40 protein-coding genes and 3 pseudogenes (2 of these 43 cut by a window edge) are annotated in these 57,671 nt (G+C 72.1%); 14 read left to right on the forward strand and 29 right to left on the reverse strand.

The window, feature by feature from the left end; all coding sequences use genetic code 11:
- Window positions 1-323, reverse strand: partial view of a M20/M25/M40 family metallo-hydrolase gene (locus FHS29_RS02765; RefSeq protein WP_184687852.1) — the beginning only. Its footprint begins 1,042 nt before the window's first position; the window shows 323 of its 1,365 coding nt (coding positions 1-323); it begins with the start codon at window positions 321-323; its stop codon lies off the left edge, out of view.
- A gap of 223 nt (window positions 324-546) precedes the next feature.
- On the opposite strand from FHS29_RS02765, the gene FHS29_RS02770 reads away from it, so the two are divergent.
- Entirely contained in the window at window positions 547-3,279 is a 2,733-nt protein-coding gene (locus FHS29_RS02770; RefSeq protein ID WP_184687854.1) for an AfsR/SARP family transcriptional regulator, read from the forward strand.
- A gap of 124 nt (window positions 3,280-3,403) precedes the next feature.
- Here FHS29_RS02770 and FHS29_RS02775 read toward each other — a convergent pair whose 3' ends face one another.
- The 3 genes from FHS29_RS02775 to FHS29_RS02785 all read right to left on the reverse strand — a co-directional run bounded on the left by FHS29_RS02775 (window position 3,404) and on the right by FHS29_RS02785 (window position 6,846).
- A complete protein-coding gene (locus FHS29_RS02775; protein WP_184687856.1) occupies window positions 3,404-4,321 on the reverse strand; it encodes a bifunctional DNA primase/polymerase in 918 nt (305 codons plus the stop codon).
- 177 nt (window positions 4,322-4,498) lie between these two features.
- Entirely contained in the window at window positions 4,499-5,503 is a 1,005-nt protein-coding gene (locus FHS29_RS02780; protein ID WP_184687858.1) for an alpha/beta hydrolase, read from the reverse strand.
- 17 nt (window positions 5,504-5,520) lie between these two features.
- Complete coding sequence (locus FHS29_RS02785; RefSeq protein WP_184687860.1) at window positions 5,521-6,846, reverse strand: cytochrome P450; 1,326 nt, start codon at window positions 6,844-6,846, stop codon at window positions 5,521-5,523.
- A gap of 153 nt (window positions 6,847-6,999) precedes the next feature.
- On the opposite strand from FHS29_RS02785, the gene FHS29_RS02790 reads away from it, so the two are divergent.
- The 3 genes from FHS29_RS02790 to FHS29_RS02800 all read left to right on the forward strand — a co-directional run bounded on the left by FHS29_RS02790 (window position 7,000) and on the right by FHS29_RS02800 (window position 13,418).
- Window positions 7,000-7,818 (forward strand): SAM-dependent methyltransferase, encoded by an 819-nt coding sequence (locus FHS29_RS02790; RefSeq protein ID WP_184687862.1) that lies wholly within the window; start codon window positions 7,000-7,002, stop codon window positions 7,816-7,818.
- Window position 7,819: 1 nt separating this feature from the next.
- Window positions 7,820-9,925 (forward strand): putative bifunctional diguanylate cyclase/phosphodiesterase, encoded by a 2,106-nt coding sequence (locus tag FHS29_RS02795; RefSeq protein ID WP_184687864.1) that lies wholly within the window; start codon window positions 7,820-7,822, stop codon window positions 9,923-9,925.
- Between the two features lie 490 nt (window positions 9,926-10,415).
- Window positions 10,416-13,418, forward strand: a complete 3,003-nt coding sequence (locus FHS29_RS02800) for an ATP-binding protein (protein ID WP_184687866.1) — start codon at window positions 10,416-10,418, stop codon at window positions 13,416-13,418.
- Window positions 13,419-13,642: 224 nt separating this feature from the next.
- Here FHS29_RS02800 and FHS29_RS02805 read toward each other — a convergent pair whose 3' ends face one another.
- From FHS29_RS02805 to FHS29_RS02855, 15 genes and pseudogenes are all read right to left on the reverse strand, one after another.
- Entirely contained in the window at window positions 13,643-13,957 is a 315-nt protein-coding gene (locus FHS29_RS02805; RefSeq protein WP_184687868.1) for a hypothetical protein, read from the reverse strand.
- A 43-nt stretch (window positions 13,958-14,000) separates the two neighbouring features.
- Window positions 14,001-14,123 (reverse strand): hypothetical protein, encoded by a 123-nt coding sequence (locus FHS29_RS37555; protein ID WP_281391493.1) that lies wholly within the window; start codon window positions 14,121-14,123, stop codon window positions 14,001-14,003.
- Between the two features lie 261 nt (window positions 14,124-14,384).
- The gene (locus FHS29_RS02810) at window positions 14,385-15,227 is read right to left on the reverse strand and encodes an ABC transporter permease (RefSeq protein WP_184687870.1); all 843 of its coding nucleotides are present in this window, start codon (window positions 15,225-15,227) and stop codon (window positions 14,385-14,387) included.
- Window positions 15,224-16,219, reverse strand: a complete 996-nt coding sequence (locus FHS29_RS02815) for an ATP-binding cassette domain-containing protein (protein WP_184687872.1) — start codon at window positions 16,217-16,219, stop codon at window positions 15,224-15,226. Before FHS29_RS02815 ends, FHS29_RS02810 begins: the two co-directional genes overlap by 4 nt.
- The gene (locus FHS29_RS02820; protein ID WP_184687874.1) at window positions 16,188-16,736 is read right to left on the reverse strand and encodes an NADPH-dependent FMN reductase; all 549 of its coding nucleotides are present in this window, start codon (window positions 16,734-16,736) and stop codon (window positions 16,188-16,190) included. Before FHS29_RS02820 ends, FHS29_RS02815 begins: the two co-directional genes overlap by 32 nt.
- Before the next feature lie 174 nt (window positions 16,737-16,910).
- Window positions 16,911-17,774, reverse strand: a complete 864-nt coding sequence (gene hisG, locus FHS29_RS02825; protein ID WP_184687876.1) for an ATP phosphoribosyltransferase — start codon at window positions 17,772-17,774, stop codon at window positions 16,911-16,913.
- A 348-nt stretch (window positions 17,775-18,122) separates the two neighbouring features.
- Entirely contained in the window at window positions 18,123-18,845 is a 723-nt protein-coding gene (locus tag FHS29_RS02830) for a GNAT family N-acetyltransferase (RefSeq protein ID WP_184687878.1), read from the reverse strand.
- A gap of 79 nt (window positions 18,846-18,924) precedes the next feature.
- The gene (locus tag FHS29_RS02835) at window positions 18,925-19,518 is read right to left on the reverse strand and encodes an FMN reductase (RefSeq protein ID WP_184687880.1); all 594 of its coding nucleotides are present in this window, start codon (window positions 19,516-19,518) and stop codon (window positions 18,925-18,927) included.
- On the reverse strand, window positions 19,515-20,606 hold the full coding sequence (locus FHS29_RS02840) for an LLM class flavin-dependent oxidoreductase (protein WP_184687882.1): 1,092 nt from the start codon (window positions 20,604-20,606) through the stop codon (window positions 19,515-19,517). Before FHS29_RS02840 ends, FHS29_RS02835 begins: the two co-directional genes overlap by 4 nt.
- Window positions 20,607-21,106: 500 nt before the next feature.
- On the reverse strand, window positions 21,107-22,018 hold the full coding sequence (locus FHS29_RS02845) for an XRE family transcriptional regulator (protein ID WP_184687884.1): 912 nt from the start codon (window positions 22,016-22,018) through the stop codon (window positions 21,107-21,109).
- 1,001 nt (window positions 22,019-23,019) lie between these two features.
- Window positions 23,020-23,151, reverse strand: coding sequence for a hypothetical protein (locus tag FHS29_RS37560; protein WP_281391494.1), 132 nt, complete (start codon window positions 23,149-23,151; stop codon window positions 23,020-23,022).
- Between the two features lie 15 nt (window positions 23,152-23,166).
- A pseudogene (locus tag FHS29_RS38605) lies at window positions 23,167-25,242 on the reverse strand (DNA gyrase subunit A); the annotation flags it as partial.
- Window positions 25,243-25,632: 390 nt separating this feature from the next.
- A pseudogene (locus FHS29_RS38610) lies at window positions 25,633-26,514 on the reverse strand (LAGLIDADG family homing endonuclease); the annotation flags it as partial.
- Between the two features lie 12 nt (window positions 26,515-26,526).
- Window positions 26,527-27,870 (reverse strand): annotated as a pseudogene (locus FHS29_RS38615) (DNA gyrase subunit A); the annotation flags it as partial.
- Between the two features lie 13 nt (window positions 27,871-27,883).
- Complete coding sequence (locus tag FHS29_RS02855; protein ID WP_184687888.1) at window positions 27,884-29,926, reverse strand: DNA gyrase/topoisomerase IV subunit B; 2,043 nt, start codon at window positions 29,924-29,926, stop codon at window positions 27,884-27,886.
- A 104-nt stretch (window positions 29,927-30,030) separates the two neighbouring features.
- Here FHS29_RS02855 and FHS29_RS02860 point away from each other — a divergent pair, with 104 nt between their 5' ends.
- Together FHS29_RS02860 and FHS29_RS02865 are read left to right on the forward strand one after the other, a co-directional pair.
- On the forward strand, window positions 30,031-30,435 hold the full coding sequence (locus FHS29_RS02860; RefSeq protein WP_184687890.1) for a hypothetical protein: 405 nt from the start codon (window positions 30,031-30,033) through the stop codon (window positions 30,433-30,435).
- A gap of 349 nt (window positions 30,436-30,784) precedes the next feature.
- The gene (locus FHS29_RS02865; protein WP_312864718.1) at window positions 30,785-32,800 is read left to right on the forward strand and encodes a hypothetical protein; all 2,016 of its coding nucleotides are present in this window, start codon (window positions 30,785-30,787) and stop codon (window positions 32,798-32,800) included.
- On the opposite strand, the gene FHS29_RS02870 is transcribed toward FHS29_RS02865, so the two are convergent.
- On the reverse strand, window positions 32,771-33,961 hold the full coding sequence (locus tag FHS29_RS02870; protein WP_184687894.1) for a tetratricopeptide repeat protein: 1,191 nt from the start codon (window positions 33,959-33,961) through the stop codon (window positions 32,771-32,773). The genes FHS29_RS02865 and FHS29_RS02870 overlap by 30 nt on opposite strands.
- A gap of 114 nt (window positions 33,962-34,075) precedes the next feature.
- Window positions 34,076-37,312, reverse strand: a complete 3,237-nt coding sequence (gene icmF / locus FHS29_RS02875) for a fused isobutyryl-CoA mutase/GTPase IcmF (protein WP_184687895.1) — start codon at window positions 37,310-37,312, stop codon at window positions 34,076-34,078.
- A gap of 329 nt (window positions 37,313-37,641) precedes the next feature.
- Here icmF and FHS29_RS02880 point away from each other — a divergent pair, with 329 nt between their 5' ends.
- Entirely contained in the window at window positions 37,642-37,803 is a 162-nt protein-coding gene (locus tag FHS29_RS02880; RefSeq protein ID WP_184687896.1) for a hypothetical protein, read from the forward strand.
- Between the two features lie 73 nt (window positions 37,804-37,876).
- A complete protein-coding gene (locus FHS29_RS02885; protein WP_184687898.1) occupies window positions 37,877-38,494 on the forward strand; it encodes an alpha-ketoglutarate-dependent dioxygenase AlkB in 618 nt (205 codons plus the stop codon).
- A 202-nt stretch (window positions 38,495-38,696) separates the two neighbouring features.
- On the opposite strand, the gene FHS29_RS02890 is transcribed toward FHS29_RS02885, so the two are convergent.
- On the reverse strand, window positions 38,697-39,143 hold the full coding sequence (locus FHS29_RS02890) for a winged helix-turn-helix transcriptional regulator (RefSeq protein ID WP_184687899.1): 447 nt from the start codon (window positions 39,141-39,143) through the stop codon (window positions 38,697-38,699).
- A gap of 175 nt (window positions 39,144-39,318) precedes the next feature.
- Window positions 39,319-40,986: an AMP-binding protein gene (locus tag FHS29_RS02895; RefSeq protein WP_221455272.1), complete on the reverse strand. Its 1,668-nt coding sequence runs from the start codon at window positions 40,984-40,986 to the stop codon at window positions 39,319-39,321.
- Between the two features lie 87 nt (window positions 40,987-41,073).
- Here FHS29_RS02895 and FHS29_RS02900 point away from each other — a divergent pair, with 87 nt between their 5' ends.
- The gene (locus FHS29_RS02900) at window positions 41,074-42,687 is read left to right on the forward strand and encodes a serine/threonine-protein kinase (RefSeq protein WP_184687903.1); all 1,614 of its coding nucleotides are present in this window, start codon (window positions 41,074-41,076) and stop codon (window positions 42,685-42,687) included.
- Window positions 42,688-42,814: 127 nt separating this feature from the next.
- Here the strand turns inward: FHS29_RS02900 and FHS29_RS02905 are convergent, their stop codons facing one another.
- From FHS29_RS02905 to FHS29_RS02925, 5 genes are all read right to left on the reverse strand, one after another.
- A complete protein-coding gene (locus FHS29_RS02905; protein WP_184687904.1) occupies window positions 42,815-44,908 on the reverse strand; it encodes a transglutaminase domain-containing protein in 2,094 nt (697 codons plus the stop codon).
- Entirely contained in the window at window positions 44,905-46,038 is a 1,134-nt protein-coding gene (locus tag FHS29_RS02910) for a DUF58 domain-containing protein (RefSeq protein WP_246439782.1), read from the reverse strand. The genes FHS29_RS02905 and FHS29_RS02910 overlap by 4 nt, the downstream gene beginning before the upstream one ends.
- A 221-nt stretch (window positions 46,039-46,259) precedes the next feature.
- Window positions 46,260-47,246 (reverse strand): AAA family ATPase, encoded by a 987-nt coding sequence (locus FHS29_RS02915; protein WP_184687906.1) that lies wholly within the window; start codon window positions 47,244-47,246, stop codon window positions 46,260-46,262.
- A gap of 363 nt (window positions 47,247-47,609) precedes the next feature.
- The gene (locus tag FHS29_RS02920) at window positions 47,610-49,763 is read right to left on the reverse strand and encodes a fibronectin type III domain-containing protein (RefSeq protein WP_184687908.1); all 2,154 of its coding nucleotides are present in this window, start codon (window positions 49,761-49,763) and stop codon (window positions 47,610-47,612) included.
- Window positions 49,764-49,972: 209 nt separating this feature from the next.
- Window positions 49,973-50,464 (reverse strand): MarR family winged helix-turn-helix transcriptional regulator, encoded by a 492-nt coding sequence (locus FHS29_RS02925; RefSeq protein WP_184687909.1) that lies wholly within the window; start codon window positions 50,462-50,464, stop codon window positions 49,973-49,975.
- 88 nt (window positions 50,465-50,552) lie between these two features.
- On the opposite strand from FHS29_RS02925, the gene FHS29_RS02930 reads away from it, so the two are divergent.
- Both FHS29_RS02930 and FHS29_RS02935 read left to right on the forward strand, forming a co-directional pair.
- Complete coding sequence (locus FHS29_RS02930) at window positions 50,553-51,098, forward strand: YceI family protein (protein WP_184687911.1); 546 nt, start codon at window positions 50,553-50,555, stop codon at window positions 51,096-51,098.
- A 440-nt stretch (window positions 51,099-51,538) separates the two neighbouring features.
- Window positions 51,539-52,042: an ATP-binding protein gene (locus tag FHS29_RS02935; protein ID WP_184687912.1), complete on the forward strand. Its 504-nt coding sequence runs from the start codon at window positions 51,539-51,541 to the stop codon at window positions 52,040-52,042.
- Window positions 52,043-52,095: 53 nt separating this feature from the next.
- Here the strand turns inward: FHS29_RS02935 and FHS29_RS02940 are convergent, their stop codons facing one another.
- Complete coding sequence (locus FHS29_RS02940; RefSeq protein WP_184687914.1) at window positions 52,096-52,980, reverse strand: EamA family transporter; 885 nt, start codon at window positions 52,978-52,980, stop codon at window positions 52,096-52,098.
- A gap of 279 nt (window positions 52,981-53,259) precedes the next feature.
- Between FHS29_RS02940 and FHS29_RS02945 the strand changes: the two genes are divergently transcribed.
- The 3 genes from FHS29_RS02945 to FHS29_RS02955 all read left to right on the forward strand — a co-directional run.
- Complete coding sequence (locus FHS29_RS02945) at window positions 53,260-53,874, forward strand: GTP pyrophosphokinase (protein WP_184687916.1); 615 nt, start codon at window positions 53,260-53,262, stop codon at window positions 53,872-53,874.
- An 841-nt stretch (window positions 53,875-54,715) separates the two neighbouring features.
- Window positions 54,716-55,981: a serine hydrolase domain-containing protein gene (locus FHS29_RS02950; protein WP_184687918.1), complete on the forward strand. Its 1,266-nt coding sequence runs from the start codon at window positions 54,716-54,718 to the stop codon at window positions 55,979-55,981.
- A 92-nt stretch (window positions 55,982-56,073) separates the two neighbouring features.
- Window positions 56,074-57,671, forward strand: partial view of a non-ribosomal peptide synthetase gene (locus FHS29_RS02955; protein WP_446689057.1) — the 5' portion only. The gene runs 5,944 nt beyond the window's last position; the window shows 1,598 of its 7,542 coding nt (coding positions 1-1,598); its start codon is at window positions 56,074-56,076; its stop codon lies off the right edge, out of view.

The raw sequence follows: 57,671 nt of genomic DNA on the forward strand, positions 1-57,671 counted from the left end.
AGCACCTTCACCTCGCCCGGCGCGGCCAGTTTCTCGGTGTCCACCCGGAAAGCCAGGAACGGCACGGGTTGCGCGTACACGCGGTACCCGGCGCGGGTCAGCACGCGCTCGACGTACTCGCGCGACCTCTCGTAACCGGGACGGCCCGCTTCCCGGTTGCCGCCGTTGGCTTTCGCGATGGCGTCGAACGCCCGGACCGAGTCCATGGCGTCACGCGTGCTCACCGCCGCCGACAACGCCCTGGCGAGCCACACGTTCGTCGACCCGACCGCGGGCTGGCCGCCCAGCAGCATGATCGCCAGGACCAGCGCGACACTGCGCATCAGTCTCTCCCCCCGAGTGCTCGCCTGTGACAAGTCTGCGACAGGCCGGCATCGCGGTTCGTTGCCTGTCCGCGCCGGCTTCTTGGAGATCAGCGACATCGCCGGACGCCCGCCCGTTGCGCGGGCTCGGTGCCTACCGCCGATCGTGTGAACCCCGGGCAACCGCCTGTCCGGAACCCGTCGACCCGCTATCCCTGTGCACCGGGGAACCAGGGGGCTGGGCATGTCAGTGGAATTCCGCCTGCTCGGAGAAGTCTCCGCGCGGGCACGGGGGCAGTCGATCGATCCCGGTCCGGCACGGCAGCGGTGCGTGCTCGCGGCGCTGGCCGTGGACGTCAACCGCGTGCTGTCGGTGAGCGAGCTGATGACGCGGGTTTGGGGCGTGCACCCGCCCACCCGCGCACGGGCGACGTTGTCCAGCTACATCTCGCGGCTGCGGCAGGTGCTGGCCGACGACGCGCCGATCGTCCGGAGATCGGGCGGCTACGTCCTCCTGGCAGACCCGGGATCGGTCGACCTGTACCGGTTCCGGGACCTGCGCGCGCGGGCCGCCCGGACAGCCGACGACCGGATGGCGGAGCGGCTGCTGGCGGAGGCGCTGGACCTGTGGCGCGGGGCGGCGCTCACCGGCCTGGACAGCGACTGGGCGGCCGACGAGCGGGACCGGCTGGACCGGGAGCGGCTGGACGCCGAGTGCGACCACACCGACGTGCGCCTGCGGCTGGGGTACGGCGAGCAGCTGGTCACCGAACTGGCCGCGCGGGCCGCCGGACGACCGCGCGACGAACGGGTCGCCTGCCAGTACCTGCTCGCCCTCTACCGCGCGGGCCGGGCCGCCGACGCGCTGGAGCACTACCGGCGGGTGTACGCCTCGCTGGCGGAGCTGGGCACCGATCCCGGCCCGGCGCTGCGGGAGCTGCACCGCAAGATCCTCGACGCCGACCCCGCGCTGACCGCGCCGCGCGTCGAGCACACCCCGATGCCGCGCCAACTGCCCGCCGCACCGGGCACGTTCGTCGGCCGCCACCGGGAGCTCGCCCGGCTCGACGAGGCGCTGACCGGCTCGTCGACCGTGGCCGTCGCGGCGATCGCGGGCGCGGGCGGCATCGGCAAGACCTGGCTGGCGCTGCACTGGGCGCACCGGCACCTGGACCGGTTCCCGGACGGGCAGCTGTTCGTCGACCTGCGCGGGTTCAGCCCGGACCGCACGCCGCTGGACTCGGCGACGGCCGTGCGCGGCTTCCTGGACGCGCTGGGCGTCGACTCCGTCCCGTCCGACCCGGACGCGGCCGTGGGCCTGTACCGCAGCCTGGTGGCGGACCGGCGGATGCTCGTCGTGCTGGACAACGCCCGCGACCCGGACCAGGTGGCCCCGCTGATCCCCGGCGGCTCCCGCTGCACGGTCCTGATCACCAGCCGGCACGCCCTCACCGGCCTGATCGCCACCAGCCGCACCCTGCCGGTACCGGTGGACCTGCTGGGGGACGACGAGTCCAGGGAAGTCCTGGCACGGCAGCTGGGCCCGGCACGGGTCGACGCCGAACCGGCGGCCGTCGACTCCCTGCTGCGCCCGTGCGCCGGCCTCCCGCTGGCGCTGGGGATCGTGGCCGCCCGCGCCGCGACCACGCCCGACCTGCCGTTGCAGGTGCTGGCCGACGAGCTGCGCGACCGGGTGGGCAGGCTGGACGCGTTCGACACCGGGGATCCCGCGCTCAACCTGCGCGCCCTGTTCGGCGCGTCCTACCAGGCGCTGTACCCCGACCCGGCCAGGCTCTTCCGCCTCCTCGGGCTGGTGCCGGGGCCCGACGCCGACCTGACCGCCGTCGCCTCGCTGGCCGCGCTGCCGGTGCCGCGAACCCGTGCGCTGCTGGGAACCCTGGAGTCGGCGAACCTCGTGCACCGGGACCGCGCCGGCCGCTACCGGATGCACGACCTGGTGCGGTTGTACGCGGGCGACTTGGCGGGCGTCGCCCCGGCGGCGGTTCGGCGGCTGGTGGACCACTACACGCACAACGCGTTCGCGGCCGAACGGTTGCTCTACCCCACCAGGGTTCCGATCTCGCTCAGCCCGATCGCCTCGGGTTGCGCAGCGGCTCCACCCGCCGACGAAGCCGCCGCGTGGGCGTGGTTCCAGGCCGAGTACCCGTGTGTGCTCGCGGTGCAGGACCTGGCGGTCGAAGCGGGTCTGCACGCGCAGGTCTGGCAGCTGGCGTGGGCGCTGGAGACGTTCCACCAGCGGCAGGGCCTGCACCGCGACATGCTCACCACGTGGAGCCGTGCGTTGACCGCCGCACAACACCTGGGGGACGACGACATCCAGGTCTTGGCGCACCGACGGCTGGGATACGCGCACTTCTGGCTGGAGCAGCACGGGGACGCCGTGCGCCGGCTGCACCAGGCGCTGGCACTCGCCCAGGGCCCGGGAGCCGAGGTCTCCCGGGCGCACACCCACTACTCGCTGGCGCAGGCGTGGACGCGGCAGGAGCGCCACGCGCGCGCGTTGCGGCACGCCACGAGGGCGCTGGGCCTGTACCGGGACCACGGCGAGCCGCTGGACGTCGCGGACGGCCTGAACATCGTGGGCTGGTTGGAAACCCGAATGGGCCACTACGAGCAGGCCCGCACGCACTGCGAGTCCGCTCTCGCGCTGTACCGGCGGCACCAGGACGAGGAGGGTGAGTCGGCGGTGTTGGACAGCCTGGGGAACATCGCGCACCAGGCGGGTTGGCACTCGGAATCGCTGCGGTACTACCGGGAAGCGCTCGGGTTGTGCCGACGACTCGGGCGGACGTTGGCCGAGGCGGAGATCCTGGAGCGGACCGGGCACGCGCACGCGGCGTTGGGCGACTTCGCCGAGGCGCGGCTGATGTGGGAGGGGGCTTTGGCCCTGTACCGGCACCACCAGCGCACCGAGGACGCCGACCGCATCGAGGCGCGGCTGTTCAGCCGGAGCTGAGGCAGGGCCACCGACCGGTTCGGTTCGCGTACCGGACCGCACGATCGCGCTCGACCGGACCTGTTCCAGAACGCCCCGACCGGAACGGTCGTAGGCCGGGCCCGATCGGAACGGTGGGTGCGGCTCAGCCGGAGCGGTCCTGGGTCGGGATCAGTGGCACGGCGCGTCCGGCGTCGGTCGGCGAGCGGCGTTCCGGGATGACACGGGGCCGCCGGCGGCCGGTCGCGATGCCGTTCGCTATGTGGTGCAACGCTTCCCGCTCGGTCCAGCCGTCCACCCCGTTGTGCCGCACGGCGGCGTCGAGCAGCACGGTCGCCGCCGCGTGGTCGTCCAACCAGCCCGCGCCGACCAGTTCGCCGAGCCGGCACGCCGCCGTGAACAGCACGTGCGCCCGGGTGCCGGGCCGCGCCGACCGGACCCGCTCGGTCTCGCCGTCCACCACCGCCGCCCGGTACGCGCGCACCCGTCGTGGCGCGGACGGCTCCGCGGTCTCCGGCGGCGGCGCGGGCTTCGGCGGGCCGAGGATCCCGACCAGCCATTCCGGTGCCGGTGCCACCGGCAGGTCCCGCACCACCTTGTACAGCCGCAGACCACTGCTGATCCGCCGGATCGACCCCTGCGCCGCGACGTACCCGCCCGCCGAACGGGTGTCCACGTGCCGCCCGAGCTTGCCCACGGTGTTGCGCAACGGGACGTCGGGCGCACGGAAGTACCGGTGCTCTCCCCCGCTCGGCGTGGCGACCGTGTACGTGTCCCGGGGGTCTTCCGCACCGTGGCTGTGCGCGAGATCGGCGAGCACGTCCCGGCCGTGCGGCACGCCCTGGTCCAGGTCGACCACCAGCAACCCGGCCGCCCGGCAGGAGATCCCGATGTTGTAGGGCTTGTGCTCCCACCAGGCCAGCACCTGGTCCAGGTCGAGCGTGGCCCGCCGGTCCCAGTCCTTCAGCGCGGGCACTTTCCCGAACGGCCGCAACGGGATCACCGGCCAGCCCCGTTCGACCGCCGCCACCGCCGCTGCCAGCCGTGCCTGAATTCCGCCCATGGTCGGCCCCCTCCGCCGCTCGGCGTCGGGGGAAGCGCGCCGACCACCAGTGTGCGTGCCGATCGCGCCGTCGTACAGGTGCGTCCGGATGAGCCTGGTCGGGACTGTCTGTGCGCGGTCACTCGGAGGTGGAGACGATGTGCGGGGTCCGCGGCGCGTGCGGACCCCGCACAACGGTCAACGGCCCACTTCCTCCAACGCCCAGGAAGCGACCGCCGAGTAGTACTGCCCCGCGTTGGGCGCGAGGTTGATCGAGTGGCCGTAGTCCGGCAGCACGTAGGTGTCCAGCGGCACGCTGAAGTAGGGCGCCTCGTCCTCCCGCAGGCTCTCCGCGGACGAGCAGTTGGTGGCCAGCAGACCGCAGACGGCCCTGTCCTCGCTGCCCACGACGGAGAGCACGGGCACGTTGATCAGCCTGGAGTACGGCAGGATCACCGCGATGCCCAGGCTGTCCGCCGCCTCGGTGGGCGAGAAGACGTCCTTCGTGGACTCCTCCAACGCCTGCAAGGACGGCGACAGGAAGCCGGGGGCGTGGAAGCTCGCGTAGCGCTTGCCCGGCGCGGTGGTCAGGTAGCCCGGGGGGTACAGCAGGCCGAACTTGCGGTCCAGGTTGGCCGGGATGAAGTTGGCGAACGCGGCCGCCACGCCGGCCGGGTTGGCGCGGTGGGTCATGCCGGTGAGCAGCACGCCGTCCACGTCGCGGTAGGTGGCCGCCTCCAGGACGCTGATCGACGCGCCCAGCGAGTGACCGCCGATGATCACCTTGCGGAACGACAGGCCGTACGCGCCGGAGCGCAGGCCCTGCACCACCTGGTGCATGGCTTCCGCCTGCGCCGTGCTGGTCAGGGTCAGGCCCAGCGGCTTGGAGCTGTCGCCGGTACCGAGCCGGTCGACGGCCAGGGTCGCGAAGCCGGCCCGGTTCTGGGCGTTGCGGAACGAGTGCTGACCGTCCGGGTAGTCCCAGTAGGCGCTGTTGTAGGTGGAACCCGGGATCAGCAGCTGGACCGTGGGGCTGCCGCCGTCGGGCGTGCAGAGGGTGCCGTGGACGACCTCCCGGTGGCCGAGCACGGTTACGGGCGCGCGCACGTCGCGACACGACGGCGCGGCGGTGGCCGGTGACGCGGCGGTGAGCGTCGACGCGACGATCAGCGCCGCCGCACCGGCGGCGAGTGAGTATCGCAAGGTAGGGACGACCTCCATCAGTTTCGGCGGGGCAGGGCAATCATCGGCAGCCGGTTGGGGTACATCAGGCCGACCACCCTGGGGTGCACGGGTTTCCCCGGCACCGGCACGAGGCGCCAGCGGGCCGCCACGGTGGCGGCGGCGATGGCGATCTCCAGCGAGGCGTACGAATGTCCGGGACAGTGGTGCAGGCCGCCCGCGAAGGGGACGTACGCGCCTCGGGGCACCGACCGGGCGCGGGTGGGCAGCCACCGGTCGGGGTCGAACCGCGCGGGCGCGTCGTAGGACAGCGGGTCGTGGTGCAGGGCGTGGGGGCTGAAGCCGACCTCGGTGCCGGCCGGGATGCGCACACCGCCCAACGTCACGTCGGTGTTGGCGCGGCGCATCAGGAACCACAGCGGGTACTTGCGGAGCACTTCGCTGATCACGCGCTGCGTGTAGACCAGCGACGGCACGTCCTCGAAGGTCGCCGCCCGGCGGCCGACCACCTCGTCCACCTCGGCGTGTAATCGCTCCTCCACGCCCGGGTTCCGGGCCAACTCGTGGAACAGCCAGGACAGCGCGATCCCGGTGGTCTCGCTGCCGGCCGTCAGCAGGGTGACGACCTCGTCGCGCACCTGCTGCCGGCTCATCGGCTCGCCGGCCTCGTCCCGCGCCCGCAACAGCACCGACAGCAGGTCGTCCCGGTCCTCCCGGCCGCCGGCGACCACGTCGTCCACCACCCGGTGCACGTGCGCGACGGCGTTGTCGAACCGCCTTCTCACCGGTAACGAGAGCAATGACGGGGTGAGCGCGCGCAGCACGCCGAGCCTGATCAGAGTCGGTGTGTACCGCCGGATCTCGGCGCCGACCCGCGGACCGAAGTCGGCGGAGAACAGCGTGCGGCCCACCACCGAGATCGTGAAGTCCTGCATCCGGCGGTCCAGCGCGAGTTCTTGTCCGGCCCACCAGGAATCGACCATTTCACCGGCCGATTCGGTCATCACTTCCGCGTGCCGGGCCAGTGCGCGGCGACTGAACGCGGGCTGGATCATCCGCCGCTGGCTCCGGTGGAATTCGCCGTCCGTGCTGACCAGACCGTTCCCGAAGGCGCGCCGGAGTTTGTCCACCAGGATGCCCTTGTCGAACTTGTCGGTCTGCCCGGTGAGCACCTGGTAGGCCAATTCGGGCGTGGTCACGAAGTGCACCGCTAGCGGACCGAGGCGCAACCGCACGACATCGCCGTAGGACCGCAGTTTCGCGGTGAAGTCGAGGCGTTCTCGCAGCATGGCGGCGGTGTGCCCGACCAGCGGCAGCCGGCCGGGAACTGCGGGAGCCTCGCTTTTTCCGATATCGGCGGTCATCGCCTTGCCTCCAGCCGGGATCGACCGCGTGCACTCTATGCGCCGTTCGGACGCCGTGGGGATCGCGCAATCGAGTTAACTTGTTGGATCGGCTGGTGCCAGAACGCGCGAAGCGGTTGGATGTTCTGGTTCGCTTACCGACTGGAGTGCGCCATGACCGACCTCGACTGGGTTCCCGACGGCATCGACGTCAACGTACCCAGTGTGGCCAGGACATATGACTACCTGCTCGGCGGTGCGCACAACCTCGCGGTGGACCGCAGGATGGGCGACCAAATGCTGTGCGTGCTGCCCGGGGCGCGCGACCTGGTCCGGTTGAACCGCGCGTTCCTGCGCCGCGCCGTCACCCATCTGGTGGATTCTGGAATCAACCAGTTCCTGGACATCGGATCGGGCATCCCGACCGTCGGCAACGTGCACGAGATCGCGCCGCAGGCGAACGTCGTCTACGTCGACAAGGACCCGGTCGCGGTGGCGCACAGCCGGATGATCCTCGCGGGCGTCGAGCGCGCCACCGCGGTGCAGGCGGACCTGCGCGAGCCGGAGGACCTGCTGTCCCGGCCGGAGATCACCGCCCTGCTGGACTTCGACCGGCCGATCGCCGTGCTCATGCTGCTGGTCGTGCACTTCTCGCCGGACTCCGAGGACCCCGTCGGCTACATCGGCCGCTACCGGGACCGCCTGGCGCCGGGCAGCCGCCTGGTGGTCTCGCACGCCACCGCCGACCGCCGGGTGGACACCATGCGCGAGGCGGCGAACACCGTGCGGCGCAGCAATTCCCAGGACAACCTGGTCTACCGCACGCACGCCGAGGTCAGCGCGTTGTTCACCGGGTTCGAGCTGGAGGAGCCGGGCGTCACGGGCTGCGCGCTGTGGCGGCCGGACGGCGTGGGCGGCATCTCGGACGACCCGGACGACAACACGCAGGTGTACGTGGGAGTGGGCCGCAAACCGGCGACCGGGAGCCGCTGACATGACCGCTGCGCTTCCCCAGGACGCGGACGGGCTCCGCGCCCGCGCGAAGCTCGCGAAGAAGTGGACCTACCTGCTCAGCTCGCGCACCTTCATCCCGCTGAGCAGCGTCGAGCTGGAACGCCACCTGCTCGGCCTGGTGGAACGGCTGTGCGCGGGTGTCGGCAACGAGGCGCTGGCCCACAAGGTCGGGCGCGAGGTGGGCACGGCGCTGGTGGACCTCAACTGCACCTCGCCGGACGCCCTCCAGTGCTCGGTGGAGGTGGTGAGCAAGGGCCTGCTGGGCATGGCGGGCCTGAGCCAGACCGAGAAGCTGCGCGACCGCGTGGTCGACGTGATCGCCGCGCTGGCGGCCGGTTTCGTGGAACGGATCCGGGTGTCCACCCTGGACCAGCAGGAACAGTTGGGCCGCTCGCTGTACCGGGCGATGCGCCAAGCGCAGCTGGACCTGGAGGTCGGCAACGCCCGCTACGACATGGTGGAGGGCCACACCTCGACCGGGATAGCGACCGCCGACCTGGCGGGCAGGCTGCTGCGGACGAACGCCGCGCTGGCCCGCATCGTCGACCGCACGCGGTCGGAGCTGGGCGGCACGTCCCTGTTCGACCTGGTGCACCCGGACGAGCGGGACGGCCTGCGCACCGACTTCGCGCAGCTGACCGAGGGCGGCACCACGTCGATCACCCAGCCGCGCCGGTTGCTGCGCGCGGACGGCGAGGTCGCGTGGGTGACGCTGACCCTGTCGCCGCTGCGCCGGCACGAGGGCGGCAACCAGGTGATCGTGCTGGCCGAGGACGCCACCGACGTGAACCTGTTGCAGGGCCAGCTCAACCACCAGTCGCTGCACGACGTGCTGACCAGGCTGCCCAACCGCCAGTACTTCACCAGCCGGCTGGAGCAGGCGCTGCGCACCGCCGACCCGGCGACCGGCGTCACCGTGTTCCATCTGGACCTGGACGGCTTCTCGCTGGTGACCGGCGGCCTCGGCAGGCAGGTGGGCGACCACCTGCTGAAGGTGGTCGCCGCCCGGCTGCAGGAGGTGGTCGCGGACGAGACCGCGATGGTGGCGCGGTTCGGCTACGACGAGTTCGCGATCCTGGTGGAGAACACCGGGTCGACGCCGGACGTGGTGACCATGGTGCGCCGCATCAACGACCGGCTCTCCGCCCCGTTCGACACGGACGGCCACCGGATCGCGTGCTCGGCGACGATCGGCGTGGTGCACCGCCCGCCGCGGGACGCCTCGCCGCACGACCTGCTCGACTCGGCGGACCTGACGCTGCGCCGTGCCAGGGGCAACGGCAAGCGGCAGTGGGAGCTGGCCGACCCCACCCGCGACGCGCTGGACCGACGGATGTTCAGCATGGCCGCGACCATGCCCGGCGCGTGGGAGAACGGCGAGCTGCGGGTCGAGTACCAGCCGCTGGTGCGGCTCACCGACGAGCGGATCGTCGCGGCGGAGGCGCTGCTGCGCTGGGAACACCCGAGGCTCGGCACCGTGCCGCACGAGCAGTGCCTCGCCCTGGCCGAGGACACCGGGCTGATCGTGCCGCTGGGCACCTGGATGCTGCGGCTGGCCTGCGAGCAGGGCCGGGCGTGGCGGCGCGAGCTGGGACGGGAAGTGCCGGTGCGGATGTCGCTGTCGGCCGGTCAGGCGGCCGACCCGGACCTGGTAAGCGTGGTGCGGGAGTCGTTGGCGGACACCGGGCTGCCCGCCGCGTCGCTGTGGCTGGGCGCGCCCGCCGACCTGGTGCTGGGCGAGCAGGAGCCGGCCGACAACCTGCGCATCCTGGCGGAGAGCGGCGTCGGCGTGGAGGTGGACGGCTTCACCGCGGCGCCCGCCGAACTGCTGCGGGTGGCGGGCTTCCCGACGCGGGCGGTGCGGATGTGCCGGCCGCTGACCGACCAGCCCGCGCCGGTGGTGGCGCAGGCGCTGGCGAACGTGCTGGCCGTGGTGCGAGAGGCGGGCGTCGGCGTGTCCGTCGCCGGCGTGACGACCCGCGCCCAGGCCCAGTGGTGGCGCGAGGCCGGCGCGGCCACCGCTTCGGGTCCGCTGTTCGCCCCGGCCGGGCCGCCGGACGCGATCGGCCACGCCGGTTCAACCTGATCCGCACGCGTCGACGCGGCCCGGTCGTCCCGAGCGGCCGGCTCGGGTCGGCGCTGCGGACCGGCCCGCACCGGTCTACGACGGCGACCCCCGGAGCGCCGCCGGCCGCGACCTCACCTGCTTCCACGGGCCGGGTGCACGGCACGACCGGCCCGCCGGAGCCGGGAACCGTCCACCGCACGGTGGAAGTGCGCCTTGTCCGGGTCACGCCCCGCGACTTCCCGGTCTGTGGTGGCGGGGGCAGGGAAAGCAGCAGTGCCCGTGGTGTGCCCGTCAGCCCCTGTCCGCGGCGCAGCAGCGCTTGGTGGAACCGCAGCGCAGCAGTGATGTGCGGGCTGTCACCCGCGCAGACGGCTCCGGGCCTCAACGGCCGGGTTCGCCCCCGGCCGTTGAGGTCGCGGCGACGTTCGAACAGCTGACCGAATTGTCACGCCGATGACGTGACAAGTGTCCGTTTTCGCCACTCGGATGGGCTAAGTTCGGTGCTGTCATGCGACTCATCGGACGGGACCACCCGAGGGCGGTGCTGCGCACCGAGATCGACCGCGCGGCGCAGAGCCACGGCGGTCTGGTCCTGGTGGCCGGCGAACCCGGCATCGGCAAGACCACGCTGGTGACCGGTGCGGCCGAGGAGGCCCGCCGGCAGGGCGCGCTGGTGCTGGGCGGCTCGTGCTGGGACTCCGACACCGCACCCGGCTACTGGCCGTGGGTGCAGGTGGTGCGCGCGCTGCGCCGGGCCGCCGTCCCCGAGGAGTGGGCGTCGGTCGACCGGGAGCAACTGGCCGTGCTGCTCGGCGAAGCGCCCGCCACCCGGGCACCGGAGAGCTTCCCGCTGTCCGACGCCGTGACGTCCGCGCTGGTCGCGGTGTCGCAGCAGCGGCCGGTCGTGGTGGTGCTGGAAGACCTGCACTGGGCGGACATCGCGTCGCTGAGGCTGCTGGAGTTCGCCGCCCAGCACACCTGGTTCGAACGGGTGCTGCTGGTCGGCACTTACCGGGACGCCGAGGTGGCGGCGGACGGCCACCCGTTGCGGCCGCTGATGAGCCCGCTGGTCAGCCGGGCCACCTCGGTGACGCTCACCGGGCTGTCGGTGGCCGAGGTCGGCGAGCTGATGGCGAGCACCGCGGGCCGCGCGCCGGACGACGCGCTGGTCGCCGCCGTGCACCAGCGGACCGGCGGCAACCCGTTCTTCGTGGAGCAGACCGCCCGGCTGTGGCAGAGCGGCAACCCGGTGACCGCCATCGCGCCCGGCGTGCGGGACGCGCTGCAGCGCAGGCTCTCCCTGCTGCCCGAGCCGGTCGGCGCGCTGCTCACCACGGCGGCCGTGCTGGGCCGCGAGTTCCACCGCCAGGTGCTCGCCGCCACCGCCGCGCTGCCCGTGCCGCACGTCGACCGCCTGCTCGACCAGGCCGCGCAGGCCCGGCTGGTGCAGGCGCTGGGCGCGGGCCGCTTCTCGTTCGCGCACGACCTGGTGCGCGAGACCCTGTACAGCTCGCTGGACGACGTCGGCGTCCGGCACACGGCCGTGGTGGAGGCGCTGGCCGGCGACCTGGCGGGCCAGGCGATCCCCGCCGACCTGGCGCGGCACGCCTACCTGGCGGGCGACCGGCTGCCCGAGGAGCAGGTGGTGGAGCTGCTGGTGGCCGCCGCGCGCGACGCGAACAGCCGGATGGCGGTGGAGGAAGCCGCCGGCCACCTCCGCCGCGCCCTGGAGCGCTCGACCTCGCGGCACCGCCGGATGCGCCTGGAGATGCAGCTGGCGATGGAGCTGTTCCACTGCGGCGACCCCGGCGACTCCGCCACCCACTTCACCGCCGCCGTCGACCTGGCCCGCGAACTGGACGACCCGGAGGCGCTCGCCCGCGCCGCGCTGACCAGGTACCGCTTCGCCGACCTCGACGAGACCGGCCTGGCCCTGCTGCGCGACGCGCACGCCCGGCTGATCGGCCCGCCGCCCGACGAGCCCGCCGACGTGCTGGCGCGCAGCCTGAGCGTCCGGGTGGCCGACCTCGCCCGCAACGGCCAGGACGACGACGCGCTGGCCGACGGCCTGTGGGCGGCGCACGACACCACGTGGGGGCTGGGGACCGCGGCGCACCGCCTGGCGCTGACCGAGGAGCTGACCGAACTGGCCCGGCGCCGGTCCGACCACAGCTCGGAGAGCTTCGCGGCGTCGCTGCGCTGGGTGGCGCTGCTGGAACTCGGCGACCCGCGCTACCTGGACCAGTTGCAGTCGTTCGTGACGAAGTCGGACAACTGGGGGATGCCGCGGTTCACCTTCGCGTCGGCGATCGACCAGAGCATCATCGCCGCGTTCCGCGGCCGGTTCACCGAGGCGGAAGCGCTGATGGCGCGGGCGGAGTCGCTGGGCGCGGGCGACCACACCGGGTTCTACATGATGCACGTGCACCTGTGGTGGGCGTTGTGGCAGCTCCAGGGCAGGTACGACGAGATCGACAAGCTCGACCTGGCGGACTACCCGTATCCCGGTCTGCTGCTCGGGATCACCGCGCTGTCCCGGGGCGACACCGACGCGGCACGCCTGCACCTGGCGTCGTACAACCCGGGCGACGACCGCTTCCAGCGGATGTTCGAGCCCCTGTGGCAGCGTTTCCGAGCCCATTTCGCCTACGCCACCGGCGATCGGGGGATGGCGGAGACGATGCGCGCGGAACTCGCGCCGCACCGGGGCCAGTGGCTGGTGTCGCTGTACGGCTGCGACATCGGGGGGCCGGTCGACCTCTGGCTCGGCTTGGTGGACCTGACGCTCGGGCGCTGCGACGAGGCCGTGGCGGAACTGACCGCCGCGCACAGCTCGGCCGAGCTGATGCGGTCCCGCCCGTGGGCCGTGGAGGCACGCCGGCACCTCGCGGACGCCCTGCGCGCCCAGGGTTCGCCTTCCGCCTCGCTGTCCGCCGAGGTGACCCGCGACGCCGCGAGCCTGGGCATGCGCCACCTGGCGGATCACCGGTCGGCCAACGAGTTCCGCCGCGACGGCGACGTGTGGTCGTTGTCCTACAACGGTTCCACCGCGCGGATGCCGGACTCGAAGGGGCTGCGCGACCTGCACGTGCTGTTGAGCAGCCCCGGCATCCCGGTTCCGGCGGTCTCCCTGCTGGACCCGGAAGCCGTGCCGTCGGCCCGCCTGGGTGGCGACCCGATCCTGGACGACGAGGCCAAGGCCGCCTACCGCCGTCGCCTGGCGGAGCTGGACGAGGAGATCGACCACGCCCACGACGACTCGCGCGCGGCGGCGTTGGACCGGGAACGCGCGGCGCTGCTGGAGGAACTCCGCTCCGCGGCTGGGCTGGCCGGCCGCACCCGCCGCCTGGGCGACGAGGCCGAACGAGCCCGCAAGACGGTGACCGCCAGGATCCGGGACACGCTGCGGAAGCTGGACGCACGCCACCCCGGTCTCGCGTCCCACTTGCGGGAACACGTGTCGACCGGGTCGACGTGCGTCTACTCAGGACAGGACCACTTCCGGTTGTAGTGGTTCCTGGATATGGGCCAGCCCTCCGACCAGCGTCCAACCCCCTACCCGAGATCAGCCGCTACGAACCGGTACATCCGGTGAACACGAACACGACCTCGCACACTCTGAGTCTGCTCGGGCTGGTGAGGTCCTTCACCGCCTGCACCACAGGCGGGAACCGCTCGACTTCCGCTCACCCTTCACAGGTGGGCGGGGCCTCTCGTCGTGATCTGCGGGCCAGCTCAGCAGCGGGTGGAGTAGATCCCGCAACTCGACGACGAGCCTGAGCTGCTGTCCAACACGACGAGCACGATGCCCAGCGCCAGCGCCAGCGTCGGGATGATCACCAGCGTCCACACCAGCAGCCGGCGGATCGAGTGGAGCACCACCACCTGCTCCACCGCCGCCTGGGCAATCGCCTGCTCGACGGTCGGCGAGGACCGGATACGGTGGATGGAGGCATGGACGTAGTCGGTGGTCCAGGCTGGACCGGTTCCCGCGCCCGAGTGGGGATTCTTGAACGGATCGAACGCCGGCTCGATCTCCGACTCGGACACGTTGGCCTCCTCGTGGCGCTGTTCTAGATGGAGATTCGGACCGCTACCCGTCGTCGTTACAGGTGGCGCAGGCGAACCTCCAGCCCATGTTCAACAGGTCCTCGGCCACACGGCTCGCAATGACGGCCACCCGGTGATCTCCGGTCTGGCTGCCGATGGCGATCACGAGGGTGGCACCACCAGCAGGGCTGAGTCCGCCACGGCCGGTTCGACGGCTGACCCGACATCAAGAGGCCGCGCCCAGAGCTGCTGGGCGCGGCCTCCGCGTCAGTGTGTCAGGCCGGCATACCGGTGGACCAAGGTCTGCCGGTACGAATCCGGTACGAGACAACCATCAAAGCACCGGACTCACAGGACACATAGGACAGACATTCTCTCGGCTACACAAACACAAGGGTCAACCGGTCAGGTTCGACTCAGCCGCCAGTCACTTCCGGTTGTAGAGCCGCATGGTCCAGGTGCCGAAGACGACGGTGAACAGGATGGCGTAGCCCAGCGTCCACAGCATCGCCTGACCGTTGAACCCGCCGGCCATCAGCGCCCGCACCGCGTCCACCAGCTTGCTGATCGGGTTGACGTTGACGAAGGACTGGAGCCAGCCCGGCATGGTGCCCGGGTTGACGTACACGTTGGACAGGAACGTCAGCGGGAACAGCACCATCATGCTGACGCCCATCACGGACTTCTCGCTGCGCAGCAGCAACCCGAACATGGTCCAGACCCAGGAGAACGCGAACGAGAACGCCACCAGCACCGCCACCCCGAGCACCACACCGACCAGCCCGCCCTCGGGGCGGAACCCGAGGATCAGACCGACGAGGACGATCGTGGTGGACGCCAGCACGTACCGCAGCAGGTCGCCCAGGATGTAGCCGACCATCGGCGCGGGACGCCAGATCGGCAGCGTCCGGAACCGGTCGAACACGCCCTTCTCGATGTCGGTGTTCACCGACACGCCGGTGTACATGGTGATCATCACGACGCTGGTCACCGTGACGCCGGGCAGCAGGTACTGGAGGTACTCCCCCGGCGAGCCGGCCAGCGCGCCGCCGAACAGGTAGGTGAACATCAGGATCATCATCACCGGGAACGCGGTGACGTCGAACAGCTGCTCCGGCACGTGCTTGATCTTCAGCACCGCGCGCCACCCGAAGGTCAGCGACACGGAGAGCGCGCTCGGGCGCGGGGGCCGGTGGGATTCCAGCAGCAGGGCCGCCAGGTCCTCCGGCTTGGGCGCCGCCAGGGCCTCGGGCTCCTTGGTGACGGTCATGCCGCCGCCTCCTTCTTGTCGGTCAGGGCCAGGAAGACCTCGTCCAGGCTGGGCTGGCCGAGGGAGAAGTTGTCCACGGTGATGCCTTCGCGGGCCAGCTGCGCCAGCGCCTCGGCGGCCTGCTCGGTGGCCCTCCCGGACAGCCGGGCGGTCAGCGCCACCGGGTCCGAGTCGAGCTGCACGTCCGCGTCGAGCACCCGCGAGAGCACCGCCTGCGCCTCGGCCCGCTGGTGGGCGTCGCGCAGCCGCAGGTGCACCGCGCCGACCCCGACGGACGCCTTCAGCTCCCCCTTCGTGCCCTCGGCGATCACCCGGCCGTGGTCGATGACCGCGATGCGAGACGCGAGCTGGTCCGCCTCGTCCAGGTACTGCGTGGTCAGCAGCACGGTGGTGCCGTGCGCGACGACCGCCCGCACGATGTCCCACACCTGGTTGCGACTGCGCGGGTCCAAGCCGGTGGTCGGCTCGTCCAGGAACAGCAGCTGCGGCGTGTTGAGGATGCTGGCCGCGATGTCCAGCCGCCGCCGCATACCGCCCGAGTAGTGCTTGACCTGCTTGCCGGCGGCCTCGGTCAGCCCGAACGCGTCCAGCAGCTGGGCCGCGCGCTCCTTGGCGTGCGCGCGGGAGTGGCCGGTGAGCCTGCCGAGCAGCACCAGGTTCTCGGTGCCGGTCAGGTCCTCGTCGACGGACGCGTACTGACCGGTGAGGCTGACCAGTCGGCGCACGGCGTCCGGGTCGGCGCGCACGTCGTGACCGAACACCAGCGCCTGCCCGTCGTCGGGTCGCAGCAGTGTGGCCAGCATCTTGACCGTGGTCGTCTTGCCCGCGCCGTTGGGCCCGAGCAGTCCGTACACGGTCCCGGCGGGCACGGCGAGGTCGACACCGTCCACCGCGCGGGTGTCGCCGAAGATCTTCACCAGTCCCGACGTTTCGATCGCGTTCACTTGGGTTCTTCCTTTCTCACGAGACGTAGGGCCGTTCGCGTCGCGCATCGCGCAACGCGGCCGCCCACCAGGTCAGCTGGTCGAGCATCGCGGTGGCCGCCTGCCGACGGCGCTCGGTGTCCAGCGGGTCGTCGTCGAGCAGGTTGACGCCCACGCCGTTGCGCATCGTCATGACGTGCAGTTCGGTGAAAACCGTCCGGAGCTGCTCGACCGCGTAGATCCCCTCGGAGCGGTAGCCGTAGGAGACGAACCCGGCGGGTTTGGCGTGCCACTCGTCGTAGGCGTAGTCGATCGCCTGCTTGAGCGAGGCGGGGAAGCTGCGGTTGTACTCGGGCGTGACCACGACGAACCCGTCGGCCCACCCGATCCGGGCGACGAACCGGCGCATCGCGGCCGTCGGCTGGTCCGGGTAGCACGGCGGGAAGTCGTAGTCCCCCAGGTCCACCAACCCGACCTCGGTGTCCGGTCGCGCCCCGGCCACCTCGGCGACCCACCGCCCGACCCCGTCCCCGACCCGGCCTTGGCGGGTGCTGCCGACGATCACGGCGATCCGCAACTGTTCCATCCGACACCCCCTCACACCTCTTAGGCGCGAGAGGGCTGCCAGTCGGCCGCTAGGCCGGATCTAGCGGGGGTGCGGGCGGCCGACCCGCGAGTCGCGGTGCGTGCGGTCGTGCCCACGGCAAAAAGGGCGGCTCACCGGGTCTTCCCGGCGAGCCGCCCCGAAGATCGGCGGAGGTCAGATCCGGCAGGTGTCCAGCGAGCTCACCAGGATGGCGCGCGCCCCCACCCGCCACAGCTCGTCCATGATGAACGGCGCGTCGTCCCTGGGCACCAGGGACCGGACGGCCACCCAGCCCTCCCGGGCCAGCGGCGACACCGTGGGCGACTCGATGCCCGGCACCAGCCGGAAGGCCTCTTCCTGCGCGGATGTCGGGCAGTCGAAGTCCAGGATCACGTACCGGCGGGCGATCAGCACGCCCTGCAACCGCCGGTGCAGGATCTCGACCGAGCGGACCGCGGCCGGGGTCTCCTCCACCGTGTCACCCTGGATCAGCACGGCCTCGGACTTCAGGATCGGCTTGCCGAACGTCTCCAGCCCCGACGTCTTCAGCGTGATCCCGGTTTCCACCACGTCCGCGATGGCGTCCGCCACGCCCAGTTCCACGGCCGTCTCGACCGCCCCGTCCAGCCGCACGAGCTTGGCCTTGATGCCGTGCTCGGACAGGTGGTTCTCCACCAGGTTCGGGTAGCTGGTGGCGATGCGGGTGCCCTCCAGCCCCGCCGCGTCGGTGATGCCACCGGGCTTGGAGGCGAAGTAGAACGACGCCTTGCCGAAGCCCAACGGGAGGATTTCCTTCGCGGACACGGTGGAATCGAGCAGCAGATCCCGACCGGTGATGCCGACGTCCAACGAGCCTTCACCGACGTACACCGCGATGTCCCGCGGGCGCAGGAAAAAGAACTGCACATCATTCGCCGGGTCGGCCACGATCAGCTCGCGCCCGGACCGATGGACCCGGTACCCCGCTTCGGACAGCATTTGCGCCGCGGGAGCACTCAACGAGCCCTTGTTGGGCAGGGCGAAGCGAAGAGGAGCCATGCCGCGAAGTCTCCCACACCGTCCCCGGATGCCCTGACCTGGGGCCGACCTCGTGTCCCACGTATTGGAACGGGGCCGGTCGTCCGACATCCGCGGCCACCCGCACCGATCCGCCGGCGTGTCGCACGGGCCCGTCGGACGGCGAAGACAGGGCCTTTCCGGTGCGACGCGCCCGGATTCGCGGCCGGCCGCCGGAATTGTCCCGACGGCACCGGCTCGGCGGATCCGAAAACACTTCGGACTATTCGCCGCTATTCGAACGAGAGGACGCGCACGAGCTGCTCGACGCTTACCGCCGGCCGGACCGGCACCGGATCCGACGCCTTCGCGTCGACTTGCCCGGCGACCTCAGGCCGGGGTCGACCACCAAGTCGCGACGGCGGTGGTGGCGAAGCCGAGCGAGTCGTACAGCGGCTTGCCCGCCACGGCGGCGGACAGCGTCATCGGCCTGTCGGTGACCTCGTTGAGCACCTGGTGCATCAACGCCCGGCCGACGCCGCGCGATCGGTGCTCGGGCAGGGTGGTCACCCAGTACACGCCGGCGGCCGACTCGTCCAGGACGGTCACACACGCACCCGCCACCGCGCCGTCGCGGCGGGCGATGTGCATCCGGGCGGTGTCGTCCTCGAACAACGCGGGTGGGAACGCCTCGCCCGGGGCGAAGCCCGGCAGCGGGAAGCCGTCGAGCACCGTTCGTTCCGCGACGGCGAGTTCTTCGGCGGTGGTGACGCGCGTGACGTCCAGCTCCGGATCGGGCAACGGGGAGGGCTGCCGGATCATCACCGGCAACTGCCGTGGCACGAGCGGCCACGGGGTGCCGTCAACGGTGCCGAACGGGTCTTCGACCGTGGTCCGGCCCTCGGCCTCGGCCACCAGCCGGGAGATCTCGGCGACGTCGTCCGCCGCCGGGTCCGGGCCGAGGAGCAGCACCCGCAGCAACCCCGGGCCGTTCATCGCGACGAAACCCGGCCTCCGGACCAGCTCCTGACCACGGGTGCGGGCGAGCGCGGCCAGGAGGACCTCGGCGTTGCGCGTGGCGAGTCGGAGGGACGCGGGGGCGACAGCCGTCATGATCCGGACCATATGACGCGACAGGACGGTCCGACCACCCGATAGCGCGGGTGCGTGGTCGAACTCGCCCTGCCGGCTCTCAGCTGTGCCGCTTGCCGGCCAGCAGCTGGTCGAACGGCACCACGTCGGCGAACTTGTCGACTGGCGCGGCCGGTGCACGGCCCGCGAGCAGCCCCGCCAGCTCGGCGGACGCACGGTCGATCCGGTCCGACAGCCCCTGGGGCGAACCCCAGTCCGAAGACGCCGCGTACACGCCGGTCGGGACGACGTCCGCCTTCAGGTAGGCGAACAAGGGCCGCAGGGCGTAGTCGAGCACGAGGGAGTGCCGCTCCGTCCCGCCCGTCGCACCGATCAGCACCGGCTTGCCCGCCAACGACTCCGGCTCCAGCACGTCGACGAAGGACTTGAACAGCCCGCTGTACGAGGCGTTGAAGGTCGGTGTCACCGCGATCAGCCCGTCGGCTCCCACGACGTCGTCCACCACGGCCTTCAACCGGGCGCTCGGGAACCCGGTCACGAGGTTGTCGGCCACGTCCCGCGCGACATCGCGCAGGTGCACCGTCCGCACCTCCACCGGCAGCACGGCGCCGACCCCGGCGGCGAGCCGGTCGGCCAGCAGGTGGCTGGACGACGGCTCGCTCAACCCGGCCGACACCACGGCGATCGTGGTCATCGGACCTCGGCCTTCCGCTGCGCGGCGGCCTGCCGCAGCGAGGCGTGCGTCGGGGCGTCCGGCACCTCGGCCGGGCGGCCGGCCGCGAACTCGCGGCGCAGCACCGGCACGATCTCGCCGAGCAGGTCCAGCTGCTCCAGCACCGTCTTCAGCGGCAGGCCGGCGTGGTCCACCAGGAACAGCTGGCGCTGGTAGTCGCCGAAGTGCTGCCGGAACGACAGCGTCTTCTCGACGACCTCCTGCGGGCTGCCCACGGTCAGCGGCGTCTGCGAGGTGAAGTCCTCCAGGGACGGGCCGTGGCCGTAGACCGGCGCGTTGTCGAAGTACGGGCGGAACTCGCGCACCGCGTCCTGCGAGTTGCGGCGCATGAAGACCTGACCGCCGAGGCCGACGACGGCCTGCCCGGCGGACCCGTGCCCGTAGTGCTCGTAGCGCTCCCGGTACAGGTTGATCAGCCGGATGAAGTGCTCCTTGGGCCAGAAGATGTTGTTCGCGAAGAAGCCGTCGCCGTAGTAGGCGGCCTGCTCGGCGATCTCCGGGCTGCGGATCGAGCCGTGCCAGACGAACGGCGGCACGCCGTCCAGCGGCCTGGGCGTCGAGGTGAAGGACTGCAACGGCGTGCGGTGCCTGCCCTCCCAGTCCACCACGTCCTCCCGCCACAACCGGTGCAGCAGGTGGTAGTTCTCGATGGCCAGGTCGATGCCGTCGCGGATGTCCTTGCCGAACCACGGGTACACCGGCCCGGTGTTGCCGCGCCCCATCATCAGGTCGACCCGGCCGTCCGCCAGGTGCTGGAGCATCGCGAAGTCCTCGGCGATCTTCACCGGGTCGTTCGTGGTGATCAGCGTGGTGGCGGTGGACAGGACCAACCGCTCGGTGCGCGCGGCGATGTAGCCGAGCATGGTGGTGGGCGAGGACGGCACGAACGGCGGATTGTGGTGCTCGCCGGTGGCGAACACGTCCAGGCCGACCTCCTCGGCCTTCAGCGCGATCGCCACCATGGCCTTGATGCGCTCGGCCTCGGTCGGCGTCCGGCCCGTCGTGGGGTCGGGCGTCACGTCGCCGACGGTGAAGACACCGAACTGCATGGCCGCTCCTCGGGTCCGGTGGCTGGCCCACCAGGTAATTGAACTGTCAACTATCAGAACGGTACCCGGTCCGCCGCTATTCCGCCGTCGCCGGGTGGCACGGACCACGCCGAGGTGGGTGACACAGGTCACCGGAGGCCGTCCGACCGGTTGTCGTCTGAACGTGATGTCCAATCGCATGGCGAGGCGACCGTCGCCCCGGCGAACCTGTTGGCGGTCAACGTGGTCACCGCCGCCGGCTCGGCCATGCTGATCCGCTCCATCCACAGTGCACTGTCCACACCGCACACCGACGCTGGCCGGCGACATCGGCTCCGGGCTGCGCTTTCCGGGGCAGCACCGGTCGTCCGCGCGCTGACGCCGGTCGCCGCGGCGCCGGCCGGTTCGGCGGCGGTGCTCGCCGGTCCGCGGGCCGGCCTCGCCGCCGGGTGTCGCGCTGCTGCCGGTCGGGGTCGCCCTGGCCTGGGCGACCCCGACCCTGCGCCGTGCGGCGAGGTCCGTCAGCGCCCGTCAGGCCATTTCCAGCGGAATCCGTAACTGCCCGGACCGATGTCGAGCGCCACGCCCAACAATGCACCGCCGGTGTCCACCTCGACCGGGCGGACGGTTTCTCCCTGCCCGTCTGACCGGCGGTACTGAACGCATTCCACCGGGCGCACCGATGGGTCGAACGCGATTTCCAGCACGTATTCCCGCACCGGCAGCCGGAACTTCCGGCCGCAGTCGGTGGCCGGCGGGTACGGCGGCCGGTTCACCAGTTCGTGCTCGATCACGATGCTGTCGCCCCGGCACAGAGTCCGGTCGAACAGCAGTTCCGCCACCACCAGGCCGGCTTCGGGGTGGGCGACCAGCCGGCCCACCGTGCAGTGCCGCAACGGCCTGAGCACCGGCAGCTGCCGGTCCGGCTGGTCGACCTGCGCGATGACCACCCAGCGGTCCGCGCCGTCTGCCTCCGCCCGCAGCACGTGCCGGGAGCGGATGGCGCGTTCGCCCCGGTCCGGCCCCACGGTGACGAAGTCGTGTTGGCTCAGCCGGGTCAGCCGGCCGTCCCAGCTGGTGTCCACCTGCCGGACGGCCCAGTCGACCTGGTCCGGTTCCGGCCACAGGGCGCTGATCGGCATCGGCTGGGCGGGCACCCGCTTGAGCCACCGGCCGCGCGGCCGGGGCGGTCCCAGCAGGCTCGCCAGGTATCCGTCGGGTAGGGCCAGTATCTCCTCCAAGTGGCCGATGGCGGCCAGTGACGACCGGCGTTCCGGGCGGCTGCGCCCGGACTGCCAGTAGCTCAAGGTCGCCAGGCTGACCTTCACGCCGTGTTGCGCCAGGTGCTCCCGGATGCGCTCCAGTCCCAGTCCGCGCTCCGCGATGGCGGCCCGTAAGGCCCCGGCGAATGTGTCCGTTCTCGCTGTGTCCATAGCAACTCCCCCTTGCTGCCCGCACAACGGTATTGCGCGAACGGTTCCGGGGGAATGGCCTGATGACCACTTTCTGTGCCCGGATGCCGGTCGGGGCCGACTGGCCGACCACGAAAAGGCCGGTGGGACATCCCGTTCTCCGCCCCTGACAAGGGCTTTACCGGGTCGTCGTGGAACCCGGCGACGGCCCGGCAGCGGAGTTCCGATTAGGACGGTCACGGTGCGGGCGCGGCGGGCGAACCGTCCGAATAGTGGAGCAGGGCGCTGAGGTCCTGTCGGCTCAACGGCCGATAGGGGTAGCGCGACCGGCGGGTCCACCGGCGGCGTCGACGGTCTGCCGGGCTTCGGGAGAGCGATCACGGGAACGGCGCGGGTCGAGGAGAGGGAGGCGGTGTCACCCCAGCGAGGGACACCGGGGTAGCGGAACGCCGCCGCCGCGTTGGGCATCAGACCGGTAGCGCACCCCGCACCACGCGCAGGCCCGCTTCGGCGACGCCCCTCGGTGGTCAGGTCGGCGGTCGCGATCCATTGCCCGCCAGGCTTTCCGCGGATCGGCGAGATTCCCTCCCGGGTGGACTGTCGTCATCCGCTCCGGACGGGCGGAGCGGTGCAACAGGTCCTCCTGCACCCTGCGGGTCGAGCCGGCCACGGCTCTGCGCTCGCCCGAGTGGCAGTTCAGATAGACCCTCGAAGCCGGCAAGAGGCATATTTCACCCGATTCCTCGCCCGGTGCCCACGCGATCGGCACATCGTCGCTGCACGGCTGATACGGGAAACCCACGGCGCCGTGTTTCGATCGCGCGAAGAACGGCAGGTTGGGCGAGCCGAAATGGCGGATTCCGGCGGCTTTCAGATCGGCCGCAGTCGCCGTGCGCGGGCCGGGAAGGCCAGGTTGCCGCAGTACCGGGTCGGCGGGCCACCCGCCGAGCCGCCCCAGTGTGACGGGCGAGCCGTTCGGTGTCGGCGGCGAACGGGTCGTGCAGGCCCTCGCCGGGCGCGGTTCAGCGGCGGGGCGACCACCACAGCGCTGTCGCCCCGCCGCCACACCACTTCGGCGTGCGGAAACCGGCCTGCCGCAACGCTTCCACGGTCCAGGAGGCGGGCGGGCAGAAGGCGGGCTCGCCTTCGGACATCGACCGGTGCGGTCCTCAGCTCCGTTCGACGAGGTGCCCCACCACGTCCGGACCGGGGTGCGCGTGCCCGGAGCCGTCCCGGCGGTTCTCCACCGCGGGCAGCTCCACCGGCGCACCGTTGTCCGCCGCACCGGCCGGCCGCGGACCGACCCACGCCAGCACCAGGCCGCTCTCGCCCTTCAGGAACCGGTGCGCCCGCACGCCGCCGGTCGCCCGGCCCTTCGCCGGGTACTCCGCGAACGGTGTCACCTTCACGCTCTGGCCGGTGGACGTGACGACCATCGGCTCGCCGTGCTCGTCGTCGTCGGTCCGCACCGCGCCGAAGAACACCACCCGCGCGTCACCCGGCAGGTTGATGCCCGCCATGCCGCCGCCCTTCAAGCCCTGCGGGCGCACCAGCGCAGCGCTGTAGCGCAGCAGCGAAGCCTCCGACGACACGAAGACCAGCGTCTCCTCCGCGCTGCCCAGCCAGGTCGCGCCGACCAGCTCGTCACCGTCCTTGAGGCTGATCACCTCGAACTCGTCCGACCGCACCGGCCACTCCGGCGCGCACACCTTCACCACGCCCTGCCGGGTGCCCAGCGCCAGGCCCGGCGACCCGGTGTCGGACAGCGGCGCGATGCCGATGACCTTCTCGCCCTTCTCCAGGTCCACCAGCTCGCTCGCCGCCATGCCTCCGCTCAACGACACCGTGCCGCTCTGCTCCGGCAGCACCGGCAGCGGCAGCACGTCGGTCTTGAACGCCCGCCCCCGGTTGGTCACCAGCAGCACCTGACCGCGCGCCGTCGTGTGGACGACGGCCGCCACCGCGTCGTGCTTGATGCGGCCGTTGCGCCTGCGCGCCTCCGAAGCCTCCTCCGACTCGGCGGCGGTGCGCGCCACCAGCCCCGTCGCGGACAGCACCACCTGGCACGGGTCGTCCGCGACCTCCAGCGGCCCGGCCGGCTTGGACGCGGCCAGCACCTCCTTCAGGTCGCCGTCGAGCAGCACGGTGCGGCGCTCGTACTGGAGCTCCTTGGCCACCTTCGCCAGCTCGGCGGACACCACCTTCTTCAGCTCGCGCTCGTCGTCCAGGATCTTGGACAGCTCGGCGATCTCGTTGCGCAGCCGCTCCTGCTCGGCCTCCAGCTCGATCGCGTCGTACCGGGTGAGCCGGCGCAGCGGCGTGTCCAGGATGTAGGTCGCCTGGATCTCCGAGAGCTTGAACGCCTTCATCAGGCCTTCCTTCGCGGCCTGGGCGTTCTCGCTGCCCCGGATCAGCTTGATCACCTTGTCGATGTCGAGCAGCGCCTTGAGCAGGCCCTCGACCAGGTGCAGCCGGTCCTCGCGCTTGCGGCGGCGGTACCGCGTGCGGCGGGTGACCACGTCGTACCGGTGCGCCAGGAACACCTCCAGCAGCGCCTTGAGGCCCAACGTGCGCGGCTGGCCCTCGACCAGCACCAGGTTGTTGATGCCGAACGACTGCTCCATCGGGGTCAGCCGGTACAGGTCGGCCAGGAGCGCCTGCGGGTTCACCCCGACCTTGCACTCGATCACCACCCGCGTGCCGTTCTCGCGGTCGGTCAGGTCCTTGACGTCGGCGATGCCGGTCAGCCGCTTGGACTTGGTGACCTCGTCGGTGATCTTCTCGATGATCTTCTCCGGCCCGACGCCGTAGGGCAGCTCGGTCACCGTGATCGCCTGCCGGCCCCGGCTGCCCTCCAGCGGTCCGGTCTCCACCTTCGCCCGCATCCGCACCACACCGCGGCCGGTCTCGTAGGCCTTGCGCACCTCGTCCAGCCCCAGCAGCACCCCGCCGGTCGGCAGGTCCGGGCCGGGGATGAACTCCATCAGCTTGTCCAGCGACGCGTCCGGGTGGGTGACCAACCAGCGCGCGGCGGCCACCACCTCGCCCAGGTTGTGCGGGATCATGTTCGTCGCCATCCCGACCGCGATCCCGGACGTGCCGTTGACCAGCAGGTTCGGGAACGCGGCGGGCAGCACCGAGGGCTCCTGGAGGGAGCCGTCGTAGTTCGGGCGGAAGTCGACGGTGTCCTCGTCCAGCTCGCCGACCAGCAGCATCGCGGCCGGCGACATGCGGGCTTCGGTGTTGTGGTTGACGAACCCGCCAGCCAGGAACGAGTGGTCCTCCGACTGGACACGGACGGAGTACACCTGCGCGGGCTCGGCCGCCTCGACCGAGGCCACGGTCTCGAAGCGGTACCCGGAGTCCATGATCGGCAGGATCGTCGCGAGCACCTCGGTGTCCTTGATGCGGTCGATGATCCGCAGGCGCTCCGACTCCCACCGTTCCACGCGGTCGAAGTTGTGGGTGGTGAGCCACTTCCGGCCGCTGCCGCGGCGGTCGAAGTCGAGCGCCCGGCGGACGTAGTCGGCGACGAACGGCACGTGGTCCGAGCTCAACCGGTGTGGGCGCAGTGGCGAGTGGCCGAGCAGCGCGCTCAACCTCGCCTGCTTCGTCTTCAGGAATCCGACCCGCTCGGCGAACGCCCGGACGTTGCGCAGCCCGGACACGACGAGCCGGTGTTCCACCGATCCGTTGGGCCGCCGGTACTGCTTCCGTCCGGCGATGACACCGAACTCGGCCAGCAGCTCCTGCATCTGCTCGGCCAGGACGGCACTGTAGGTCGAGTACTGGATCGTGAAGCCGTTGTCGGCCGCACGGCAGCCGCCGTCGCCTTCGAACGCGGCCATGAGGAAGGCCCGCTTGACGCCCCAGCCGCCCTTCCAGACGAACTCGGGGACGAACTTCGACCTGGACTGGTGACCGATCAACTCCGCGAGCGGGCTCGCGCGGAACGCGGCCATGCCGCCTGCGTGCTCTTGCACGTCCAGTTCGTGGACGAGCTCCCGGTCCCGCCTCGTGTGCCGCTCCGCCAGGTAGCGCCGGCCACCCACGACCTGGTCGTAGGCGTGGACGACCTCGTTGAAGAAGTGCTCGTCGGTGTTGTTGAACCCGGCTCGCGACTCGCCGGCGAACCCCTCGGAGACCCACGCGCCGCCCAGCACACCGAGCATGTGCTCGCGCGCCGTCGGCACCACCTGTGACCAGGCGTTCCGGGCTACCGCGACGACCGCACCCGGCTGGAGCCCGTCCAGCCGCCGCCACTGGAACAGCGGCACCCCCATCGGGGCTTCCAGGCACAGCACCAGGTGGTTCTCGCTGCCGCGCAGCGAGAAGCCCGACTTCGTCGTCATGCGGATCGTCGGGTGCACGCCGGAGTTGAAGACCTTGTCGACCCGGACCGCCTTGCCGTCCTTGTCCAACACCTCGAAATCGGCGTCGGCCTCGGCATCGGCGGGTAGGTCCACCAGCTCGTCGATGCGCGGACTCGACCCGTCGGCCAGGCGGATCCGGGTGTCACCGACGACGCAGTAGCGCGAGGCGGCCGGTCCGTCGTCCGGGGATCCGAAGTTGCCGTGCCCGTCGACCAGCGGGGTGTTGAGGGAGAAGTCCTGGGCCAGGCGGACCATCGCGTCGTAGATGGCGGTGTCGCCGTGCGGGTGGTACTTGCCCATGCAGTTGTGCACGACCTGACCCGCGACCACGAACGCGTGCTCGTCGGTGTCCACCTGGATGTCGTAGGTGGTGTCCGGCGCGGCCGGCTGCACGGCGACGACCTCGGACAGCGACATCGCGTCCGGGCGGTCGGCGGTACGGGCCGTGCGGATGACGTCGACCAGGGCGTCGTGGCCGGTCTTCGCCCAGCGCAGCAGGGCGGTGGCCAGCGCGGACGCGTGGCGGCCGGCGATCCACAGGCCGTCGGGGGCGCGTTCGGCGCGGATGCCCGCGTCGGCCAGCATCGCGTAGACGTGGTCGCCGGTGTCCGTGAAGCCGATCTCCCGGCCGTCGTGGACGTGGCCGGACGCGTCGAACAGGCCCGCCAGGAACGGCGTCCAGCGGCTGCGGTCGGCCAGCACGGCAGACGGGGTGCGCAGCACGGCGGTGAGCAGCGCGTCGTCCGGCTCGAACGTGAGGACGTGGCGGTCCACGCCGTCCTCGCCCTCGTACTTGTCGCGCGACACGGTCAGCTCGCGGCTGATCGCCCAGCCGTGCGCGGTGTCCACCGGTTCGGCGCGGGTCATGGTCAGGTGCACGCGCCGGCCGTCGACCACGCCGCGGGCCGCGACCAGTCCCAGCACGTACGCCGCCACGTCGCCGCCGTCCGCGACCAGCACCGCGTGCCGGTCCGCGCCGTAGCCGACGGTGTGGTGGCCGGTCAGGTCGCGGGCGTCGGTCCACTCGCCGTCGGCGGTGCGGAACCGCTGGCCGGGCGTGACCAGCACGGTGTCGCCGTTCGCCCAGGTGACCCGGACCAGTTCGGAGGCCGGGTTCCGGTAGGCCTCCACCACCCGGACCGGCCGGCCGCCGTGGTCCAGCACGTGGTCGCCGACCTCGATCTCCTCGATCGGGCGCAGGCCCTCCGGGGTGGAGACCAGGGCGCCGCGCACGAAGCAGTCGCCGACCACGCGGGAGGACTTGACGTACGGGCTGGTCGGCCGGTAGCCCTGCTCGTTCATCGAGAACAGGATGCGGCGGTGCACCGGCTTGAGGCCGTCCCGCGCGTCCGGCAGCGCCCGCGAGTGGATGACCGAGTACGCGTACTCCAGGTACGAGTCCTCCATCTCGTCGGTCAGCGAGTTGTCGAACACCTGCGCGCCCGCGCGGTCGAAGGCGGACGGGTCGACCCTGGTCGTGGGGGTCTTGCGGCGAGCCACTGTTTCTCCTGCGTCAGACGTCGATCGCGGACTGGTCGACCCGTGCGGCCGACTCGACGAGCCACGCCCGGCGCGGCTCCACCTTCTCCCCCATCAGCAGCTCCAACGCGGCCTCCGCGGCTTCCGCGTCGTGCATGGTGATGCGGCGGACGGAACGGGTGGCGGGGTTCATGGTGGTCTCCCACAACTCGTCCGCGTCCATCTCGCCGAGGCCCTTGAACCGGGGCACCGGCTTGACGATCGTCTTGCCGGCCTTCTCCAGCCGGGCGACGGTCTGCTCCATCTCCCGCTGCGTGAAGGTGAAGTGGGTCTCCGGGTTGCGGCCCTTGGTCACCACCTTGTGCAGCGGGGGCATCGCGGCGTACAGCCGGCCGTCCTCGATCACCGGCCGCATGTACTTGGCGAACAGCGTGATCAGCAGCGTCCGGATGTGCGAGCCGTCGACGTCCGCGTCGGCCATCAGGATCACCCGGCCGTACCGCATCGCGGGCAGGTCGAACGTGCGGCCGGTGCCCGCGCCGAGGACCTGCACGATGGAGGCGATCTCGACGTTGCGCAGGGTGTCGGCGAGGCCGGCCTTCTGCACGTTGAGGATCTTGCCGCGCAGCGGCAGCAGGGCCTGGTACTCCGAGACCCGGGCCATCCGCGCCGAGCCGAGGGCGCTGTCGCCCTCCACCAGGAACAGCTCGCTGCGGGCCACGCCGGTGGAGCGGCAGTCCACCAGCTTGGCGGGCATGGCCGCGCCTTCGAGGGCCGTCTTGCGGCGGGCGGCGTCCTTCTGCTGCTTCTGCGTCAGGCGGACGCGGGAGGCGTCGACGACCTTCTGCAGGACGGTCTTCGCCTCGGCCTTGGTGCGGCGGTCCTCGGTCCACGCCTTGATGTGCTTCTCGACGACGCCGAGCGTCACCTTCGTGATGCCGGCGGTGGACAGCTCGTCCTTGGTCTGGGAGGTGAACTGCGGTTCGGGGATGCGGACGTGCACCACCGCCGTCATGCCCTCCAGCACGTCTTCCAGGGTGGGCGGGTCTTCCTTGGGCTTGAGCAGGCCCCGGGACCTGCCGATGGCCTCCTGCACGGCCTTGACCATCGCGCGTTCGAAGCCGCGGCGGTGGGTGCCGCCGTGCACGTTGCGGATGGTGTTGGTGAAGCACTCGACGGTGCGCTCGTAGCCGGTGCCCCACCGCAGGGCGATCTCGACCTCGGCCTGGCGCTCGACCTTGGAGCGCATCACGCCGTTCTCGTCGGCGGCGTTCTCGTGGTAGACGCCGGTGCCGTTGATCAGCAGCGTGCCGGTCACCGGCTTCTCGTCGGACGGGGCCAGGAAGTCCACCATGTCGGACAGGCCGCCGGGGTAGTGGAACGTCTCCTCGACGATCGCGCCCTCGGTGGCGTCGCGCAGGGTGTAGGTGACGCCGGGGACCAGGAACGCGGTGTTGCGCAGCTTCGCGCGGACCGCTTCGACGTCGAGCTTCGCGCCGTTCTCGAAGTACCGGGCGTCGTACCAGTACCGGATGGAGGTGCCGGTGCGCTTGGTGCGGCCGGTGACGCGCAGGCCGGACTCGCGGGTGAACGCCGCGTTCGGGCCGGGGCCGTCGAACGTGCCGGGCACGCCGTGCGCGAACGACATCTCGTGCTTCTTGCCCTCGCGCAGCACCACCACGTCGAACCTGTGGGACAGCGCGTTGACCGCGGACGCGCCGACGCCGTGCAGGCCGCCGGAGGTCTTGTAGCCGGAGCCGCCGAACTTGCCGCCCGCGTGCAGCCGGGTGAGCACCAGCTCGACGCCGGACAGGCCGGACTTGGCGTGCGTGCCGGTCGGGATGCCCCGGCCGTCGTCGTCGACCTGGACGCTGCCGTCGGCGTGCAAGGTGACCACGATCTTCGTCGCGTGCCCGGCCACGCCCTCGTCGGTGGAGTTGTCGACCACCTCGGTGAACAGGTGGTTGATCCCCCTGCTGTCGGTGGACCCGATGTACATGCCGGGGCGCTTGCGAACCGCTTCCAGACCTTCCAGGTGGGTCAGGTCGTCGGCCCCGTACAGGATCTCAGCGGTCACCGGGTCGGTCTCCCCAGGTCTTGATGTGCGTCGAGCGGTTCACGGTAGTGGAGGGTAACTTCCGGGTCCGACAATTCTGCGCCCACACGACGGAGAATCACGTCATGGGGCTGCTTCGGACCTGGATGGGCGCCGCGATTTTCGGTGGCGTGCCGTCGACCGTACACGCGCTGTTGACCGGCCGTGACGCACTGGCCGCGACGAAGGCCGCCGGGACGCTGCTGGGCCGGCCGGGTGTGGCGCGCGGTGTTCTGGCCCACGTGGGTGTGTCGGTGTTCTGGACGGCCGTGCTGGCGGCCGTGGACCGGCGGCGTCCGCTGGGTGTGGCGGGTGGCGCGCTGGCGGGTGCGCTCGTCGCGGCGGTGGACCTGGAGGTCGTCGGACGGCGCTACCCGGCGGTGCGCGCCCTGCCGCGCGGACCGCAGTGGGCGGACCACGTGGCGTTCGGTGTCCTCGTCGGGGCTTCACTGCGCGCCTCCCGGCGGGCACGGGAGTCCACTCTGGACTGAGGTGGCGGCGATCGGCCCGCCCCTGTCCGCGGCGGGCCGCGCGAGGTCCCGAAGGGGCGTTTCGAAGGTCGGTGGCGGGCGGTGCGCGGGTTCGGGAGGGTCCGGGAAACGGGTCCGAAGGGGTGCGGGAGACGGTCCGGGAGGGTGCGGGAGACGGTCCGGGAGCGGGGTTCCGGCACGGGGTGGCGGGTGCCACACAACCGGCCCGTAACCCTCGGGCGGCTCGGTCGTAGCTGGCCGTACCCACCCCTGGTTCGCGTAGAGTGCGGACGATCCGCGCAGTCGTGCCTGGAGGTGATCGGGCGCCTTGATGTTCCGACGTGCTGCTGCCGTGCCGAAGGAGCCTGTGGTGACGGCACCCGCCGAGCCCCCCGTGGTCGAACGCGAGCCCACGCCCGCCCCGCCCCGGTTCTCGGCGTCCTTCGCGGGTGCCACCCTGGTCGTCGCACCGCCCTCCGGGCCCGGTCAGGCGGCCACGAACCTGGCCCGCGGGCTGCCGGTGGACCGCGGGCGGACGGTGGTCGTGGTGGACTTCCCGCCCGGTGACGACGCCGCGTCCTGGCCGGCGGTGGCGGCGGCGCTCCAGGGCCGCGGACCGGTCCGGCTGATGACCTCGCACGCGGGCACCATGCGGCCCACCGCGCCCGCCCAGTGGCTGTCCGAGCAGTTGCAGACCGAGGTGGTCGCGGCGGACGGCGCGGTGACCACCGTGCCGGGTGCGGCGTTCGTGGTGGGCAACGGCAACGGCGGGTACGGGTGCTGGCTGCGGTTCCTGCCCGGCGCGTCGCCGATGCCGCTGGGGCGGCGGTACCCGGTGCCGCAGTGGGAGGCGGTGGACCCGAACTCGCCGTGGCCGACCGGCGAGGTGGGCATCTCCGAACCGATCCCGGCGGGGCTGTGGCTGCGCGGCCGGCGGGTGCCGTTCGACCCGGCCGCGCCGGACGCCCGGCCGGTGGTCGGACTGCCGTGCCGGGACAACGTGCTGACCGTCGTGGTCGGCGGTCCGGGTCAGCCGCAGATCCCGACCGACGAGGTGTGCCGGCTGCTCGGCGGGCTGTCCTCGGCGGCCCGGTCGCGGGTGCGGCTGGTCTGGTACGGCGGCGAGCACCAGGGCCAGGCGGTGGCCGACCAGCTCGGCGAGCCGATCGCGCTGTACACCGGGCTGCCGGTGGGGTCGGTGCGCACCGGCGCGGCGGTGGTCGCGGTCAACCCGCGCGGCCAGCAGACGTGGCGCCCGTACGTGACGGAGGTCGGCTACGCGCCGGGCGGGGTGCCCGTCGTGTCCGGCTACCGGGTGCCGGTGCCGGGCCTGGTGGAGCGCGGGCCGGGGGTGTTCGACCTGGGCGGTGGCGTGGTGCTGGAGGTCGTGCCGTCCGGGCTGTGGGTGCGCGACGCCGAGGACAACGGGCCGGAGGTGCGTGCCCTGCCGGTGGACCCGGAGTGGGCGCGGCTGACCGTCGGCTCGCCCGGCAAGACCACCGCGGGCGCGGTGGCGGTGGCGGGCGCGTCCCTGGTGGAACGCCTGGAGCCGGAGGTGCGCCGACTGCTCAAGGTGGTGTTCTGCGACCCGACCCCGCTGCCCCGGCCCCCGGTGGCCGAGGAGGAGCCGGTTGCTCCGGCCGCCGACGAACCCGTGCCGCTGAGCCTGGACGGCCCGCTGCCCGCGCCGCCCGCGCCGGTGTGGGGCGAGCAGTCGGGCGACGAGGTCGTGCCGGCCGGCCACCGCAGCACGGAGCAGGAGCGCGACGCGTTGCGCCGGATGCTCGGCGAGCGGTACGGCGAGCACGCGGCGGTGGCGTGCCGGCACATCGAGGAGCGGCCGGAGGACCCGGAGGCGTTCGAGGCCGTCGTGACCGACCTGGCGGCCGTGTCGGCGTGCCTCCAGCAGGACGAAGAGGTCGTGGTGGAGGCGCTGCGCACCGGTCGGCTGGGCCGGCTGCGGCCGTACGCGGCGGGGGTCGTGTCCGGGTTGCGGCGGCTGCCGGTGTACCAGGGCGTCACGGTGTGCTGGGGCGAGGCTCGCCGGTTCCGGACCGGTGACCTGCTGGTGGAGCACGGCCTGCTGAGCACGGTGTCCGGTCCGGTGCTGCCGGTGGACGGGCGGGCGGAGTTCCTGGTCTGGTCGGTGACCGGGCGGCAGGTGCAGGTGGTCGACTCGTTCGGCAGCCTGCTCCAGGAACGGGTGGTGTTCGCGCCGGGCACGGCGTTCAAGGTGCTCGCGGTGGCCGAAGCGGAGGAGTCCGCGCCGGTGCAGGTGATGCTGCAGGAGGTCGTCGGCCGCCACCACGAGCTGCCGCCGGGAGTGCTGGGCAGCCTGGAACGTGCCGCCGTCGCCCTACGCGACCTCGCCCGGGCCGACGCCTGACGCCCGTGCCACCGCCGGCACGGTCGGGTCGATCCGCCACGACAGCCGGTAGGACTCGACGGCGTCCGCACGACGCCCCAGGCGGTCCAGGGCCCAGCCCCGGTAGAACGCGGCCCGTGCCGCGGGCAGGCCACCCAGCGCCACACCCGCGTCGAACGCCCGCACGGCCTCTTCGAGCCGGTCCGCGGCCAGCAGCGCGTCGCCCCGGATGGACCACGTGCGGGCGTCGTTCGGGCTGAGCGCCACCAGCACGCCGGTCGCGTCGACCGCCTTGTCCGGCGCGCCGGTCCGCAGGTGGGTGCGGGCGATGGTCTCGTGCAGCGGGTAGGCGTAGTCGTCCCGGGCGAGCCGGTCGAGCGGGGTGCCCGGTCGCGCGGCGCGCTGGCTGTCCAGCGCGCGGTCGAGCAGGTCCCAGGTGGCGGTCCGGTCGCCCCGGAGGAACGGGACGAACGCCAGCGCGCGGTAGTGCGCCTGCCGTGCCAGCGGGTCGTCCGGCGCGGTCCGCCCGGCCAGCGCGGCGGCTTCCCGCAAGGCCGCGGTGTCGGTGCCCCGCCTGCCGTTGCGGACGAGGACGAACAGCGCCAGCGCGTGCCGCGCGTCGGCGGGGAGGCCGGGGTCGCGGGCCCCGTGCAGAGCCAGCTCCTCGACCTCCCGGGACGAGGGCCGGGACCAGAACAGCACGGCGAGCTGCCTGACCGCCAACCCCGGCGTGAACCCCCGGAAGTCGGCCATCCCGAGCACGTCGGCCGCGTGCCGCTGATAGCCCAGGCGCAGCAGCACGTCCGCCGCGACGGAACGCTCGGCGGTGCTCAGCTCCGCACGGGCACGGGAGAGCACCCGCCACCACAGCGGCGACGCCAGGTCGTCCGGGAACGCGGCCATGTCGGGGCCCAGGGCGTCCACCCGGCCGTGGCTGGCCGCCGCGAACACCCTCGTCACCGGCGACGGGTTGGTGTTGAAGCGCGGCAACGCCGCCACGTCGCCGTCCGCGAAGTGCCGCGCCACCGCGTGCGTGACCTCGGCGAGCCGCGACGACCCCGGACCGGGCTCCGCCAACCCCAGCCACACCCCGCACCGCACCGGCACACCGGCCGTGGCCAGCGCGCCCAGCCGCCGCGCGAGGGCACGGGGTCCGGGATCGGGCTGGTAGGCAGGGGGCACGGCACGGCTCCTCGGGTTCCGGCTGCCCCCATGGTGGCCCGCGACCGCGCCCCGCCGCGAGTGGCGCCGCCGGCCCGGACCCTCGCGGGGCCAGGCCCGACCGGGGCCCAGAGGTCAGACGTTGCGCCGGTACTGGCCGCCGACCTCGAAGAACGCCTCCGTCACCTGGCCCAGCGTGCACACCCGCGCGGCGTCCATCAGCACCGCGAACACGTTCTCACCGGACTGCGCGGCTTCCTTCAGCCGGCGCAGCGCGGGCTCGGCCTCCGACGCGTGCGACGCCGCGAACGCCCGCGTCCGCTCCACCTGCGACCGCTTCTCGTCCTCGGTCGCCCGCGCCAGCTCGATCGTCACGTGCTCGCGCTCGCCGCCGTCCGGCAGGAACGTGTTCACGCCGATCAACGGCAGCGAGCCGTCGTGCTTGCGCTGCTCGTAGAGCATCGACTCGTCCTGGATCCGGCCGCGCTGGTAGCCGGTCTCCATCGCGCCCAGCACCCCGCCGCGCTCGGACAGCCGGTCGAACTCCATCAGCACGGCTTCCTCGACCAGGTCGGTCAGCTCGTCGACGACGAACGAACCCTGCAACGGGTTCTCGTTCGACGACAGGCCCCACTCCTTGTTGATGATGAGCTGGATGGCCATCGCCCGGCGCACCGACGACTCGGTCGGCGTGGTGATCGCCTCGTCGTAGGCGTTGGTGTGCAACGAGTTGCAGTTGTCGTACAACGCGCACAACGCCTGGAGCGTGGTGCGGATGTCGTTGAAGTCCATCTCCTGCGCGTGCAGCGACCGGCCCGAGGTCTGCACGTGGTACTTGAACTTCTGCGAGCGGTCGTTGGCGCCGTAGCGCTCCCGCATCGCGATCGCCCAGATCCGCCGCGCCACCCGGCCGATCACGCTGTACTCGGCGTCCATGCCGTTGGAGAAGAAGAACGACAGGTTCGGCGCGAAGTCGTCCACGTCCATGCCGCGCGCCAGGTACGACTCGACGTAGGTGAACCCGTTGGCCAGCGTGAACGCCAGCTGGCTGATGGGGTTCGCGCCCGCCTCGGCGATGTGGTAGCCGGAGATCGACACCGAGTAGAAGTTGCGCACCTTCTGCCGGATGAACCACTCCTGGATGTCGGCCATCATCCGCAGCGAGAACTCGGTGGAGAAGATGCAGGTGTTCTGCCCCTGGTCCTCCTTGAGGATGTCGGCCTGCACCGTGCCGCGCACGTTCGCCAGCGCCCACGCCCGCAGCTCCCGCGCCTCCTCCTCGGTGGGCTCACGCCCCTCCGCCGCCCGGAACGCGTCGATCCGCTGGTCGATCACGGTGTTCAGGAAGAACGCCAGGATCGTCGGCGCCGGACCGTTGATGGTCATCGACACCGACGTGGTGGGCGCGGTCAGGTCGAAACCGTCGTAGAGCGCCTTCATGTCGTCCAGGGTCGCGATGGACACACCGGACGTGCCGATCTTGCCGTAGACGTCCGGCGGGGTGTCGGGGTCGCGGCCGTACAGCGTCACCGAGTCGAACGCGGTGGACAGCCGGGTCGCCTCCGAACCTTGGGAGAGGTACTTGAAACGGCGGTTCGTGCGGAACGCGTCGCCCTCGCCCGCGAACATCCGGGCCGGGTCCTCCCCATCCCGCTTGAACGGGAAGACACCCGCCGTGTAGGGGAAGTAGCCGGGCAGGTTCTCCTTGCGCAGGAACCTCAGCAAGGTGCCCTCGTCGTCGTAGCGCGGCAGCGACACGCGCGGGACCTTGTTGCCCGACAACGTCTCCCGCGTCAGCCGGGTGTGGATCTCCCGGTCCCGCACCCGGACCACCAGCTCGTCGCCGGTGTAGTCCTCCACCACCTTGGGCCACGCCGCCAGCAGCTCCGCGGCCACGCCGTCGACGTGCTGGTCCGCCGAGGCCAGCAGCTCCGAGATCGCCGCCGTGTCGTGCCCGGCGGCGGCCAGCTCGTCCCGCGCGGCACGCAGGTGCGCGGCTCGGCGCACCGCGTCCACGTGGGTCTCGGTCGCCCGGTGGTAGCCGCGCACGGTCTCCGCGATCTCCGCGAGGTACCGGGCCCTGGACGCGGGCACGACCGTCGACGCGGACGTGGAGACCTTGCCCGACACCGGGAGCAGCGCCCCCGGCGACACCTCCAGCCCGCGCCCCACCAGCTCGCCGCGCAGGTGCTGGTACAGCGCCGTCACACCGTCGTCGTTGAACGTCGCCGCACTGGTGCCGAAGACCGGCATGTCCTCCCACGGGACGCCGAACGCCTCCCGGTTGCGCACCAGCTGGCGGGCCACGTCCCGGCGGGCGTCCTCCGCGCCCCGGCGCTCGAACTTGTTGATCGCCACCGCGTCCGCGAAGTCCAGCATGTCGATCTTCTCCAGCTGCGACGCGGCGCCGAACTCCGGCGTCATCACGTACAGCGAGAAGTCCACGAACGGCACGATCGCCGCGTCGCCCTGCCCGATACCGGGCGTCTCCACCACCACGAGGTCGAACCCGGCGGCCTTGCACGCCAGGATCGCGTCCGACAGGCCGTCCGGCACCTCGCTGCCCGCGCGGCGGGTGGCCAGCGAGCGGAAGAACACCCGGTCGCCGTCCAGGCAGTTCATCCGGATGCGGTCGCCGAGCAGCGCACCGCCGCCCCGCCGGCGGGTCGGGTCGATCGCCAGCACCGCGATCCGGAGCTTGTCCTCCTGGTCCAGCCGGAAGCGGCGGACCAGCTCGTCGGTCAGCGACGACTTGCCCGAGCCGCCGGTGCCGGTGATGCCGAGCACGGGCACCGGGCGCGCGGCCGCGGTCAGCCGGTCCCTCAGGTCGTCGGGCAGCCGCCCGGCCTCGATCAGCGTGATGGCCCGGGCCAGCACATCGTCCGCACCGGTGAACAGCCCGTCCCAGGACGCCGGCGCCGACGCCGCGAGGTCCCGGTCGCAGGACGCCACCATGGAGTTGATCATCCGGGCGAGGCCGAGTTCCTGACCGTCCGCCGGCGAGAAGATCCGGGCCACCCCGCGCGAGTGCAGCAGCTCGATCTCCTCGGGCACGATGACGCCGCCACCGCCGCCGAAGACCTCGATGTGCTCCGCGCCGCGCTCGGCGAGCAGCTCCACCAGGTAGCTGAAGTACTCGACGTGGCCGCCCTGGTAGGCGCTGATGGCGATGCCCTGCACGTCCTCCTGCACCGCCGCGGCGACGACCTCGCGCACCGACCGGTTGTGGCCGAGGTGGATCACCTCCGCGCCCTGGGCCTGGAGGATGCGCCGCATGATGTTGATCGCCGCGTCGTGGCCGTCGAAGAGGCTGGCCGCGGTGACGAAGCGGACCGGGTGCTCGGGGGTGTGCAGCGGGTTTGCGGCAGTCACGACGGCTCCTTCGGGCAGCGCGGAACTCGCATCCAGATTACTAGGACATCCGTCTATCGGAAGTAGTAGGGACATGTGCGTCAGATCACCACGGCCCCGTGTCGGCGGATGCGCCCGAGCGGCACGTCCGCTTCCGGGCGCCCGCACAGCTCCACTGTCCACTACTCGGTGCGACCATGATCCACCGCCCCGACCCCGGCGCACTCGCGCGGCGCCGGCCGTACCCGGGCAGGTGAATTCCGACCGCCGTTGATCCGTTTGCCGGCCCCGATCGTCCCCCCGTTCGCACGCGCGTGTAACTTTTCCATGAAAGGGGTAAGCGAGGGTTTATGAGCGGCACACCGATCTACGACGAGCTGGCGGCCATCCTGCTCGCCGATCAAACGGCGAAGGCCGAGGCGGGCCAAGCCGCCGTGGCCGAGCCCGTGGACGACCCGTCCAAGCAGGTGCGGGCCGGTGGGCGAAGGCGGAAGCCGGAGCCCGACGCTTGATCTTTAGTCTGCACTGAAGGAATAGTGAGCCTTGCGGTCGAACACGTGTTCGACTTGGTCTAGGCTCGGCACCATGCAGGTCTCGCTGTTCGACGACGGCGCGGAGCCACTGGGCCTGCGCCCGCTGACCGGCGTACGCCGCACCGAGCTGGGCGACGGCGCGTGGGTCGACGTGCTGCCCGGTTGGCTGACCGGCGCCGACGAACTGTTCCGCCGCCTGGTCGTGGACGTGCCGTGGCACGCCGAGCGGCGGCAGATGTACGAGCGGGTGGTCGACGTGCCCCGCCTGCTGTGCTTCTACCGCGAGGACGCCGCCCTGCCGGACCCGGTGCTGACCGAGGCCCGCACGGCGCTGAGCGAGTGGTACGCCGGGGAATTGCGCGAGCCGTTCCGCACGGCCGGTCTCTGCTACTACCGCGACGGCCGGGACAGCGTGGCGTGGCACGGCGACACCACCGGACGCGGCAGCACCGAGGACACCATGGTCGCGATCGTCTCGGTGGGCGCACCCCGAGCCCTGATGCTGCGCCCGCGCGGCGGCGGTGCCACCGTCCGGTACGCCCTGGGCCACGGGGATCTGATCGTGATGGGCGGCTCGTGCCAGCGGACGTGGGAGCACACCGTGCCGAAGACCGCGAAGCCGGTGGGTCCGCGCATCAGCATCCAGTTCCGGCCTCGCGGCGTGCGCTGAACCCGCGCGAAAGCCACGGGATCGTATTCCGCAGTAGTCCGGAATTCACCCGATCGATGACGTTTTCCGCTTGACTGCGATGACTGGCGAGAAGTATTGAATGGCCGGCGTATGCGTCGGTGAAGTCCGCTTCGGATGTCACCTGACGGCGTGCCGGCGTCGATCGTCGAGCGGTTGATGCGAGGGGTGTGCACGGCGGTGTTCACCCCTGGGCGGGACGGGTGACGACCCGGCCCGGCGGCACTTGCTCGGCACAGCGCTCGCAGACCACCCGGGTCGTGATCCGGCCGCCGCAGTCGGCGTGTTCGCTGAGCTGCGGCGGCCCCGCCTCGCCCGCCAGGTGCCGGTCGCCCCACTCCCTCAGCGACAGGATCACCGTGGTCAGCTCACGACCCCTGTTCGTCAGCCGGTACTCGTGCCTTGGCGGGCGGTCCTGGTACTGCACCCGCTCCAGCACGCCGTGCTCCACCAGGCCGCTCAGCCGGTCGCTGAGCACGTTGCGGGCGATCGACAGACGGCCCAGAAAACCGTCGAATCGGGTGACGCCCAGCAACGCGTCGCGCACGATCAACAACGTCCACCGCTCACCCACCACTTCGAGCGTGCGGGCTACCGAGCAGATCTGGCCGTCATACGTGCGTCGGAGCATCCGCCCATGGTAACCAAGGGTTTCTTGACAAAACCGACTCGCCGAGCACTGGCGGTGGGCCACCGCCCGAGCGCATCCGGCGGGCCGGACCACCCGCTGGGGACGCCCTGTCCGGCACTGAGCCGGGTCTGCCGGGTTTCACCCGTCCGGGCGAAGGCGGTGCGGAGGTTCGGCGCTAGCCGCGCAGGGCCGGGAAGTCCTCCTCGCGGTACTCCCCCGCCGGCCGCTCGCCGGTCTCCCGGCCCCGCAGCTCGACCCGGCGGATCTTGCCGGAGATGGTCTTCGGCAGGTCGGTGAACTCCAGCCGCCGGATCCGCTTGTACGGGGCCAGGTTCTCCCGCGCGTACCGCAGGATGGCGAACGCCGTCTCCTCGTCGGCCGGGAAACCTTCCGCCGGCACCACGTACGCCTTGGGCACCGACAGCCGCACCGGGTCCGGCGACGGCACGACCGCCGCCTCCGCGACCGCCTCGTGCTCCAGCAGCACGCTCTCCAGCTCGAACGGCGAGATGCGGTAGTCCGACGCCTTGAACACGTCGTCGGTGCGCCCGACGTAGGTCAGGTAGCCGTCCTCGTCGACCGAGCCGATGTCGCCGGTGTGGTAGTAGCCGTCGCGCATCACCTCGGCGGTGCGCTCGGCGTCGCCGTGGTAGCCGACCATCAGGCCGAGCGGGCGGTCGGACAGGTCCAGGCAGATCTCCCCCTCGGTGCCCGGTTCGCCGGTGACCGGGTCGACCAACACCACCGGGTAGCCGGGTGCGGGGCGGCCCATGGAGCCGGGCTTCACGTCCTGGCCGGGCGTGTTGGCGATCTGCACGGTCGTCTCGGTCTGGCCGAAGCCGTCCCGGATCGTGACGCCCCACGCGGCGCGGATCTGCTCGATGACCTCGGGGTTGAGCGGCTCGCCCGCGCCCACGACCTTGCGCGGCGGCGTGCGCAACGCCGTCAGGTCGGCCTGGATCAACATGCGCCACACCGTGGGCGGCGCGCAGAAGCTCGTCACGCCGCAACGATCCACCTCCGACATCAGGCGGACCGCGTCGAACCTGGTGTAGTTGTGGACGAAGACCGTCGCCTCGGCGTTCCACGGCGCGAAGACGTTGCTCCACGCGTGCTTCGCCCAGCCCGGCGACGAGATGTTGAGGTGCACATCGCCCGGTTCCAGACCGATCCAGTACATCGTGGACAGGTGGCCGACCGGGTAGGACAGGTGCGTGTGCTCGACCAGCTTCGGGCGCGCGGTCGTGCCGGAGGTGAAGTAGAGCAGCAGCGTGTCCGACCCGCGGGTGGCGGCATCGGGCGTGAAGTCACCCGAGGCGTCCCGCGACCGCGCGTAGTCGAGCCACCCCGGAACCGGTGGGCCGACCGCGATCCGGGTGTAGTCGCCGGGCACGTCGGCGAACTTCGAGGCGTCCGCCGCGCCCACCACGACGTGCCGCGCTCCCCCGCGCTCGACCCGGTCCCGCAGGTCCGCCGCGCCGAGCAGGGTGGTCGCGGGGATGACCACCGCGCCGAGCTTCATCGCCGCCAGCAGGGTCTCCCACAGCTCCACCTGGTTGCCCAGCATCAGCACCACCCGGTCGCCGCGCCGCACCCCGTTGTCCCGCAACCAGTTCGCCACCTGGCTGGAACGGCGGGACAGTTCCGCGAACGACCAGCGGCCCTCGCCGCCGTCCTCCTCCACGATCCACAGCGCGGTCCGGTCGTTGTCCCGGGCGATCGGGTCGAACCAGTCCAGCGCCCAGTTGAACTCGTCGAGCTCGGGCCAGCGGAACCCGGCCCGGGCGGCGGCGTAGTCGGTCGCGTGGCGAAGCAGGAAGTCACGGGCGTCGCGGAAGCTCATCGACCGAGGGTCGACCGGGACGAGTCGGCGCACCACCCCCATTCGGAGGTGTCCTCCCGGTGCCGGGCTGCCCGGTAGGATTCGGCGGTGGACGCGTCCGACGACCTGAACGCCTGGGCGCCGCAGCCCTCCGCGGGCGCGGCTCCCGCGATCAGCCTGGCCGGCTACAGCGACTTCCGGCTCGTGGCGCACGGCGGCGAGGGCACCGTGTACCGGGCGCACCAGGACGGCCTGGGCCGTGACGTCGCGGTGAAGGTCCTGGACGTGACCGACCCGGACACCGTCGCCCGGTTCCGGCGCGAACTGGAGATCACCGTCCGGCTGGGCCGCCGGCACCCGCACATCGTGACCGTGCTGGACACCGGTTCGATCGCCGGGCGGCCGTGCATCGTGATGGAGTACTACGACCTGGGTTCCCTGCACGACAGCCTGCGACAGCGCGGGCCGCTGCCGGTGTCCGAGGTGATCGCGGCGGGCATGGCCGTGGCCGACGCGCTGGCGTTCGCGCACGGCGAGGGCATCCTGCACCGGGACGTGAAGCCGCAGAACATCCTGGTGCTGCCCACGTCCTACGTGCTGGCCGACTTCGGCATCGCGCGGGGCGCCGACGCGGGGCACTCGGCGTCGCTCCAGCTGGTCAGCTACCGGCACGCCGCGCCGCAGATGGTGCAGGGGCAGCGACCGGCCGCGTCGGACGACCTGTGGTCGCTCGGCTCCACCCTGTTCACCCTGCTCGACGGCCAACCGCCGTTCGCGTCGTCCACGCCCGAGCAGGACACCATGCTCGGCTACCTGGGCCGGGTGCAGTCGTCGCCGCCCCGGTCGCTGACCCGCCGGGACGTGCCGCCGGAGCTCGTGGCGCTGATCATGCGCTGCCTGAGCAAGGCGCGCGAGGACCGGTTCCCCGACGCGACGGCGCTGCGGGCGGCGCTGGCGGCCGTGCCGACCCGGGCACCTCAGTCCACCGTGGACCCCGACCACACCGCGGCCGTGCGGCGGCAGGTGCCCGAACGGTTCCCCGAAGGCCCGACGTCGATCCCGGACTTCGGTCCGCGCCCGGCGCCGGAGGCTCCCCAGGTCACCGAGGCGGAGGACGTCGCGACGCCCGAGCCGGTGCGCACGTGGACCGAGGACCTGGCCGACCTGACCGTGCGGCACGACGTGCCGAGCAGACCGGTGGTCCCGCCGCCCGCACCACCGGTGGTGACGCTGCCCGAACCGCCGCCCGAGCCGCGCCGCAGCCGGCGCGCGCTGGTGTTCGCGTCCGTGGCCGTGGTGGCGGGCATCGCGGCGGGCGTGCTGCTGAGCACGCAGGAACGGGGTGATGGGCGGGCTTCGCCGCCGAGCACCACGACCACCACGTCGGACCTCCCGGTGCCCAGCACGACCGACGCCACCATCCCGGAGGGCGCCGACCCGAAGTACCAGCCGACGCTGAAGCGGTTGGAGGACGGCGGTTCCAGCATCGAGCTGTTCTGGACCGACCCGAGCGGGGGCCAGGCGCACTTCGTCGTCGTGGACGTGACCGGGCCGAAGCCGCAGGCCCTGGTCCGGGTGGCGGCCGGGTCGACCTCGCACAAGCTGGAAGGGCTCGACCCGGAGGCCGACCAGTACTGCTTCCAGTTGATCGCGATCGGCCTGGTGGAGCCGGGCACCAACAAGGGCTCGTCCGCCCGCACCTGCGCGGTCCGCAACCGCTGACGACCGGTGCAGCGGCCACCACAGCGGCCACCAGAGCGGGTGCGACCAGACCGGGTGCCACCAGAGCGGGTGCCATCGGACCGGGTGCCATCGGAGCAGGCGCCTCCGCGTTACCGGAGTGGGTGGGTCAGCGCCGCCAGAGCGGGCGCGGGTCGACCGCCCAGAACAGCCTGCGGTGCCACGGCACGATCTTCCGCAGTCCGGCGTGGACCTGGCGCGCCAACCGCCACGCCTCGGCCGGGTCCGGCGGGCCTGCTGCGAACGTGGCGCCGGCCGGTGGCCGGCCCGCGAGCGGAACCGGCGGGCGGTCCGGGGCGAACGCGGCGCGGTCGGCCAGCGCGGCGAGTCTCATCGCCGGGTCCAGGGCCAGGTCCCGGGCGATGTCCGGGGCGGTCCGGTCGCGATGGGGTGTCCGGCCGGACAGCAGGAGCAGGTCCAGCACGTGGTCCCAGGCGCCGGCCGCACCCGCACGGCGCAGGCGCAGGCGGCGGCCGGTGCGGAGCATCCCCAGCGCGAACACGACGAGCACCGGGATCGAGGCCGACACCAGCAGCCCCACCCACTGGCGGGACGGTGCCGCACTCGCCCGCGCGTCCGGGGCCTGCGACGGCGGCACGAACGGTGGCGGTGCGGAGAGGGCGGTGGTGGTCGGGGTCGCGGTGATCGACGCCAGCCGGTTGAGCACCTCGCGCTTGGCTGCGGCGCTCGAACCGCCCGACGAGGTGCCCGTCAGCGGGTCGAACGGCACCCAGCCCCACCCGGAGAAGTACACCTCGGGCCACGCGGTGGCGTCGCTGCCGCGCACCACGCGTTCCTCGCCCGCCGCCGGCTGGAAACCGACCACGACCCGGGTCGGCAGACCCACGGCCCGGCCCAGCACGGCGAACGCCGACGCGAACTGCTCGGCGGTGCCCGCGTTGGCGCCCGGCTCGCCGGGGTCGCCGAACAGGAAGCGCTCCAGCCGCGCGTAGGACGAGCCGACCGGGGCCCGGGCGTCGGGGGTGCGGCCGATCTTCACGACCTGCTCGATCGCGACCGCCCGTTCGTACGGCGTGCGCGCGTTCCGCACGATCTGCCGGGCGTACTCGGCCAGCGAGAACGGCAGGCCGGGCAGCGCCAGGTAGCGGCGGCTCTGCCCGCCGGCGGGCACGGTCGCGTCGAGCAGGTCGGTGTCGTCCGGCACGTCCACCACCCCGCGCGTGCGGTAGCGCAGGCCGGGCGACAGTTCGTCGGGCAGCACCAAGGACCCGGAGTCCGGGTCGACCACCGCGGCGTCCAGGGTGACCGACGTCGGGCGGCCCACGGTGGGTACCCAGCTGCCGGTCAACCCGCCGATGGTCACCTCGATCTCGGCTTCCTCCACCCGCGTGCCGGGCGGCAGGTCGGGTGCGGCGACCGCGCCGAGGGGGCCGTAGAGCGACGCAGCCCGCCACGCCGCGCCCGAGTAGTCCGACAGCGCGACCAGCCGCACGGCGCGTTCGGGCCCCTTGACCCGGAACAGCTCCGCGTCGCCGAGGTTCGCCCACGCCGCCAGCTGCGGCAACGGGCCGGCCACGCCGAGGTCGGTCACCGGCGGCTCGACCAGTTCCCGGGGCTCGAACGCGTCGCCGGTGGGCAGCAGGGTCGCCAGCAGCGCCACGACGGCCACCGGCACGGCGGGCAGGCCCAGCAGCACGCGGCCACCGGCTTCGAGCCGGTCCACCAGCAGCCAGCCGAGGGCGATCAGCGCTACCAGCGCCAGCGCGACCAGCCCGTGCCGGTCCGCGCGACCGGCCGTGAGCAACGCCGTGCAGGTGTAGAGCACCGCCACGCCCACCACCGGGGCGAGCAGGGAACGTCCTTTGCCCGCAACGGAGACAGCCGCCGCCAAGGCCACCGCGAAGGTCAGCAGCGCGCCGGGCAGGAGCAGTTCCGGGGTCGCGGGCGCGGGACGCGCGGCGGTCAGCACGCGGGGCACCAGGTCGAGCAGCACGTTCACCGGGTCGGACGTCTCGGCGCTGTCCCGCGCCACCCAGTAGCCGCCGACCAGCGCCAGCACCAGGATGCCGAACATGGTCAGCCCGGTGGGCACGCGCTGCCACCGCACCAGCGGCACGCAGGCGAACGCGAGCAGCGCGGCTGCCGCGAACACCAGCGCGGGCAGCGCACCCTGCCAGCCGGACGCGAAGTGGATCGCCGCCACGACCAGCAGCAGCGCGGACCAGCTCAGCCGCGCGGTCACCGGGACACCGCCGTGTTCCACGCCGACAGCAGTCCCTCGGCTCGCGGCGCGCGCAGCACCAGGACCGTGCCGATGGCGGAGACCGCGGCGTCGGGCGCCGGGTCGACGGCGAGCACCACGCCGACCGACGCCCGTCCCGCTTCGAGCAGCAGCGCCGACAGCGCCGACCCGGCACCGCACACCACCGCCACCACGTCCAGGTCCCGCACCGGCACGGGACGCGCCGCGCCGCGGTCGGTCACGGCCTCGATGTCGGCCAGCGCGGCGAGCACGACGGACGCGTCGGCGTCCACCGCACCCGCCGGCAGCTCCACGTCCACCGAACCGGACGCCGACAGCAGCCGCACCGGGTGCCCCTCCGCGATCGCCACGGTCACCAGCGACGCGGCCACCTCCACCGCGTCCTCGAAGTCCTTCGGGTCCGGGTAGGCCTCGGCGTGGTCGTCCAGCACCACGGCCAGGTGCGGCCGGGCCGGGTCGGCGTCCTCGCGGATCATCAGCGTGCCGGTGCGGGCGGACGTCGCCCAGTGCAGCCGTCGCAGGTCGTCGCCGGGCACGTACTCGCGCAGCCCCACCAGGTCGGTGCCGCCGCGCTCGACCCGTTCGTCCGCGCCGACGTGGCCGCGTCTGACGCCGCCGGGCAGGCCGCGCACCGGCAGCACACGGGGCACGACCCGCACCTCCACCACGTCGCCGATGACCGTGCGGGCGTGCGCGAGACCGGCCAAGCCGCGCCTGCTCAGCGTCAGCGGACCGATCCTGAGCAGGCCGCGGGTGTGCGTGGGAATGGGGTATTCGACCTTGACCTGCCGGCCGGGGTCGAGCAGCGGGATGTCCACCGGCACGGTCGCGCCGGCCACCTCGTCGGTCGCGTCGAACAGCACGGGGAACCGCTTGCCGGTGCCGGTGAGCTCGATCGTGCCGGTGCACGTGCCGAGGCGTTGCACGGTGCGGGGCCGCACCGTCCGCTTCGGCGCGACCCGGGCGCGGGGCAGCACCGACAACACGCCGGCCAGTGCCAGCGCGATCAGCGCCACGCCCAGGCCCACCACACCGGGGTAGCGCCACCAGAGGCCGACCGCCACCAGCGGCACGCCGAGCACCACCGCGCCCAGGCCACGTGCGGTCAACCGGACCCTCGTCGTCGCGCTCGAAGCGCGTGCGGCCCGCCGGGCGCTCGTCGCCCCTTCCAGGTCGCGTGCGGTCCGCCCGCCGGCTGCCTTCGCGTCCGAACCAGGTCCGGTCGGCCGAAGCCCTGTCGTCGCGTCCGGACCAGGTGCCGTCGGGTCGGGTGCGATCGGCTGACTCCCGGTCATCGCGTCCGGGTCGGGAGCGGTCGGCCGGACCCCGGTCATCGCGCCGACGGTCGCGGCACCGCCACACCCGCCAGGACGTCGCCCAGCACCTCCTCGGTGGTGGTGCCCGCCAGCTGCGCTTCCCGGGTCAACACCAGGCGGTGCGCCAGCACCGGCACGACCAGCGCCTGCACGTCAGCGGGCACGGCGAAATGCCTGCCCTGCGCCGCCGCGTACACCTGCACGCAGCGCACCAGGGCCTTGAGCCCCCGGGTGCTCGCACCCAGCCGCAGCCGGTCGTCCGCGCGCGAGGCCGTGCCCAACTCGCCGATGTAGCGCAGGATCGGCTCGGCCACGTGCAGCGTCTGGAGCCGGCGGCCGTACTCGGCGACCACGTGCGGGTTCGACACGGTCGGCACCGCGCCGACGAACCCAGCGCCACTGCCCGGCCGCAGCACGTCCAGCTCGTGCTCGGTGCTCGGGTAGCCGATGGAGGTGCGCAGCATGAACCGGTCGAGCTGCGCCTCCGGCAGGCGGTAGGTGCCGTCCAGGTCGATCGGGTTCTGCGTGGCCACCACCAGGAACGGCGCGGGCACCGCGTGCGCCACGCCGTCGACGGTGACCGTGCGCTCCTCCATCACTTCGAGCAGCGCCGACTGGGTCTTGGCGGCGGCCCGGTTGATCTCGTCGGCCAGCACGATGTTCGCGAACACCGGCCCCGGCCGGAACTTGACCTGGCCGGTCTGCGGGTCGTAGACCGAGGTCCCGGTGACGTCCGAGGGCAGCAGGTCCGGCGTGAACTGCACGCGCCGCGACACCCCGCCCAACGCTCCCGCGACCGCCCGCGCCAACGTCGTCTTGCCGGTGCCCGGCACGTCTTCGAGCAGCACGTGACCGCCCGCGAACATCGACACCAGCACCAGGTCCACCACGTCCCGCTTGCCCCGGACCGCGGTCTCCACCGCGTCGCCGAGCCGGCCGTGCAGAACGCGGAACGCCGCGATCTCGTCCTCGCCGATCGCCGGAACCGCCGTAGTCGTCACTGTTCGCCGTACCCCTCGCCGCGCACCCCGCCGCACACCGACCGTGCGACCGTCCCGAGCCTCTCCGCCGACGGGGACATCGCGAGCCGCCCGCGATCCGTTGCAGCGACGGAAGCCGAGCCCGGCTCACGGCGCGAAGTCGGGCCCCGGCTCACGGCGCTGCGGGGAACCGGACCCGAGCCGGCACTGACCGATGGCGCCGGGTTCGGGGCCACGCCACTGCGCAGCGTCGGGCTCCAGGTCATGCGGCCTCGCAGCACGCCGGCCATGGCGGCGCGCGGCATCCGGACCGAGCGGCGCGGATAGTCGAACCGCCGAGCCAGGGTGGAACTCGTCGCGGGCATCACGGGGCGTCCGGGTTCGTCACGGCTCGTTCCGCCTGCGTCGGTCACGGACGCCCAGCAGCCAGGCCGTGGCGAGCAGCCCGATGCCACCGCCCACCAGCGGCGTGCTCTCCGACGAAGGAGCGCGGCGCGGCTGGCAGATCTTGCCGCCCGGACACGGCTCCTCCTCGATCACGCGCGCGCTGCGGTAGTTGGAGTCCACCGAGCCGCTGCCCGTCGCCGCGTACGCCCGCACCACGACGCGGTTCGCGCCGACGTCCACGTAGATCTGCGCCGACGTGGCCGAACACGGGATCTCGACCGAGTAGCCGTGGGTCGTGTTCACCACCTCGCACCGGCCGTTGTGGTTCGCCCAGTCCGGCGGCGGCGCCATGTTGACCTGGCGGGAGAACATGTCGCCGGTCGCGACCAGACTGGTGATCACCGTCGCGCCCGCCGCGGGCAGGCTCGGTGGGGGCGGTGTCGTGGTCGTGGTGGGCGGCGGCACGGTCGTCGTGGTGGTCGGCACCACCGGCGGCGGTGTCGTGGTGGTCGGGGGCGGCACGGTGGTCGTGGGCGGCGCCACGACCGGCGGCCGCACGGTCCACGACGCGGTGGCGGGCTCGCCCGCACCGAGCCGGTTGTAGGCCGCGACGGACACGTCCAGTCGCCCGCTGTTGCAGAACGTCGTCCCGCCGCAGGGCAGCGTCAGGTCCGCCGACGTGCCGGCCACCTGCGAGGTCTTGGTGCCGCCGCTGAACGCACCGGTCGCGGTCACCGAGTAGCCGTCGACCCGCTCGCCGTTGTCCGGAGCCGGGCCCCACGTCACGCGCACCACGACGTTCGTCCCGTTGTTCGACGTCTGGCTGACCGTCACCCCCGGCGGACGGCCCGGCGCGACACCCGTCTGACCGGCGCTCGGCGTCGTCACCGGCACGTCGGTGGTGGTGGTCGCGGCCGGCGTGTCCTGGCCACCGCGCCGGTTGTCCCGCGTCGGCGGGTCCGGGCGCGGCGGTGGCGGGCTGGGCACGCTCGGGATCGGCGACCGGTCCGGGTCGGTGACCGGCAGCTCGGGGCTGCGGATCACCACGTCGCGGGTGCGGCCGTCGGAGTCGACGATCACGCCCGAGTCGGCGCCGGGGGTGTTGATGAACAGCTTGCCGTCGTCGAACACCAGCTCCGGGTCGCCGGAGCCGGACGTCCGCACGTCCTCGCTGCCGCGCCCGCCGGAGCGGTCCAGCACCACGACCTTGCCCACGCCGCGGCACGGCACGTAGACGCGGTCGCGGAACACCGCGGGACGGCCGGGGCGCGAGCAGCCGAACTGCCCCATGTCGACCCGCAGCACGTCGTCGTCGGAGACCAGGACGACGGCGCCCGCGTCCGGTACCGCGGCCGGCACCAGCCCGGTCGGGCTGGTGTGCGCGGCCAGCACCTCACCGGACAGCGACGCGGTGCCGGCGGTCAGGTCGCGGTTCGTGCCGTCCCGCACGACCACGCCGCCCTCCAGGCCGAGCAGGGTCACGCCGCGCTCGTGCGGCACCAGGGCGGTGCGCGGTCCGGCTCCGGGCACCGGCCGGTTGGACCGCTCCCGGAACCTGCGGTCCTCGTCGGCCCACTCCAGGGCGTGCAGGTTGCCGCCGTGGTCCACGGCCCACACCACGCCCCGGTCGTCGGCCACCACGTCGGCCAGCGGCTGCCCGGCCCGCCACGGCTCGCCGATGTCGGCCAGCGTCACCGGGTCGACGTTGTGCACGGTGCCTGCCGCGCGGTCGACCACGAAGACCCGGTCGGCCACGATGATCACCTTGGCGGACCCTCCGGCGGGCGCCTGCCGGCGGCCACTGGCCAGCAGGGTCGCCAGGTCGATCACGGTGATCTCGCCGGTGCGCCGGTCGAGCACGATCAGCTTGTCGTCGGACTGCGCGATCTCCAGCTGCCCGTCGGGGCCGCTGACCTGCAGGCGCGTCTGCGGCTTGCCGGAGCTGGGGTTGACCTGCACGACCTCGCCGCGCTGGTCGTCGTTGAGCCAGGTCAGGCCGTCGGAGACGTCCACCGCGGTACGGGAGATGCCGTCACCCAGCGCCGCGCCCGCGAGCAGCAGCACACCGAGCACGGCCGCGCCGAAACTGGCCGACTCGCGTCGGCCCGTACCGACCACGCGGCGCGCGATCCCACCCAGCTTCAACCCCACGGCGCGGATGTTAACGCGCAGGTCCGACATTTCGGGGCGGAGCTGCCGATATGCTCCGCTCGGCCCACCGGGTCATGCGCCGGATGCGTCCACATCGGACCGCCCACTCCTCTCGCGGGTGGTCGCGCCTGCCTCGCGCGGGTGATCACCGCCGCCTCGGGCGGGGGACGACTGCTCCCCGAGGCATTCGGAGCGAGGGGGGAAGCGGTTCAGAACTCGCCGATCTCCGCGCGTGCCTTGGCGCACTCGGTCTGGAGCCCGTTCTCCATCGCCTGGCTGATCTCCCGGAGGGATCCGAGCTGCTCGGCGGTCAGCACGTCGAAGAGGTGCTCGCGGACGGCCGTCACGTGGCCAGGCGCGGCGGCCTCCAGCACGGCGAAGCCGCGATCGGTGAGCCGGGCGATGGAGCCGCGCCGGTCCGAGTCGCACGCCCGCCGCTGCACCCAACCCTCCTTCTCCAGCTTCGCCACGGCGTGGGAGAGTCTGCTGCGTGACGAGTGGCAGTTCAGCGCCAGCTCGCTCATCCGCAGCGCGCGGTCCGGGGCCTCGGACAGCGCGACCAGGATCTCGTAGTACGCCATGGGCATCCCGGAGTCGCGCTGCATCTGCCGGTCCAGGTGTTCGGTGAACTTGGTCACGGCGGTCATGAAGCCACGCCAAACCCGCTGCTCATCGGCGCTCAGCCACCGCACTTCGCTCATGCCTCCATCATACGGGCGTTGTTGAACCCTCAACCAGGATGCGCTATGTTCGGTTGAGAGTTCAACCAGACCGACGGAGAAGGACACCATGACCACGCAGACTGTGCAGATCCCCGGCTACCTCGCGGGCACGTGGGCGATCGACCCGGTGCACTCGGACGTTTCCTTCGTGGTCCGCCACCTCGGCGTCTCCAAGGTCCGCGGCCACTTCGACACGTTCGAGGGCACGATCGTGACCGCGGAGAACCCGCTGGAGTCCACGGTCAACGCGAAGATCAGCACCGCGTCGATCAACACCAAGAACGGCCAGCGCGACGCCCACGTCAAGGGCGAGGACTTCCTGGACGTGGAGAAGTTCCCGGAGCTGACCTTCACCTCGACCGGCGTGCGCACCCACAACGAGGGCTTCCTGGTCGACGGCGAACTGACCCTGCGCGGCGTGACCAAGGCCGTGACGCTGGAGCTGGAGCTGAACGGCTTCGGCGACGGCTTCGAGGGCGCCAAGGTCGCGGGCTTCTCCGCCAGCACCGAGATCAGCCGCAAGGACTTCGGCGTCACCGGTGGCGCGGCGGGCGCGGCGGTGGGCGACAAGATCACGATCCTGCTGGAGATCGAGGCCGCCCTCCAGGCCTGAGCAGCACGTTCACCAGGGGCTTGCCGGCACTGCCGGCAGGCCCCTTTTGCGTGTGCGCGAGGGGCGCGTCGAAGGTGGGCGCGCCCTGCGCCGCAGGTGAGCGTGTGCGCGCGTCGCAGGTGGGCGTGCGGTGCGTCGCAGGTGAAGGTGTCCTGCGGGGTGTCGAGGACATGGTGCGCGGAGCCGTCGGGCGGACCCTGATATTCCGGTCGATCACGCATTTCGGTATTTTGCCGACGCCGCTGTGACAGGCAGTGAACCATGAGCCCCCAGTCCTGCGTACTAAGACGTGACGCCGGGGTCCACCCCGGTCGACGCCGGCGTACAGCTCGATCCGGACACGGTCCGTTCACGGGGTCTGGACCACGTGGGTGACCAGGGCTGTACTCATGGCACCATCTGGCGCAGCACGCGCCGGACGCAGGCGAGGAGGGACCGGTGTGAACGCCCAGACCGAACAGGTCGACGACCTTCGGCTCGTCGCGCTGCCCACCGCGGTCAACGTCGCGGACATGTTCGTCCGCTTCTCGCTGGGCGAGTGGCGGCTGCGGTCGATGCAGGACGAGGCCGCGCAGACCGTGCGCCGGCTGGTCGGCGCGGCGGTGGACGTGGCCGATCCGCGGGCTCCCGCGCTGCTGCTGGTGCGGCTGCGGTTGAGCGGCGGCCACCTGGTGGTCGAGGTCGAGGGTTCGCGGGTGGCGTTGCCGCCGGAGCTGGCGGGCGGGCGGGCCGGGTTGGTGGACCTGACGGCGGGTGGCCGGTTGGCGTGGTGCGAGCTGACGTTGCCGTCGGGGATGAACGCCTCGGCTGTGCCGTTGCCGCGCCGGGAGCCTCGGCGGTCGCCGGCTGCGGAGAAGTTGGGTGACGAGCCGGATGTGGATCCGGAGCTGATCCAGCGGATCTTGTACGGGTTGGGCGGGGCCGAACGGCGGCGCCCCGACTGAGGGGGCGCCGCCGTTCGGTGCGGTGCCGCAGGTGGTGTGGGTGCGGTAGGTGGTCAGAGGTCTGGCTGGTCAGTGGTACTGGTGGCTGGAGCTGCGGGGCGGGCGAGGGCGGCCAGGGCGACGCCCAACAGGGCCATGCCGCACCAGGAGATGAGCGGTAGCCGTTCGTGCAGCACGACTACGCCCAAGACGGCGGCTACGGCGGGCTCGGCGAGGGTGAGGGTGGTTGCCGCGGCTGCGCCGGTGTGTCGCAGGCCGCGGCCGAACAGCAGGTAGGCCGCGAAGGTGGTGAACACCGAGAGGTGAACCACGACGGCGATGCCCGGTCCGCTGGCGATCCAGCCGATGCCGAGCGCGAGCAGCACCGGCAGGGTGAGGATCGATGCGCCGCCGAACACGGTGCCGACGACGGCCCGTGACGGGTGGCCCTGGCGGATGAGGTGGGCGCAGATCACCGAGTAGGCGGCGTACGAGAGTCCGGCGATCAGGGCCAGGGCGACGCCGACGAGGTCGACGTGGGTGTCACCGCCGCCGAGTACGAGGACGGCGCAGCCCGCGACGGCGGTCAGGGTGACCAGCGGGCGGGCTTTGAGGCCGAGCACGATCGGTGCGGTGGCCAAGGCCACGGTGGTGGCCACTGCCACACCCGTGCGCGCCACGGCCGGGTAGAACGCCAGGGCGTAGCCGGCGACAGTGAGGGCACCCAGGGCCAGCAGTCGGTGGTCGGCGGTGCGCAGCACCGTACGGGTGCCCCGTGCGGTGAGGAAGAGGAGGCAGCCGCCGATCACCAAACCCGCCGCGCCTACCGCCGAGGCGGGGGCGGATGCGGGTGCCAGGGAGCTGACGGTGCCGGTGGTGCCCCACAGGACGCATGCGGCCAGGATCGGGAGCGGGCCGTGGGTGAGGTGAAGGCGTGCTCGTACCACTGGGGATGACACGGGTTCTCCGTTCGCGGAAAGACGGGTGAGGGCGCGAACGGGCGCACGGTGGTGGCGGTACGGGTGTCGGCGTGGCTTCGTCGGCGTGGTTCGTCGGCTCGGGTGGCCGGCGGTGTGAGAGGTCAGCGGTGCGCTGGGTCCGGGGTGTGGCCGACGTGGCCGGTGCGGTGCCGGAAGTGCGGTGCCGGGGGGTGCGCCCGTCAGGCGACGGGCGGCGGGAGAACGACGTGCCAGTGGGTGTTCACGTTCGGCATCCTACCGGATCGGTACGCTGGGATCATGGACATCGGCGTCGCGGATGACCTGCTGCGGCGGTCCCTCGTGGTCTACAAGTTTGCGGTCGAAGAGCTCATGACGAAGCTCCGGATCCTCAGCGAGGAGTTCGACCTCGTGCACCGCCACGACCCGATCGAGCACGTCACGCAGCGGGTGAAGCGACCCGAGGCGATCCTGGAGAAGCTGCGGCGCAAGGGGTTGGCCGCGGACCTGGCGTTGGCGGCGGAGCACCTGGACGACGTGGCGGGCGTGCGCGTGGTGTGCCCGTTCGTGTCCGATGTGTACCGGGTGCGGGACATGCTGGCGCGGCAGAACGACGTGGAGATCCTGAAGACGAAGGACTACATCGCAGCCCCGAAGCCGAACGGGTACCGGAGCCTGCACCTGATCGTGCGCATCCCGGTGTTCCTGTCGGACCGGGTGGAGCACGTGAAGGTGGAGGTGCAGCTGCGGACCATCGCCATGGACTTCTGGGCGACGTTGGAGCACAAGCTGTTCTACAAGTACGACGATCAGGTGCCGGCGGGGTTCGTGGACGAGTTGACCAGTACGGCGGCGATCGCGGCGGAGCTGGATGCGCGGATGGAGTCGCTGCACCTGAAGGTTCAGCGGGACTGAAGGTGGCTGGGGGCGGGGCGCCCGGGCCTGGGAGTTGGGAACGGCCAGGCTGAGGTCCACCCTGGGACTGAGGTGCTGCGGCTGAGGTGCTGGGACCGACCGCGGCCGGCACTGAGGTGCTGCGACCGAGGGCGGCCCGGGGTTGAAGGTGGCCGTGTCCGGGGTGGGCTCGGGGTTTGGGGCGGGTAGGCCCACTGCGGCTCGGGCTTGGAGCGGCCTTGCTTGGAAGCGGCTCGGGCTCGGAGCGGGGGTTGAAGGGCGTCCTCGCCGGACGGGCTTGCCAGCAAGGATGACATGCAGGGGTGGGGTGTGCGCTGCGCGCGGCTGCCGGTGCTGCGCGTCGGCGCGACTGGTGGTCCTACGCGCGCACCGTCGCCCGGAGGGTCCTCCGCTTCGTCGCGGACGGCCTTCGTCGGGAATGGTGATCGGCTGCGGTGCGACCTACTCACGGGTCACTTCACGGAGCGTGCCCACTAAGGGGCAAACGACCGCCGCCGGCGGAGGTTACGGGTTGGCGAAGAATTGTTCGGAAATCCGCTGATCGGCAAAAAATGGACCTGTGGGGTACGCCACTCGGAGCCATTACCTGTTGACAGATATCTCATGCCGGGTCACTACGAATAATGCTCGCGAACGGCTTGCGATTACGGAACTGGTCAGTCCAAACCAGGCCATTAGGGTGAACGCCGAAGATCGCTTCGAGAACGTGTGGTTACGCTCGCACAAACCGGGGAATCTATATCCGTCAGATGCTCCGTTTGGCGGTCGCGATGATCCCGTAACGGCCGTCAACGTTGGCTCGCAGCCAAATGGCTCATTCTTCCGAAGGATCTGATCTGTGATGGACACCGAACGCATCGCACGCCGATTAGCGGGGCTGGTCCGCGACCATCTTGTGCCCGGCGCACAGCTCGCCGTGCACCGACCTGGCGGACAGCTGTGGACCACCGAGGTCGGGTTGCCAACTGATGCCGCCGTACCCATCGGCTCGATCACCAAGACCTTCACCGCGACCGTCGCCATGGCGCTGGTCTCCGATGGCGACCTCGACCTCGACACCCCCCTGCCGGACGTCGACCACCCGCTCACGTTGCGCCATCTGCTCAGCCACACCGGCGGTCTGCCCTCCGACCCGGACGACGTGCGCACCACCTCGCTGCGCCGGCACGCGCTCGAAGCGGGTCGCAACCTGGTACCGCTGCACCAGCCGGGCGCGGGCTTCTCGTACTCCAACATCGGCTACGTGCTGGTCGGCCACCTGATCGAGGTCGCGACCGGAATGTCCTGGTGGGAGGCGGTGGACGCGGTACTGCTGCGTCCTCTGGGGTTGACGCCGCACTTCACCGTAGGACCCGACGCCGAACCCGGGGTGGTCCTCGGGCACGCCGTCAACGGGCCGCTGAAGCGGGTCGTGCCGGTGCGGCAGTCGCTGGAACTCGTGGACGCGCCGGCCGGGGCGCTGGCGGCCAGCGCCACCGAGCTGGTGACGTTCGGCCGGATGCTCGCCGGGGCGTCGCCGCAGCTCGTCGACCCCGACGACCTCGCGCTCATGCGGACCCCGGTTCGGCATGCCGAACCGTTCGGGATGGCCGACGGCTGGGGGCTGGGGCTCGCGCTGTACGAGCGCGACGGCACGGTCTGGGTGGGTCACGACGGCACCGCCGACGGCACCTCGTGCCACCTCCGGATCAATCCCGAGGACGGCACGGTGGTGGCGCTGACCACCAACGGCAGCAGCGGGTTCGCGCTGTGGCGGGACTTGGTGCCGGAATTGGTGGCGGCCGGGCTGCCGGTGGGCGATTACGACGGATTGCGCGCGCTGCGCGAGCCGATCGAGCCCCCGGACGACTGCGCTGGCAGCTTCGTCAACGGGGACACCGAGTATTCGGTGCAGCCCACGGAGCGAGAAGTGCTCAAGCTCACGGTGGACGGCGAGCCGTTCGCGGACCTGTCGTTGTTCGACGGCCTGGTGTTCGCCATGCGGGATTCCGACACCGGCGACACGAGCCAGACCGGCCGTTTCCTGCGCAACCCTCGCGACGGTGGGATCGAGTGGATCCAGATCGGCGGGCGGTTGGCGCGCAGGCAGGTTCCGGAAATGGTCTGAAGAATCACGTTTGAACACACCTCGTCGCGGGTACAACGCCGCCCGCCCGAACCCCTAGAAAGGCTCTGCTCGCGATGACGTCTGCCCAGAACCTGCCGAGAGCGGTGGGTGCGCAGGTCGAACGCACACCCGACGCACCCGCGATCGTGTCCGCCGAGGAGACGGTCACCTACCGGGAGCTGGAGGCGCGGGCCAACCGGCTCGCGCACCGGCTGATCGCCGAGGGCGCCCGCCCGGAACGGGTGGTGGCGGTCGCCCTGCCGAGGTCTGTGGACAACGTCGTCGCACGGCTGGCGGTGCTCAAGACGGGCGCGGCCTACCTGCCGGTGGACCCCGCCTACCCGGCGGAGCGGATCGGGTTCATGCTCGCCGACGCGCAGCCGCTGCTGGTGCTGGACGGTCCGCTGGACGCCGGCGACCGGCCGGACACCGACCCGGGCGTGCCGATCCACCCGGACTCCCCGGCGTACGTGATCTACACGTCGGGCTCCACCGGCAAGCCGAAGGGCGTGGTGGTGACGCACCGGGGTCTGCCCGCGTTCTCCGCCGCCGAGGTGGCGCACTTCGACGTCCGGCCGGGCGACCGGGTGCTCCAGTTCTCCTCCCCCAGCTTCGACGCCTCCGTGCTGGAGCTGTGCATGGCGCTGCCGGCCGGAGCCGCGCTGGTCGTGCCGCCGGAGGGCCCGCTGCTCGGCGAGCAGCTCGCGGACGTGATCGAGGACTTCGGGGTGACGCACGCGCTGATCCCGCCGGTCGCGCTGGCCACCGTGCCGCACCGGCGGTTATCCGGCTTCCGCACGTTGATCGTGGGTGGTGACGCCTGCTCGCCGGACCTGGTCGAGCGGTGGGCACCGGGGCGTCGGATGATCAACGCCTACGGGCCGACCGAGTCCACCGTCGTCACGAGCTGGAGTTCGCCGCTGACGCCGGGCGGTCCGCCGCCGATCGGGCGGCCGATCCCCGGCACCGAGGTGCGGGTGCTGGACGACGAGCTCCGGGCGTGCGCGGAGGGCGAGCTGTACGTCACGGGGGTGGGGTTGGCCCGTGGCTACCTGGGGCGTCCGGGGCTGACCGCGTCGCGGTTCCTCGCGGACCCGTTCGGTCCGCCGGGTTCCCGGATGTACCGCACCGGCGATGTGGTGCGGGTGCGCGACGACGGCGAGTTGGCGTTCGTCGGACGGGCCGACCACCAGGTGAAGATCCGCGGCTTCCGGGTGGAGCCGGGCGAGATCGAGGCGCTGCTGCGGGAGCACCCGGCCGTGCGGCAGGCCGTGGTGGTGGCGCGCGACGAGCCGAAGCGGCTGGTCGCGTACGTGGTGGGCGGGACAGACGGGTTGCGGGAGCACCTGTCCGGGACCCTGCCGGACTACATGGTGCCGTCGGCGTTCGTGTCGCTCGATGCGTTCCCGTTGAGCCCCAACGGGAAGCTCGACCGGGCCGCGCTGCCCGCGCCGGTCGTCGGCGACGTGCCGGAGGACTTCGTCGCTCCTCGCACGGAGGACGAGCGCCGGGTGGCGCAGGTGTGGTCGGACGTGCTGGGTGTGCCCCACGTCGGCGCGCACGACGACTTCTTCGCACTGGGCGGGGACTCGATCCTCGCCGTGCGGGCGCTGGGGCGGCTCGGTGGGCTGCCGGTGCGGGCGATGTTCCAGCACCGGACGGTGGCGGCGCTGGCCGAGGTGCTGCCGAC

The organism is Saccharothrix tamanrassetensis (genome assembly GCF_014203665.1).
Classification (GTDB): Bacteria; Actinomycetota; Actinomycetes; order Mycobacteriales; family Pseudonocardiaceae; genus Actinosynnema; species Actinosynnema tamanrassetense.

What these genes read in the sequence shown, in the direction of transcription:
- FHS29_RS02770 (WP_184687854.1), top strand. Translation starts at nt 547, where the DNA reads ATGTCAGTGGAATTCCGCCTGCTCGGAGAAGTCTCCGCGCGGGCACGG.
- FHS29_RS02775 (WP_184687856.1), bottom strand. Translation starts at nt 4,321, where the DNA reads ATGGGCGGAATTCAGGCACGGCTGGCAGCGGCGGTGGCGGCGGTCGAA.
- FHS29_RS02785 (WP_184687860.1), bottom strand. Translation starts at nt 6,846, where the DNA reads ATGACCGCCGATATCGGAAAAAGCGAGGCTCCCGCAGTTCCCGGCCGG.
- FHS29_RS02790 (WP_184687862.1), top strand. Translation starts at nt 7,000, where the DNA reads ATGACCGACCTCGACTGGGTTCCCGACGGCATCGACGTCAACGTACCC.
- FHS29_RS02795 (WP_184687864.1), top strand. Translation starts at nt 7,820, where the DNA reads ATGACCGCTGCGCTTCCCCAGGACGCGGACGGGCTCCGCGCCCGCGCG.
- FHS29_RS02800 (WP_184687866.1), top strand. Translation starts at nt 10,416, where the DNA reads ATGCGACTCATCGGACGGGACCACCCGAGGGCGGTGCTGCGCACCGAG.
- FHS29_RS02810 (WP_184687870.1), bottom strand. Translation starts at nt 15,227, where the DNA reads ATGACCGTCACCAAGGAGCCCGAGGCCCTGGCGGCGCCCAAGCCGGAG.
- FHS29_RS02815 (WP_184687872.1), bottom strand. Translation starts at nt 16,219, where the DNA reads ATGCGCGACGCGAACGGCCCTACGTCTCGTGAGAAAGGAAGAACCCAA.
- FHS29_RS02820 (WP_184687874.1), bottom strand. Translation starts at nt 16,736, where the DNA reads ATGGAACAGTTGCGGATCGCCGTGATCGTCGGCAGCACCCGCCAAGGC.
- hisG (WP_184687876.1), bottom strand. Translation starts at nt 17,774, where the DNA reads ATGGCTCCTCTTCGCTTCGCCCTGCCCAACAAGGGCTCGTTGAGTGCT.
- FHS29_RS02830 (WP_184687878.1), bottom strand. Translation starts at nt 18,845, where the DNA reads ATGACGGCTGTCGCCCCCGCGTCCCTCCGACTCGCCACGCGCAACGCC.
- FHS29_RS02835 (WP_184687880.1), bottom strand. Translation starts at nt 19,518, where the DNA reads ATGACCACGATCGCCGTGGTGTCGGCCGGGTTGAGCGAGCCGTCGTCC.
- FHS29_RS02840 (WP_184687882.1), bottom strand. Translation starts at nt 20,606, where the DNA reads ATGCAGTTCGGTGTCTTCACCGTCGGCGACGTGACGCCCGACCCCACG.
- FHS29_RS02845 (WP_184687884.1), bottom strand. Translation starts at nt 22,018, where the DNA reads ATGGACACAGCGAGAACGGACACATTCGCCGGGGCCTTACGGGCCGCC.
- FHS29_RS37560 (WP_281391494.1), bottom strand. Translation starts at nt 23,151, where the DNA reads ATGTCCGAAGGCGAGCCCGCCTTCTGCCCGCCCGCCTCCTGGACCGTG.
- FHS29_RS02860 (WP_184687890.1), top strand. Translation starts at nt 30,031, where the DNA reads ATGGGGCTGCTTCGGACCTGGATGGGCGCCGCGATTTTCGGTGGCGTG.
- FHS29_RS02880 (WP_184687896.1), top strand. Translation starts at nt 37,642, where the DNA reads ATGAGCGGCACACCGATCTACGACGAGCTGGCGGCCATCCTGCTCGCC.
- FHS29_RS02885 (WP_184687898.1), top strand. Translation starts at nt 37,877, where the DNA reads ATGCAGGTCTCGCTGTTCGACGACGGCGCGGAGCCACTGGGCCTGCGC.
- FHS29_RS02890 (WP_184687899.1), bottom strand. Translation starts at nt 39,143, where the DNA reads ATGCTCCGACGCACGTATGACGGCCAGATCTGCTCGGTAGCCCGCACG.
- FHS29_RS02895 (WP_221455272.1), bottom strand. Translation starts at nt 40,986, where the DNA reads ATGAGCTTCCGCGACGCCCGTGACTTCCTGCTTCGCCACGCGACCGAC.
- FHS29_RS02925 (WP_184687909.1), bottom strand. Translation starts at nt 50,464, where the DNA reads ATGAGCGAAGTGCGGTGGCTGAGCGCCGATGAGCAGCGGGTTTGGCGT.
- FHS29_RS02930 (WP_184687911.1), top strand. Translation starts at nt 50,553, where the DNA reads ATGACCACGCAGACTGTGCAGATCCCCGGCTACCTCGCGGGCACGTGG.
- FHS29_RS02945 (WP_184687916.1), top strand. Translation starts at nt 53,260, where the DNA reads ATGGACATCGGCGTCGCGGATGACCTGCTGCGGCGGTCCCTCGTGGTC.
- FHS29_RS02950 (WP_184687918.1), top strand. Translation starts at nt 54,716, where the DNA reads ATGGACACCGAACGCATCGCACGCCGATTAGCGGGGCTGGTCCGCGAC.